This window comes from Streptomyces sp. NPDC007084, assembly GCF_040703595.1.
GTDB lineage: Bacteria > Actinomycetota > Actinomycetes > Streptomycetales > Streptomycetaceae > Streptomyces.
This window is the reverse complement of the sequence record NZ_JBEYFY010000010.1, coordinates 55798-112919: the sequence shown is the minus strand read 5'-3', so window position 1 is coordinate 112919 and position 57122 is coordinate 55798. Positions and strand designations below refer to the sequence as shown.

At 72.6% G+C, this 57122-nt stretch carries 51 protein-coding genes and 2 pseudogenes (2 of these 53 only partly in view); 28 read left to right on the top strand and 25 right to left on the bottom strand.

Annotation, left to right across the window (positions count from 1 at the left end):
- The 3 genes from AB0912_RS12050 to AB0912_RS12040 all read right to left on the bottom strand — a co-directional run.
- Window positions 1–31, bottom strand: partial view of a carboxymuconolactone decarboxylase family protein gene (locus tag AB0912_RS12050; RefSeq protein ID WP_366698542.1) — the start only. It extends 467 nt beyond the left edge of the window; 31 of the gene's 498 nt are visible here — the first part of the coding sequence; its start codon is at window positions 29–31; its stop codon lies beyond the left edge, outside the window.
- A gap of 228 nt (window positions 32–259) precedes the next feature.
- Window positions 260–1900, bottom strand: a complete 1641-nt coding sequence (locus AB0912_RS12045) for an ATP-binding SpoIIE family protein phosphatase (protein ID WP_366698398.1) — start codon at window positions 1898–1900, stop codon at window positions 260–262.
- A 335-nt stretch (window positions 1901–2235) separates the two neighbouring features.
- Window positions 2236–2916: a class I SAM-dependent methyltransferase gene (locus AB0912_RS12040; protein WP_366698396.1), complete on the bottom strand. Its 681-nt coding sequence runs from the start codon at window positions 2914–2916 to the stop codon at window positions 2236–2238.
- Between the two features lie 378 nt (window positions 2917–3294).
- On the opposite strand from AB0912_RS12040, the gene AB0912_RS12035 reads away from it, so the two are divergent.
- Together AB0912_RS12035 and AB0912_RS12030 are read left to right on the top strand one after the other, a co-directional pair.
- Window positions 3295–4359, top strand: coding sequence for an NAD(+)/NADH kinase (locus AB0912_RS12035; RefSeq protein WP_366698394.1), 1065 nt, complete (start codon window positions 3295–3297; stop codon window positions 4357–4359).
- A 134-nt stretch (window positions 4360–4493) separates the two neighbouring features.
- Window positions 4494–5126 carry a dihydrofolate reductase family protein gene (locus AB0912_RS12030; protein ID WP_366698392.1) on the top strand — a complete coding sequence of 211 codons (633 nt, stop codon included), beginning with the start codon at window positions 4494–4496 and terminating at the stop codon, window positions 5124–5126.
- Window positions 5127–5309: 183 nt separating this feature from the next.
- Here the strand turns inward: AB0912_RS12030 and AB0912_RS12025 are convergent.
- Together AB0912_RS12025 and AB0912_RS12020 are read right to left on the bottom strand one after the other, a co-directional pair.
- A pseudogene (locus tag AB0912_RS12025) lies at window positions 5310–5494 on the bottom strand (HAD family phosphatase); the annotation flags it as partial.
- A gap of 104 nt (window positions 5495–5598) precedes the next feature.
- The gene (locus AB0912_RS12020) at window positions 5599–6075 is read right to left on the bottom strand and encodes an Lrp/AsnC family transcriptional regulator (protein WP_366698390.1); all 477 of its coding nucleotides are present in this window, start codon (window positions 6073–6075) and stop codon (window positions 5599–5601) included.
- 241 nt (window positions 6076–6316) lie between these two features.
- Between AB0912_RS12020 and AB0912_RS12015 the strand changes: the two genes are divergently transcribed.
- From AB0912_RS12015 to AB0912_RS12005, 3 genes and pseudogenes are all read left to right on the top strand, one after another.
- A complete protein-coding gene (locus tag AB0912_RS12015; RefSeq protein WP_366698388.1) occupies window positions 6317–7804 on the top strand; it encodes an FUSC family protein in 1488 nt (495 codons plus the stop codon).
- 994 nt (window positions 7805–8798) lie between these two features.
- Window positions 8799–9890 (top strand): annotated as a pseudogene (locus AB0912_RS12010) (nitric oxide synthase oxygenase); the annotation flags it as partial.
- 243 nt (window positions 9891–10133) lie between these two features.
- Window positions 10134–11180 (top strand): lactonase family protein, encoded by a 1047-nt coding sequence (locus tag AB0912_RS12005; RefSeq protein ID WP_366698386.1) that lies wholly within the window; start codon window positions 10134–10136, stop codon window positions 11178–11180.
- 162 nt (window positions 11181–11342) lie between these two features.
- On the opposite strand, the gene AB0912_RS12000 is transcribed toward AB0912_RS12005, so the two are convergent.
- Window positions 11343–12263 carry a hypothetical protein gene (locus AB0912_RS12000; protein WP_366698384.1) on the bottom strand — a complete coding sequence of 307 codons (921 nt, stop codon included), beginning with the start codon at window positions 12261–12263 and terminating at the stop codon, window positions 11343–11345.
- 129 nt (window positions 12264–12392) lie between these two features.
- The gene (locus tag AB0912_RS11995; protein ID WP_366698382.1) at window positions 12393–13499 is read right to left on the bottom strand and encodes a BadF/BadG/BcrA/BcrD ATPase family protein; all 1107 of its coding nucleotides are present in this window, start codon (window positions 13497–13499) and stop codon (window positions 12393–12395) included.
- Between the two features lie 305 nt (window positions 13500–13804).
- Between AB0912_RS11995 and AB0912_RS11990 the strand changes: the two genes are divergently transcribed.
- A complete protein-coding gene (locus AB0912_RS11990; protein ID WP_366698380.1) occupies window positions 13805–14482 on the top strand; it encodes a uracil-DNA glycosylase in 678 nt (225 codons plus the stop codon).
- A gap of 691 nt (window positions 14483–15173) precedes the next feature.
- Here the strand turns inward: AB0912_RS11990 and AB0912_RS11985 are convergent.
- The 4 genes from AB0912_RS11985 to AB0912_RS11970 all read right to left on the bottom strand — a co-directional run bounded on the left by AB0912_RS11985 (window position 15174) and on the right by AB0912_RS11970 (window position 21039).
- A complete protein-coding gene (locus tag AB0912_RS11985; protein ID WP_366698378.1) occupies window positions 15174–17363 on the bottom strand; it encodes a HEAT repeat domain-containing protein in 2190 nt (729 codons plus the stop codon).
- A 120-nt stretch (window positions 17364–17483) separates the two neighbouring features.
- Window positions 17484–19289: a phosphatidylglycerol lysyltransferase domain-containing protein gene (locus tag AB0912_RS11980; RefSeq protein ID WP_366698376.1), complete on the bottom strand. Its 1806-nt coding sequence runs from the start codon at window positions 19287–19289 to the stop codon at window positions 17484–17486.
- A 188-nt stretch (window positions 19290–19477) separates the two neighbouring features.
- The gene (locus AB0912_RS11975) at window positions 19478–19780 is read right to left on the bottom strand and encodes a hypothetical protein (protein ID WP_366698374.1); all 303 of its coding nucleotides are present in this window, start codon (window positions 19778–19780) and stop codon (window positions 19478–19480) included.
- 179 nt (window positions 19781–19959) lie between these two features.
- Window positions 19960–21039 (bottom strand): NADH:flavin oxidoreductase/NADH oxidase, encoded by a 1080-nt coding sequence (locus AB0912_RS11970; protein WP_366698372.1) that lies wholly within the window; start codon window positions 21037–21039, stop codon window positions 19960–19962.
- A 173-nt stretch (window positions 21040–21212) separates the two neighbouring features.
- Here AB0912_RS11970 and AB0912_RS11965 point away from each other — a divergent pair, with 173 nt between their 5' ends.
- Window positions 21213–21572, top strand: coding sequence for a helix-turn-helix transcriptional regulator (locus AB0912_RS11965; RefSeq protein WP_366698370.1), 360 nt, complete (start codon window positions 21213–21215; stop codon window positions 21570–21572).
- Here AB0912_RS11965 and AB0912_RS11960 read toward each other — a convergent pair.
- Window positions 21558–22931: a nucleobase:cation symporter-2 family protein gene (locus AB0912_RS11960; RefSeq protein WP_366698368.1), complete on the bottom strand. Its 1374-nt coding sequence runs from the start codon at window positions 22929–22931 to the stop codon at window positions 21558–21560. The two genes, AB0912_RS11965 and AB0912_RS11960, sit on opposite strands and share 15 nt — an antisense overlap.
- A 278-nt stretch (window positions 22932–23209) precedes the next feature.
- Entirely contained in the window at window positions 23210–24559 is a 1350-nt protein-coding gene (locus AB0912_RS11955; RefSeq protein WP_366698366.1) for an FAD-dependent oxidoreductase, read from the bottom strand.
- Window positions 24560–24772: 213 nt separating this feature from the next.
- On the opposite strand from AB0912_RS11955, the gene AB0912_RS11950 reads away from it, so the two are divergent.
- Window positions 24773–25246, top strand: a complete 474-nt coding sequence (locus AB0912_RS11950; protein ID WP_366698540.1) for a DUF6214 family protein — start codon at window positions 24773–24775, stop codon at window positions 25244–25246.
- A 22-nt stretch (window positions 25247–25268) separates the two neighbouring features.
- On the opposite strand, the gene AB0912_RS11945 is transcribed toward AB0912_RS11950, so the two are convergent.
- Window positions 25269–25862 carry a DUF305 domain-containing protein gene (locus AB0912_RS11945; protein ID WP_366698538.1) on the bottom strand — a complete coding sequence of 198 codons (594 nt, stop codon included), beginning with the start codon at window positions 25860–25862 and terminating at the stop codon, window positions 25269–25271.
- Window positions 25863–26115: 253 nt separating this feature from the next.
- On the opposite strand from AB0912_RS11945, the gene AB0912_RS11940 reads away from it, so the two are divergent.
- Window positions 26116–27618 carry a hypothetical protein gene (locus AB0912_RS11940; RefSeq protein ID WP_366698364.1) on the top strand — a complete coding sequence of 501 codons (1503 nt, stop codon included), beginning with the start codon at window positions 26116–26118 and terminating at the stop codon, window positions 27616–27618.
- Here the strand turns inward: AB0912_RS11940 and AB0912_RS11935 are convergent.
- Complete coding sequence (locus AB0912_RS11935) at window positions 27606–28337, bottom strand: helix-turn-helix domain-containing protein (protein ID WP_366698362.1); 732 nt, start codon at window positions 28335–28337, stop codon at window positions 27606–27608. The genes AB0912_RS11940 and AB0912_RS11935 overlap by 13 nt on opposite strands.
- Window positions 28338–28599: 262 nt before the next feature.
- Between AB0912_RS11935 and AB0912_RS11930 the strand changes: the two genes are divergently transcribed.
- Window positions 28600–28845 carry a DUF2630 family protein gene (locus AB0912_RS11930; protein WP_366698360.1) on the top strand — a complete coding sequence of 82 codons (246 nt, stop codon included), beginning with the start codon at window positions 28600–28602 and terminating at the stop codon, window positions 28843–28845.
- A 113-nt stretch (window positions 28846–28958) separates the two neighbouring features.
- Here the strand turns inward: AB0912_RS11930 and AB0912_RS11925 are convergent, their stop codons facing one another.
- Window positions 28959–29894: a M56 family metallopeptidase gene (locus AB0912_RS11925; RefSeq protein WP_366698358.1), complete on the bottom strand. Its 936-nt coding sequence runs from the start codon at window positions 29892–29894 to the stop codon at window positions 28959–28961.
- A 112-nt stretch (window positions 29895–30006) separates the two neighbouring features.
- The gene (locus AB0912_RS11920) at window positions 30007–30597 is read right to left on the bottom strand and encodes a DUF5134 domain-containing protein (protein WP_366698356.1); all 591 of its coding nucleotides are present in this window, start codon (window positions 30595–30597) and stop codon (window positions 30007–30009) included.
- Between the two features lie 198 nt (window positions 30598–30795).
- On the opposite strand from AB0912_RS11920, the gene AB0912_RS11915 reads away from it, so the two are divergent.
- Both AB0912_RS11915 and AB0912_RS11910 read left to right on the top strand, forming a co-directional pair.
- On the top strand, window positions 30796–32451 hold the full coding sequence (locus AB0912_RS11915; RefSeq protein WP_366698354.1) for an FUSC family protein: 1656 nt from the start codon (window positions 30796–30798) through the stop codon (window positions 32449–32451).
- A complete protein-coding gene (locus AB0912_RS11910; protein ID WP_366698352.1) occupies window positions 32448–33014 on the top strand; it encodes a MarR family transcriptional regulator in 567 nt (188 codons plus the stop codon). Before AB0912_RS11915 ends, AB0912_RS11910 begins: the two co-directional genes overlap by 4 nt.
- A gap of 48 nt (window positions 33015–33062) precedes the next feature.
- On the opposite strand, the gene AB0912_RS11905 is transcribed toward AB0912_RS11910, so the two are convergent.
- Window positions 33063–33449 (bottom strand): VOC family protein, encoded by a 387-nt coding sequence (locus AB0912_RS11905; protein ID WP_366698350.1) that lies wholly within the window; start codon window positions 33447–33449, stop codon window positions 33063–33065.
- A 70-nt stretch (window positions 33450–33519) separates the two neighbouring features.
- Between AB0912_RS11905 and AB0912_RS11900 the strand changes: the two genes are divergently transcribed.
- Entirely contained in the window at window positions 33520–34059 is a 540-nt protein-coding gene (locus AB0912_RS11900) for a GNAT family N-acetyltransferase (protein WP_366698348.1), read from the top strand.
- 152 nt (window positions 34060–34211) lie between these two features.
- Here AB0912_RS11900 and AB0912_RS11895 read toward each other — a convergent pair whose 3' ends face one another.
- A complete protein-coding gene (locus AB0912_RS11895) occupies window positions 34212–34895 on the bottom strand; it encodes a glycerophosphodiester phosphodiesterase family protein (RefSeq protein WP_366698346.1) in 684 nt (227 codons plus the stop codon).
- Between the two features lie 311 nt (window positions 34896–35206).
- On the opposite strand from AB0912_RS11895, the gene AB0912_RS11890 reads away from it, so the two are divergent.
- The 4 genes from AB0912_RS11890 (at window position 35207) to AB0912_RS11875 (ending at window position 39567) form a co-directional block, all read left to right on the top strand.
- On the top strand, window positions 35207–36604 hold the full coding sequence (locus AB0912_RS11890) for a DUF6421 family protein (RefSeq protein WP_366698344.1): 1398 nt from the start codon (window positions 35207–35209) through the stop codon (window positions 36602–36604).
- 41 nt (window positions 36605–36645) lie between these two features.
- Window positions 36646–37401, top strand: coding sequence for an SDR family NAD(P)-dependent oxidoreductase (locus tag AB0912_RS11885; RefSeq protein ID WP_366698536.1), 756 nt, complete (start codon window positions 36646–36648; stop codon window positions 37399–37401).
- A complete protein-coding gene (locus AB0912_RS11880; protein ID WP_366698342.1) occupies window positions 37398–38474 on the top strand; it encodes a low specificity L-threonine aldolase in 1077 nt (358 codons plus the stop codon). The genes AB0912_RS11885 and AB0912_RS11880 overlap by 4 nt, the downstream gene beginning before the upstream one ends.
- A 400-nt stretch (window positions 38475–38874) precedes the next feature.
- Entirely contained in the window at window positions 38875–39567 is a 693-nt protein-coding gene (locus AB0912_RS11875) for a phenylalanine--tRNA ligase beta subunit-related protein (protein WP_366698340.1), read from the top strand.
- Window positions 39568–39598: 31 nt separating this feature from the next.
- On the opposite strand, the gene AB0912_RS11870 is transcribed toward AB0912_RS11875, so the two are convergent.
- Window positions 39599–40327, bottom strand: coding sequence for a lysophospholipid acyltransferase family protein (locus AB0912_RS11870; protein ID WP_366698338.1), 729 nt, complete (start codon window positions 40325–40327; stop codon window positions 39599–39601).
- 185 nt (window positions 40328–40512) lie between these two features.
- Window positions 40513–40929, bottom strand: a complete 417-nt coding sequence (locus AB0912_RS11865; protein ID WP_366698336.1) for a DUF4395 domain-containing protein — start codon at window positions 40927–40929, stop codon at window positions 40513–40515.
- Window positions 40930–41004: 75 nt separating this feature from the next.
- On the opposite strand from AB0912_RS11865, the gene AB0912_RS11860 reads away from it, so the two are divergent.
- From AB0912_RS11860 to AB0912_RS11840, 5 genes are all read left to right on the top strand, one after another.
- Window positions 41005–41418: a thioredoxin family protein gene (locus AB0912_RS11860; RefSeq protein ID WP_366698334.1), complete on the top strand. Its 414-nt coding sequence runs from the start codon at window positions 41005–41007 to the stop codon at window positions 41416–41418.
- Between the two features lie 242 nt (window positions 41419–41660).
- Window positions 41661–42170: a flavin reductase family protein gene (locus tag AB0912_RS11855; RefSeq protein ID WP_366698332.1), complete on the top strand. Its 510-nt coding sequence runs from the start codon at window positions 41661–41663 to the stop codon at window positions 42168–42170.
- Between the two features lie 230 nt (window positions 42171–42400).
- Window positions 42401–43186, top strand: a complete 786-nt coding sequence (locus AB0912_RS11850) for an electron transfer flavoprotein subunit beta/FixA family protein (protein WP_366698330.1) — start codon at window positions 42401–42403, stop codon at window positions 43184–43186.
- A gap of 116 nt (window positions 43187–43302) precedes the next feature.
- Window positions 43303–44265 (top strand): electron transfer flavoprotein subunit alpha/FixB family protein, encoded by a 963-nt coding sequence (locus AB0912_RS11845; RefSeq protein ID WP_366698328.1) that lies wholly within the window; start codon window positions 43303–43305, stop codon window positions 44263–44265.
- 195 nt (window positions 44266–44460) lie between these two features.
- Complete coding sequence (locus AB0912_RS11840; protein WP_366698326.1) at window positions 44461–45765, top strand: aldolase/citrate lyase family protein; 1305 nt, start codon at window positions 44461–44463, stop codon at window positions 45763–45765.
- Window positions 45766–45868: 103 nt separating this feature from the next.
- Here the strand turns inward: AB0912_RS11840 and AB0912_RS11835 are convergent, their stop codons facing one another.
- The gene (locus tag AB0912_RS11835) at window positions 45869–46951 is read right to left on the bottom strand and encodes a LacI family DNA-binding transcriptional regulator (protein ID WP_366698324.1); all 1083 of its coding nucleotides are present in this window, start codon (window positions 46949–46951) and stop codon (window positions 45869–45871) included.
- A gap of 243 nt (window positions 46952–47194) precedes the next feature.
- Between AB0912_RS11835 and AB0912_RS11830 the strand changes: the two genes are divergently transcribed.
- Complete coding sequence (locus AB0912_RS11830) at window positions 47195–48148, top strand: ROK family protein (protein ID WP_366698534.1); 954 nt, start codon at window positions 47195–47197, stop codon at window positions 48146–48148.
- Window positions 48149–48289: 141 nt separating this feature from the next.
- On the opposite strand, the gene AB0912_RS11825 is transcribed toward AB0912_RS11830, so the two are convergent.
- On the bottom strand, window positions 48290–50152 hold the full coding sequence (locus tag AB0912_RS11825) for an NPCBM/NEW2 domain-containing protein (RefSeq protein ID WP_366698532.1): 1863 nt from the start codon (window positions 50150–50152) through the stop codon (window positions 48290–48292).
- A gap of 537 nt (window positions 50153–50689) precedes the next feature.
- Here AB0912_RS11825 and AB0912_RS11820 point away from each other — a divergent pair.
- The gene (locus AB0912_RS11820) at window positions 50690–50887 is read left to right on the top strand and encodes a hypothetical protein (protein ID WP_366698322.1); all 198 of its coding nucleotides are present in this window, start codon (window positions 50690–50692) and stop codon (window positions 50885–50887) included.
- A gap of 136 nt (window positions 50888–51023) precedes the next feature.
- On the top strand, window positions 51024–52061 hold the full coding sequence (locus AB0912_RS11815; RefSeq protein ID WP_366698530.1) for an NUDIX domain-containing protein: 1038 nt from the start codon (window positions 51024–51026) through the stop codon (window positions 52059–52061).
- 274 nt (window positions 52062–52335) lie between these two features.
- On the opposite strand, the gene AB0912_RS11810 is transcribed toward AB0912_RS11815, so the two are convergent.
- A complete protein-coding gene (locus AB0912_RS11810; RefSeq protein ID WP_366698320.1) occupies window positions 52336–53691 on the bottom strand; it encodes a dipeptidase in 1356 nt (451 codons plus the stop codon).
- A 181-nt stretch (window positions 53692–53872) separates the two neighbouring features.
- On the opposite strand from AB0912_RS11810, the gene AB0912_RS11805 reads away from it, so the two are divergent.
- Entirely contained in the window at window positions 53873–55204 is a 1332-nt protein-coding gene (locus AB0912_RS11805) for a geranylgeranyl reductase family protein (protein ID WP_366698318.1), read from the top strand.
- A gap of 276 nt (window positions 55205–55480) precedes the next feature.
- On the opposite strand, the gene AB0912_RS11800 is transcribed toward AB0912_RS11805, so the two are convergent.
- Entirely contained in the window at window positions 55481–55930 is a 450-nt protein-coding gene (locus AB0912_RS11800; RefSeq protein ID WP_366698316.1) for a nitroreductase family deazaflavin-dependent oxidoreductase, read from the bottom strand.
- A 227-nt stretch (window positions 55931–56157) separates the two neighbouring features.
- Here AB0912_RS11800 and AB0912_RS11795 point away from each other — a divergent pair, with 227 nt between their 5' ends.
- Both AB0912_RS11795 and AB0912_RS11790 read left to right on the top strand, forming a co-directional pair.
- Window positions 56158–56868 carry a TetR/AcrR family transcriptional regulator gene (locus AB0912_RS11795; RefSeq protein ID WP_366698314.1) on the top strand — a complete coding sequence of 237 codons (711 nt, stop codon included), beginning with the start codon at window positions 56158–56160 and terminating at the stop codon, window positions 56866–56868.
- A 165-nt stretch (window positions 56869–57033) separates the two neighbouring features.
- Window positions 57034–57122: the 5' portion of a sensor histidine kinase gene (locus tag AB0912_RS11790; protein WP_366698312.1), read on the top strand. 1147 nt of this gene lie beyond the right edge of the window; the window shows 89 of its 1236 coding nt (coding positions 1–89); the start codon lies at window positions 57034–57036; its stop codon lies beyond the right edge, outside the window.

Below are 57122 nucleotides of genomic sequence, written 5' to 3'. Positions count from 1 at the left end.
CTGTCGTCTCGCTCACCCTCGACTCCTTCATGGACCGTGCCCCCGGCTCCACCGGCACGCAGGTGATCATTGTCCTACGGTCCTCGTACGAGGACGCGGCGGGCCCCAGCGCCAATTCTCCGGGCGCCGTCACCGGTTCACCGGACGCCCTCACCGATTCTCCGGGCCCCTCACCGGCTAACCGAACCCCCTCACCGGCTAACCGAACCCCCTCACCGGACGCCCTCACCAGCTCTCCGGGCCACCCCCCCCCGACGGTCTACTCCTCCGGGATCTTCTGCTCGAACCAGACGACCTTGCCGCTGCTCAGCCGCGTCGCGCCCCAGCGCAGGGCGAGATGGTCCACCAGGAACAGCCCGCGACCGCACTCCTCGCCCGGGTCCGCCGCCCGCATCCGGGGCACCAGCGGCGAGTCGTCGGTCACCTCGCAGCGCAGCACCTCGGTGCGCAGCAGCCGCAGCGAGATGGGCCGCGAGGCGAAGCGCACGGCGTTCGTCACCACCTCGCTGACCATCAGCTCCGTCGGATCGAGCAGGCCCTCCAGGCCCCAGCGGCGCAGCGCCCTGCGGACCAGCCGGCGTGCCTGGCCCGCCGTCATCGGATGGGGGGCCAGATACCAGTACGCGACGCTGTCCGGCGGGAAGCCTTCGAACCGCGCGGTGAGCAGGGCGATGTCGTCGTCCCGGGCGCCCGGGACGAGCGTGCCGAGGACGTGGTCGCACAGCTCTTCGAGCGAGGCGGGCCCCGGCGCTGTCGCCTGGAGGCGGCCCCGCAGCTCCTCGACGCCGCTGCCGACGTCGGTGGTACGCGACTCCACCAGCCCGTCGGTGTACAGCACCAGCGTCGACCCGGTGGGCGCGGCCATCTCGACCGACTCGAAGACGACGCCGCCGACGCCGATCGGGGCCCCGGGCGGCACGTCCAGCACCTCGGCGCGGCCGTCCTCGTGCAGCAGAACGGCGGGCGGGTGACCGGCGTTGGCCATCAGCAGGCGGTGCGATATGGGGTCGTAGATCGCGTACAGGCAGGTCGCCATGTGGTTGCTGCCGAGCCGCTGGGCCTGCTCGTCGAGATGGTGCAGCACCTCGTGGGGCGGCAGGTCGAGACCGGCGAGGGTCTGCACGATGGTGCGGAGCTGGCCCATGATCGCGGCGGAGGTCATGGAGTGCCCCATCACGTCCCCGACGACGAGCGCGACCCGGTTGCCCGGGAGCGGGATCGCGTCGTACCAGTCGCCGCCGACCTGGGCGGTCTTCGAGGCGGGCAGATAACGGCTGGCCAGCCGTACACCGGTGGGTTCGGGCAGCGACGAGGGGAGCATGGTGTGCTGGAGCGTGTCCGCCACGGCGGCCTCGTGGCCGTACATCACCGCTTTCTGCACCCCGAGCGCGGTGTGGGTGGCGAGCTGCGAGGCGACGAGCAGATCGTCCCCGGTGAACGCCTGACGGTCCGCGCCCCGGAGCAGGACGACCGTCCCCATCACGTGGTGGCTGCCGTGCAGCGGGGCGATGATCAGCCGGTGCCCCGGCGGGAGCACGTTCGGCGTGCCCTCGGCGGCGGCGAGGAGTTCGGCGACGGCGGGCGCGTTTTCCGGGCTGTCGCCGAAGGCGGGACGCCCGTCCAGCAGCAGTTCCGCGAGGCGCCCGTCACCGGCCGGCTCCACCCGCTCGGCGATCTCCGGGAACCCGGATGGCCGGGGTCCGTCGGCGGGGAGCGCCGCCGGAGCCGGCCGGGTGTGCGGCGCCCGCGGGGTCTCGCCGCCGTGCAGGCGCAGTACGACGGGGGCCGGGGGCCGGTCCGCGCCCACCGGCAGCGGGTCGTCGAGGTGGATGAAGACGGCGTCGGCGAACGCCGGGACCGCCGCGCTGCGCAGCTCCCGGAGCGTCGCGTCCAGGTCCATCCCACGGGCGATCCGCCGGGTCGCCACGTCGAGATACCGCAGACGGTCGGTCTGCGGAGCAGGGGTGCCGTCAAGGGACGTGCTCTCAAGAGAGGTGCCCTCAGAAGGAGCGCCCTCAAGAGGCGTGCCCTCACGAAGGCCGTGCGGCGCAGGGGTGCCTTCAAGAGGGGCCGGAGGGATGGCCCCGATGGGTGCGAGAGGAGTGCCCTCGCCAGGGATGAGAGGGGCGCCCTCGAAGGGGGCCGGGGGAGTGCCCTCAAGGGGAGTGTGGTGCTCGGTCACGCGTTCTGTCCCGTCCGATGGGTGGCGCGGTCCGCGGCTCGGACCGTGCCTCCTCAGTCGCTCCGCCGACAGCAGAGGAACACCTGCTCCTCCGGCGGGACGTCGGCCACCGAGGGGGCGTAGGTGTACGAGGTCTCCTCCACGATCTCGAAACCCGCCGCCTCGACGACGGTGTGCAGGTCCTCCCGCAGATAGCCGGACACCCGGATCGTGTTCCCCAGGAACGGGATCGCGAAGTTGTCCACGTCGGCCTCGACCATCGACAGGACGAACAGCCCGCCGGGGACGAGCAGATGCCGGATCGTGCGCAGCGCGAGCGGGATCTCGGCGCGGGGCAGCATCAGCAGGGAGAAGAAGGCGGCCACCCCGTCGAAGCGGCCGAGGTCACGGGGGCCGCCCGGCCGCAGATCAGCGATGTCGGCCTGGTGGAACGTGCCCTCGGGAACGTACTGGCCGGCGAGCCTGACCATGCCGGGGGAGAGGTCGACGCCCACCACGTCGAGGCCCGCGTCCGCCAGCTGGCGCGCCGTCGGCACGCCCGTGCCGCAGCCCAGGTCCAGCACCCGCGACCCCGGGGCGAGCGACTCGACCAGCCAGGTGCCGGCCGCGACCTGGCCCTCCTTGTGCGGGAAGGCCTCGTCGTAACGGTCGCCGATGGCGTCGAACGCGTTGGCCTGACCGGTGCGATCCAGCCGCAAGCTCTCGTAATCAGTCCCGTGATTGCTGTTGATCACGAAAGTACCTTCCAAGGGGTCGATCGAGTGATTCCACAATCCGGCCGAAAGCGGCCGTGACGAGATCTCCGAGCCGAATCAGTCGCTCAGGAGACGTCAATTCGAAACGATAGTCGTTCATTGTTCGGTCAGGTGCCAGAGTGGCTGAAGTTGACTACTGGTCAATGAAGTTGAGCCCCGGGCGTACGGTGACCCGGGTACCGGAATCCCCTCGCGTGCCGTATTCCGCCCCCTCCGGCCCCGTGCCCCCGAGAGAAGTCTCCACGTCACCCGGAGAAGTCCCCGACGTCCTCCGGAGAACGGACCTCTCGTCGCGGGACGCGAGCGGAACGGATATTCGTGGAAAGATCGTGGGCAGTCCCGTAACCGGAGGTTGTCGTGGCCGTGCACCGTGTCGGACTGGTCGTCCACCAGGGGCGGACGGCGGCCCGCGACGCCGCCCGCGCCGTCCACGACTGGTGCGCGGCGCACGGCATCCGGTGCACCGAGATCGACGTGTGGGCCGAGGACCACCGGCGCCGCGGCGGCCGGGCGGAGGCGGAGGCGGCCGGGAACCCGGACCTCGTGGTCACGCTCGGCGGCGACGGCACCTTCCTGCGCGGCGCCCGGATCGCCGTCAGGAGCGATGCCGGGGTGCTCGGCGTCGACCTCGGCAAGGTCGGTTTCCTCACCGAGGTGTCCGCGGCCGACGTCACGAAGGCGCTCGACTCCGTGCACGGCGGCCACGCGGTGATCGAGGAGCGCATGACCCTGACCATGCGCGCGTCCCGGGCCCTGGAGGTCCCCGAGGACATGGAGGCGCTGCTCCACTACAGCCGGGGCCGGGCACTGCCACCGCCGCGGGTCCGCCCCGACACGACCGAGGGGAACGGCTGGGGCGTCGCCCTCGACGTCACGGCCCTGAACGACGTCGTCCTGGAGAAGCTGGCCCGGGACCGCCAGGTCAGCGTCGGTGTCTACCTGGCCGGACGGCGCCTCGCCAGCTATTCGGCGGACGCCTTCGCCGTGGCCACGCCCACCGGCTCGACGGCGTACAGCTTCGCCGCCGGCGGTCCGGTGCTCTCCCCGCACATGGACGCGGTCGTCTTCACACCGATCGCCCCGCACATGACCTTCAACCGCAGCGTGGTGGCCGCGCCGGACGAACCGGTCGCCCTGCGCGTGCTGCCCCACTCGGGCCAGGCCGCCGTCAGCATCGACGGCCAACTGCGCGGGGTGGTCGACCCCGGCGACTGGATCGGGGTCTTCCGCGCCCCGCAGCGGGTCCGTCTCATCCGGCTGCGGCCGACCGACTTCTACGGCCGGCTGCGGGACCGGTTCCGGCTCACCGACGCACCGGCCACCGCGGCAGACGGGGAACCCGCGCCCTTCTTCCGCCCCGACGCGCCCGTTCCCCCGGACCTCGCCCACCTGCGCCTGCCACCTCCGTCGACCGCTCGCTGAAGCGTGGTGGCGTGATGGCGGCGGTGGCGTGGTGGCGGTGATGGCGAGGTTTCCGCGCGGGACTGTCGATCCGGCCGCGTCCCGTTCGACGCCAGGGGTGAGAGCGGAGAACGACGAACCCGAGGAGCACGGTCATGGCGAAGCTGCGCGTACACAACATCACCATCACGCTGGACGGGTACGCGGCCGGGCCCAACCAGAGTCTGGAACATCCGCTGGGTGAGGGCTTCGGCGAGGAGATGCACGCGTGGATGTTCGCCGCGATGCGCGACCTGGCCGACGGCAAGGGCGGTGTCGACGTCGAGTACGTGGCGCGCAGCGAGGAGAACATCGGCGCGACCATCATGGGCCGCAACATGTTCGGACCGCGGCGCGGACCCTGGGAGGACGAGTCCTGGACCGGCTGGTGGGGGGCCAACCCTCCCTACCACAACGACGTGTTCGTCCACACGCACCACCTGCGGCCCTCCGTCGCGATGGAGGGCGGGACGACCTTCAACTTCACCGACGAGCCGGTCGAGACGGTGCTCGCCCGTGCCGTCGAGGCGGCGGCGGGCAAGGACGTCCGGCTCGCCGGCGGTGCGGCAACCGTCCGGCAGTACCTGCGGGCCGGGCTGATCGACGAGATGCACTTCGCCGTGGCGCCGAGGCTGCTGGGCCGGGGTGAGCGCCTGCTCGACGACCTCGGCGACGGGATCGACGGCTACCGGGTCGCCGAACTCGTCAGCTCGCCGGCCGTCACGCACGCGGTGCTCCTCCGCCGCTGAGCGGTCCGTTACGCCCCCGGTGCCGGCCCGCCGCTGAGCCGTGCGCCGCGTACCGGGGGCGTCCCGCGCCGAGCCGTGCGCCGCGTACCGGGGGGCTCGTCCCGGGCTGACCCGTCCGCCAGGTACGGGCGGGGCCCGCTCCGCACAGAGCCGTCGGCCACGCACGGGGTGCTCGTCCGGCGCTCAGCTCCGGCGTCGACTCTCCGGCGTCGACCGGCTCCGTCCCGCGAGCCAGTCGTACGCCGCGCGGGCCGTGAACTCGCTCTGGCCGCCCGGAAGAGGAGATCGGCTTTCGCGGAGGCGGGGTCGTCGGCCTGTGCGCGGAGGCAGGGGACGGCGACGCAGCGCACGCCGGCCGCGGCGGCGCCCCGGTCCTCCGCGACCCCGCCCCCGTCCTCCGCGACCAGCCGCGCGCGCCGGAACCCTCGGACCGCCACCGTGAGCGCGGTCAGCCCCCCAGCCCCGGTGAGACTCAGCCCTTCGCGGACCGCCCGATCGACTCCACCAACGGCAGCAGCCGGTGGGGCACGCGCTCGCGCAGGGCCACCTCCGTACGGGTGCGGACCACCCCAGGGAGGCTGATCAGTGCCTGGATCACATCCTCCAGATGGGCGTTGTCACGGGCGGCGACTCGGGTGATCAGATCGCCGCCACCGGTGATCGAGAACGCCTCGATGATCTCGGGTACGGCGGCGAGCGCGTCGCCCACGTCGTCGAGATGGCCCTGTGTGACCTCGATGTGCACGAACGCCAGCACCGGATGGCCGAGGGCGGCCGGGGAGAGCGAGGGGCCGGTCCCGGTGATCACCCCGTCCCGCTCCAGCCGGTCCAGGCGGGCCTGGAGCGTGCCGCGCGCGACGCCGAGGATACGGGCGTACTCCCGCACGCTGGTGCGCGGCTGCTCCAGCAGCAGACGCAGGATGCGGGTGTCCAGCTCGTCCACGGCCATGGTCCGTTGGCCTCCCTGTGGCCGACAATGATCGGCGGCAACTGTACCAATGGTCCAGTCGATCGCGCGCCTGTTGAGCCACTAGCCGCCTCCTGTTTACCGTGTCCCCATCCATGGCGCCGCGCAGCGCCGGACGGCAAGGTCGCCGTACCGGATCCGCGGCGCCTTTCCTATGCGCCGACGCGCATACCGGACCGGGACCGAAGAGCGAAGTGGGGGCGGGCAGCCGACGGTGAAGAAGATGTTCATGGCTCCGGATCCGGGACTGTTCCGGCTGCGGGTCTCGCTCCGCGCGGTGCTCGGGATCGGCCTCGCGGTGACCCTGTGCGAACTGGCCGGGCTCTCCCTACCCGCGTCCATCACCGGCGGACTCGCGGCGCTGCTCGCCCTGTTCACGGTCGGCGACCCGACGGTCCGCGGCCAGGCCGGCACGACCGCTCTGCTGCCGGTCGTCGGCTTCCCGGTGCTCGCGCTCGCCACCACCCTGCACGGGACGCCGACGCTGCGCGACGCGAGCTGGCTCGCGGTCGTCTTCGCCGGGGTGCACGCCCGCCGCTGGGGACCGCGCGGACACGCGCTCGGCATCTTCGCGTTCATGATGTTCTTCGCCACCCAGTTCCTGCACGCCGTGCCCGGCCAGCTCCCGCAGCTCTACGCCGCCGTCGCCCTGTCGCTCGCCGCGTGCTCGGCGGTGCGCTTCGGCGTCTGGTGCGTCGAGCGGCGTACACCGCCGCCCGCCGCGCCCGTACCGCTCGACGGCCGCGGCCTGGCCCGCCCCGCCACCCGCCAGGCCTTCCAGGCGACCGCCGCCTGCGCCTTCGCGCTGGTCGCGGGCCAGGTGCTGTCGCACGACCGCTGGTACTGGGCCGTCGGCACCGCGTGGTGGATCTTCGTGAACACGGCCTCGCGCGGCGAGACGCTGGTCCGCGGCTTTCGCCGGGTCGTCGGCACGGTCGCCGGGATCCTGGCCGGGCTCGTGATCGCCGTCCCGCTGCACGGCGCGCCCGCGCCCACCGCCGCGCTCGTCGCCGTCTGCGTCTTCGGGATCTTCTACACGGCGGCGCCCTCCTACAGCTGGATGATGTTCTTCGTCACCGTCATGGCGGGGCTGCTGTACGGCCTGCTCGGTGTGCTGCATCCGGGGCTGCTCGGGCTCCGGTTCGCCGAGACCGCCGTCGGCGCGCTCGGCGCGGCTCTCGCCGTCGCGTTCGTCCTGCCCATCACGACGCACGCCGTGACCGACCGCTGGGTGGAGCGGGCGCTGCACGCCGTGCACGCCTGCACGGCCGCGGCGGCCCGCCGGCTCGCGGGCGACGAGCAGGCCGACCCCGCTCCGCGCGCGGGGGAGCTCGAAGCACTTCTGGGGCGCGTACGACTGTCCCTCGCGCCCCTTGTTCATCCGCTCAACCCGGTGCGGGAGCGCAAGGCGCGGGCCCGGGCGGTCCTCGCCCTGCTGGACGACTGCGCCCGCGAGGTACGCGGTCTCGCCGCCGTCGCCGCCGACCCGGACGCGTCCCACGACGCCCGTCTCACCGCGGCCTGCCGACGGGTCGAGACGGCGATGGAATCCCTGGTCGGCGCGGTTCCGGGCAGCGTGCTGGACGCGCGGCACACCGCGCCGGGACACCATCCGGGAGCCGAACAGGCGCTCGCCCATCTGCACGGCCTGGAGCGCGCGCTCGTCGAACTGGCGACCCCGTTGCGCGGCTCCCGGCTCGCCGGCGCCTGATACCACGGCGCCCGGCGCCTCCTCGCGTTCTGTCCCGTTTCGGTGGACACCGATGCCCGAATGGTGCAGATTTACCGGCCACGTACCGGCCGCGTACCGGCCATGTACAGGGTGGATCAGCACACCCGCCGGGTAACTCCGCGGCTATCGGACGGCACGGACATCGCGGGCCGTGCGGGGGAGCGGACCCGCGGGCGGACCTCTTGGGGGCGGCACCATGCGCGACTTCCCGCGCGGGACCAGACACGAAGAGCGCGGCACGGACGGCCAGAGCGGCGCGAGCGGGCCGGTCACCAAAGGCCCGGGCATCAAGAGCCCGGGCGCCCGGGGTACGGACGCTCAGGGCCCGGGCGTCGCCAGTACGGGCGCCACCGGTACGAGGGACGCGCGCGATACCCCGGACGACGTGCCGTTCCTCGTACGGGACGGAGAACGCCCCGGCGGCTGGCTGGACCGGATGCGCCGCGCCGACGAGCCGGGTGGGCCCGCCGCACCCGCCGCACCCGCCGCACCCGCCGCACCCGCGGTACCCGGCGACGGGCCGCGTCCGGAGGGTGCCACGGTGGCCGTCGTCCCCCTCGGCGCCCGCCGCCCCGCAGGGACCGGCCCCTCCCGCAGTCTGCACGCGCAGCTCGACGCCATGGCCCGGCTGCTGTCGGGCCCCGGCCCCGGCCCCGGCCTCGGCACCGCACCGCCCCCGCTCCCGGGCCTCCCGGGTCTCCGGGGCCGCCTGATCGCCGGCGGGCCCCCGAACGCGGCCCGGGGCTGCCCCGTGACCGAGAGCGGCCGAACCGTCCCGCCCGCCCGCAGCGGCACCCGCAGCGTCGATGAGGCACCGGCAACGCCAGCGGTAGCGGCACCGGCGCACGCAGCGTCCCCGGTCCAAGCGGCGGCACCGGCACCGGTACAGACACCCGCGCCCCCAGCCCCCGCTCCCCTCGAACACCACCCGGACTCCCGCTCGGACGACCTCCTTCGTTCGGACGACCTCCTTCGCGCCGCCGAGGAGTTCCTCGTCCTGCACCACACCGAGGAACGCCTCGGCGATCCGGCCCGGCGTCTCGCCGACGTCCGCGCGGAGATCGCGGACACCGGGACCTACCGGCACACCACGGCCGAACTGGTCTTCGGCGCGCGCGTCGCCTGGCGCAACGCCAACCGCTGCATCGGCCGGCTCTACTGGAACTCGCTGACCGTCCGCGACCGCAGGGACGTACGGGATGCCCAGGGGGTCGCCGAGGAGTCCGCGCAGCACCTGAGGGAAGCCACCCGAGGCGGCCGTATCCGGGCGCTCATCACCGTCTTCGCGCCCGACGCGCCGAACCGGCCCGCGCCCAGGATCTGGAACGAACAGCTCGTCCGGTACGCCGGATACCCGCGCCCCGACGGCGGGGTGACCGGCGACCCGCGCAACACCGGCCTCACCGCCGCCGCCCGCCGGCTCGGCTGGCCCGGCGGCCCCGGGACGCCTTTCGACGTCCTGCCGTTGCTGGTCCAGGAAGCGGGCGCGCCCCCGCGCTGGTTCGAGCTGCCCGAGGACGCCGTCCTGGAAGTCGAACTGACCCACCCCGAGCACACCTGGTGGCGTTCGCTCGGCCTGCGCTGGCACGCGGTGCCCGCCCTCTCCAACATGTGCCTGGAGATAGGCGGCGTCTGTTACCCCACCGCGCCCTTCAACGGCTGGTACATGGGAACCGAGATCGGCGCCCGCAACCTCGCCGACACCGACCGCTACGACCTGCTGCCGACGGTCGCCGAACGCCTCGGCCTGGACACCAGCACCGACCGCTCGCTGTGGAAGGACCGCGCCCTGGTCGAGCTGAACCGTTCCGTCCTGCACTCCTTCGACCGGGCCGGCGTCACCGTCACCGACCACCACACGGAATCCCGGCGCTTCCTCACCCACCTGGGCCGCGAGGAGCGCAAGGGCCGTCGGGTGGGCGCCGACTGGTCGTGGATCGTGCCGCCTATCTCCGGCAGCGCCACACCGGTCTTCCACCGCACGTACGAGACCGTGGAGCGGAACCCCGCCTACGTCCATCACCCGGACGCCCTCGAACGAGCCCGGGGCGCGGGCGACTTCTGAGCCGGCCACGGCCATGGCCTGGGCCCCGAGCCCCGAGCCCCGAATCCCGAGCCCCGAAACCCGATCCGGGACGCCCACCCGGGTCCGGGCCCGGGGCCGGGTCCGGGGCCGGGTCCGGGGACGAAGCGCAGGCCGCCCGTACGCCGGACCCCGGCGAGCGCCCGTACGCCCGCCCTGGTCTAGACCGCAGGACCCCGGCTGCTACCGTCGCCCCCGAGCAGACGGGACCGAGAGGGGACAGCGGTGGCAGACGGCGGCAGGCGGCAACAGAGGGCCTACATCGGCTCGTTCACGGCGGCGGGCGGCCTCGGCGTCCTGACCGCGGCGGTGGACCCGGACGACGGCGCGCTGACCGTGCTGAGCGCGGTCGACGCCGTACCCGACCCCTCGTACCTCGCCGTGTCTCCCACCGGGGACTTCCTGTACGCGGTCAGCGAGACGGCCGAGGGCGCGGTGGCCGCCTTCCGTGTGCACGCCGACAAGCCGGAACCGGCCGGTCCGCCGACGCGCGTCGGCGGCAGCGGCCCCACGCACCTCAGCCTCCTCGACGGACACGTGCTGACCGCCAACTACAACTCCGGCAGCGTCTCCGCCGTACCCCTGCGTCCCGACGGCGCTCTCGCCGAGGCCGCCTCCGGCGTGCTCCAGCACACCGGCTCGGGACCGTACACACCGCGCCAGCAGGGCCCGCACGCCCACCAGGTGCAGCCCGACCCCACCGGCCGCTGGGCCGTCAGCGTCGACCTCGGCACGGACTCCGTCCGGGTGTGCGCCCTCGACGGCGGGACGCTCACCGTGCACCGCGAGATCGCCCTGCGCCCCGGCTCGGGCCCGCGCCACCTGGCCTTCCACCCGGACGGCGAACACGCCTACGTCCTCAACGAACTCGCCCCGACCGTCACCGTCTGCCGCTGGGACTCCGCCGAGGGCGTGCTGCGCCCGCTCGGCGAGACACCGGTGCTCCCCGACGTCCCGGACGGCGACGCGTTCCCGTCGGGCATCGCCGTCTCGCCCGACGGTCGCTTCGTGTGGACCGCCACACGCGGCCAGGACGTCGTTTCCGTCCTCGCGCCGGACGCGGCGGGCGAGGGCCTCAGGCTGGTCGCCACGGTCCCGTGCGGCGGCGTCTGGCCCCGCGATCTGAGCCTCGACCCCTCCGGCCGGTTCCTGTACGCCGCGAACGAGCGCTCCGGCGACGTGACCTGGTTCGTCGTCGACCCGGACACGGGCGTCCCGCGCCGCGGCGGCTCCGTCGAGGCGCCCGCCGCGTCCTGCGTGGTCTTCGGCTGAACACGACGGACGCCGCAGCGCCTCCCGTACGCGGGAAGGGCCCGCTCCTGTCACAGGAGCGGGCCCTTCGCCGTGCGGGTGGTGCCGGTCGTACGGGTGGTGCCGGTCGTGCGGGTGGTGCCGGTCGTACGGGTCGTGCGAGAGGTACGGGCGAGGGCGAGGTCAGCGGACCGGCGCGCCCTGCGTCTGCGGCGACGCGATGCCCAGCGCGGCGGTGTACTGGGCCAGCGCGAGCTTGCCGATCGCCGGGTACGGGCCCAGGGCCTCGGCGGCGTGGCAGCCGGCCTCCTTGGCGGCAGCTTCGAGCAGACCGGCGTCCAGCTCCGGACCGATCAGATACGGGGCCAGCGCGAGCTGCTGCGAACCCGAGTTGCGCAGCTCCTCGGCGGTGGCCGCGATCGAGCCCTCCTCGTCGAGCGCCGCCGCCATCACGGGCACCGCGAGACGCGCGGCGAGCAGCATGCCGGTGATCCCGGCGGCCTGCACGGCCTCCTCGCCGCCCACCGCGGCGAGCACGATGCCGTCCGCGGCGGTCGCCACGGTGAACAGGCGGGCGCGGTCGGCGCGGGCGAGGCCGGCCTCCGAGAGCCGCACGTGCAGCGCCTCGGCGAGCAGCGGGTGCGGGCCGAGGACGTCGGTCAGCTCGGCCGCGACACGGCTCTCCATGACCGCCTGGCGGACCCGGCGCAGCAGCGCGTTGTCCGGACCGGCGAGCAGCGGAACCACGATGGCTACCGGCCCGTCGGGCTCGGCCACGTCGGACCCGGCGGCACGGGCCTGCTCGAAGCGCGCGGTGCGCTCCTCGGAGGCGTGGCTCAGCACGGACTGCAGCGTGGGGAACTCGTCGTCCCCGTCCAGGTACCCGATCCGGGCGTCGAGGCCGGGCAGCTCGGAGCGCGCGATGCTCACGACCTCCTCGGCGAGGCTGCGCGTGGCGGCGCTGGGGGTGCCCGGCACCGCGAGGACGAGCGCGGGCGCGCCCTCGGGAGCCGCCAGGGGTTCCGGACGGCGGTGCCGCCCGGGCTGGCGGGGTCGCGGCATTCGTACTGGCAGGCCGGACGCGGGCCCAGTGGGGGAGCTCATGGCGCCGCATGTTACTGGCTTCCTGGGCTCCCCTGTTCGGGGAGGGTGCAGGTGAGCGGTATCCGTCCGCTTTTGTCTGATGGGTTACGTACCGGTCGGAACTGATCGGTAGTTGTGTGGTTGCCGGTCCTAGGGTGAATTCAGAGCATCGATTTCCGGATAGGGCTTTTCAGCCACCACGGACAACATCCGTTCGTTCCGGGGGAGTGCGAGCCGGCCGTCCGCCAGGTCGACGGCGATCCGCAGGGCGCCGGCGAGCGGGTCGCCCCCGGCGGGCACCAGCCGTGCGTGCGGCAGCCGCGTGGCCAACTCCTCGCGCAGCGGCGCGAGAAGAGGTTCGCCCATCTTGAACACCCCTCCGGTGAGCGCGAGTCGGGGAGCGCCATCGGGCGGGCAGACGGCTGCCGCCGACTCGGCCATGTGCCGGGCGGCGGTCCGCAGGATGTCCGCCGCCACCGGGTCGGTCCCGGCGCGGCCGGCGACCCGCGGGGCGAAGGAGGCGAGCACGGCGGCCCGGTCGGTACGCGGGTAGAGGCGGCCCGGCAGTTCCGGCATCGGCCCGAACACGTCCTCCGCGTCGGCCAGCAGCACGGCCGAACCGCCCTGCCGTCCGTCGAAGGCCCGCAGCGCCGCCTCCAGCCCCGCGCGCCCGATCCACGCGCCGCCTCCGCAGTCACCGAGCAGATGCCCCCACCCGTCGGCCCTGCGCCACGAGACGAGGTCGGTGCCGATCGCGATCATGCCGGTGCCCGCGGCGATCACCGCACCGGCCCGCGGGCCGAGCGCTCCGGTGTACGCCGTCACCGCGTCGGCCACCAACGCGAGCCGCCGCACGCCGAGTTCATGTTCCAGCGCGGCGGGCAGCTCGTCCCGCAGTTCGTCACCGAGCGTGGCGAGGCCCGCCGCGCCGACGGCCACGGCCCCGAGTCGTACGGCACCGGCCGCGTCCATCAACCGGCGTGCCATCGGCAGTAGTTGCTCCAGCAGGTGACCGGCCGAGATTCCCCGGGGCCCGGTACGGACCGGTTCCCGGGAGACCGCGATGTCACCGAGCGCGGTCGGCGGTGTGGCTGCCGTGTCCCCGTCGGAGGCGGCCTCACTGTGACGCCCGTGCCCGTGCCCGTGCCCGTGCGCGGCGAGGACCGCGCGCAGTCCGGAGCCACCCGAGTCCACCGCCAGCACCACGGACGGGCCCGCCTCGGCCGTCCGCGTACCGCCCGCGCCCCCGGACGTCACGCCGACCTCCGGTCCACCGGCCGCGCGGTGGTCCTCTCCCGGCCGCCCCGTTCGGCGTGGGGAAGCGGCGGAGGCACCGGAGGCGTCGGAGGCAGGTGACGGCGACGAGATCGGCGGGGTGGATGGATCACTGGCTCGAAGTGTTCCTCTTGGTTCCGGAGGACAGGCCGCGGACCGGCCGGGGACCGGCCGCGAGATCTGCCCGACACTCTGGCAGATGACGGGGCGGAAGAGTAGCGCCGCCGTTCGTGGGACGCCTCGACCGGAGTACGAGCCCTCCCTTTACGCCAGTAGAGTGGTCGCCCGTGGCACCACGACCTCTCCATGAACTAGTCGAGCCGGGCTGGGCGAAGGCCCTGGAACCGGTGGCCGAACGGGTCGCCTCCATGGGCACCTTCCTGCGGACCGAACTCGCGGCCGGCCGAACCTACCTGCCCGACGGGCCGAACGTCCTGCGTGCCTTCCAGCAGCCCTTCGACGATGTGCGCGTCCTCATCGTGGGCCAGGACCCCTATCCCACCCCCGGGATGGCGATCGGCCTGAGCTTCGCCGTGGCCCCCGAGGTGCGCCGACTGCCCGGCAGCCTGATCAACATCTTCCAGGAGCTGCGGAGCGACCTCGGTCTGCCCGCTCCGTCCAACGGCGACCTCACCCCGTGGACGCGGCAGGGCGTACTGCTGCTGAACAGGGCGCTGACGACGAGGCCGAACAGCCCCGGCTCGCACCGGGACAAGGGCTGGGAAGAGGTCACCGAGCAGGCGATCCGCGCACTCGCCGGACGCGGCACGCCCCTGGTCTCCATCCTGTGGGGCCGCGACGCCCGCAACCTGCGCCCCCATCTCGACCGCTATCCGGTGGTCGAGTCCGCACATCCCTCACCCCGCTCCGCCGACCGAGGCTTCTTCGGCTCCCGCCCCTTCAGCCGGGCCAACGACTTCCTCGCCCGCCAGGGCGCCGCCCCGGTGGACTGGCGCCTCCCGTAGGGATTCCCCGGCGTTTCCCCTCGGCGCTCTCCCCGGCCAGGGCGGAGTTGCGGAGATCCGCTGTCCGGTGATCGTGGAGCACCGCTCACGGTTGGCGTGATCTCGTCGGCCGACTGTGCGGCGGGCGGTGCCCGTTGACGCCACACGTTCGGGCAACCGGCCGTGCGGCGCCCGCCGGGGCCGCCCCACGCGTTACTGGCAATGGACATGCGCCGCCTCGGGCCAATCCCGACGGGGAGTCACCCGAGGCGGCGCGGCCTGGCAGAACGCCGCCTGGCAAACCAAAGCGACGAAGTCCCGAAACACGGCGGGCACTTGAGAATGCCCGCCGGTGATCCTCGACCTCTGCCATCACCCGCCGACCAGCATCCCGAGGGAACAAAATGCACGAAGCGAAGATTTTGACGGTCCGGATCGCGGCTGCGTTGATCATCTACATAACAGCCACGATGATCTACACCACCCGGCGGTCGGATCTGACCAAACCCGCCTTCGTCAAGGTGGCCCTGCTGCACGCCATCGGGATCGCCCTGCTCGCCTTCTATTCATTCGCTTAGGAAGTCGCGGCGCGAGGTCCAAAGTCGCGTCCCGGTGTCGCCGCGCTCAGCACATGCGCCGGGCAGGCAAGGGGACGTACGAGGCCGAAGGCCCGCACGGAGAACGCCACACCGGTGACGACTGACGCGCGGCCTCAACTCCCCAGCACCGCACGGCAGTCCCGCAGCAGGTTCTCGTCCTCCAGGACGTCGTGGCTGCCGTGGCCGCCGGAGCGGGCCCGGTGACGCCGGGGGCAGGCCAGTTCCGTGGCGACCAGGTCGTGGACGGGGGCACCGGCGTCACCCATGCGCAGGAGACAGGCGCCGATGGTGCCCCGGGTGTACGGGTTCTGGACCCAGGCCGGGCCGAACACCGGCAGGACGGTCTCCGGATCGGCGGTGATGTCCCACAGGGCGCCGGCCGCCGCCGTCCGTATCCACACGTCGCCGGAGTCCGTCAGGCCCCGCAGCCCAGAGAGCGCGGGCGCCGCCGCCGGGCCCATACGGCCGAGGGCGTCGGCGGCCACCCGGCAGCTCGAGCCTTCCCCGGTCGCCAGCGCTCGCAGCAGCGGCGGTAGGACGGTCTCCGTGTCGCCCTCGACGGACCACAGCGCGGCAGCCGCCACCGCCGAACTCGCGCCGCCCAGCAGCTCCCGCAGCGCGGGTACCGCCTCGCGGGCGGCAGGCCCGAACGCGCCGAGCGCCCCGGCCAGCGCCTCCACCAGGGAGTCCCGCAGCCGCAGGTCGCGCGGCGCGCCGAGCAGCAGCCGCAGCACCTCCGGGACGGCGGCGGAGTACCGCAGGCCCGCGAGGGCGGACAGCATGGGAGCGGCCCGGCCGAACGTGTCGGCGTCATCGAGCGGAACCTCGGCGAGCCGCTCCCGCAGCAGCGGCGCCAGCGGCGCGGCGGCGGGCCCGAGGTGGCGGACGGCGTAGCCCGTCTCGGGTGGAACGACCGGCTGCCGCAGGACCTCGGCGAGCGCCGGCACCGCCCGTTCGTCCCCCGCCCTGGTCAGTGCCCTGAGCGGGCCGCCCAGCGTGGTCGCGCCGCGCCCCCGGGAGTCCGGGTCCGAGGCGACGAGGGCGGCGAGCCGGTCGGCCGCCGGTGTCGCCAGGGTGAAGAGGAACTCCAGGACCGACACGGCGGCCTGCCGCAACCGCTCCTCGTCCGAGGCCAGTTGCTCACCGATCAGCGCGACCGGCTCCGCGTAGGCGCCCCGCCACTCGCGGAACAGCCCCGCCGACATCCACACCGCGTTGCACCGGTCGGCCGTGTCCGTGCTGCTCAACTGCCCTCTCAGCAGGGCGATCCGGTCGGTGGTGCGGGCACCCAGCGCCGAGTGCAGCGTCCGCAGGAGCTGGGCGCCCTCCTCGTCCGCCGGGCGGATGCGGCGCAGCCGGCCGATCAGGGTGTCCGTGGACGTCCGGGCGGGCTCGCGCGACGACCGGGACCGCCGCGACCTGGCGTGGAGCAGCTCGACGACCGTGGCGACGAGGTCGGCGGGCGGCCGGTCCGGGGCGCACAGGGCCATCTGCCCGAGCGCGGCGAGCCGCAGCCCCGGTTCGTGCGGCGCCGCGCACAGCGACCCGAGGACGCCGACCGCCGGGGCGGAAAGACCGGGGTGCAGGCGGGCGAACAGCCCGAGGCCCTCGACCAGGGCGAGGCGGACACCGTCGTCCTGCTCGTCCGCCAGCCGCTCCCGCAGCAGAGCCAGTACATGTTCTGGCTCTTCGTGGAACCACGCGAGCGCCGTCGGGGCGGCGCGGCGCACTTCGGGGTCCCCGTCCGTCATGAGGTCCACGAAGACCGGGGCACCGGCGCGGACCGCGGCACGCGCCCTGGCGTAGGTGTCGGGTCCTTCCTCGGCCTGTCCGCCGGGACACGCGCCCCCGCCCGACCCGCCGGAAGCCTCGCCTTCACCGGACCCGCCCGACCCGCCCGACCCGCCCGACCCGCCGGACCCGCCCGGCCGACCGGAAGTAACGCCCTCAAAGGCTCCGCCGGCTCCGCCGGCTCCGCCGGACCCGCCGGACCCCTCCTCGCCGGCCTCGGCCGGCTCCTCCGTGGCGTCCCGTCCGCCGATGCTGGCGAGCAGCTCCACGATGCCCCCGCGATCCGGCAGTCCGACGTGCCGGACGAGGCGGAAGAGGAACGGGATCGAGGCGAGCGTCGAGTCGTACACGTCACCCTGGTGGTGCACCGCCCCGTACATCCCGTCGAGTGCGGTCTCCCGCTCATGGGGGAGCGGCGAAGCCAGGCCCCGCAGCAGCTCCGGCACGTCCGCGGCGCTTCCGTAGGCATGCTCCATCGAGGCCCAGTCGACCTCGTCGATCCCCCTGAACACGGCGTCCTCCCCGGGCGTACGGCCAATGATCGTGAGTGTGCACCACGGCACTGACAGTGACGCCCCGCGCCCGTCCCGTCGACGGCCGCAACCCGGCCAACTCCCGTGAGAGCGGCCGTATTACGACGGTCGGCCGGCCCGCTCCCGGCGTCGTCCGGCGAACCGGGGGAGGGCCGGCGGAGCGAGGAAACCCTCGGCACGGGCGGCGGCGATGCCGATGCGGGGGAGATCGGCGCTCTTCTCGAAGAGCAGATAGCGGGGTTCCCAGACCGGCCGGTACTTGGCGTTGGCCCGGTAGAGGGATTCGAGCTGCCACCAGCGCGAGAGGAACGTCAGCACCGAACACCACAGCCGCAGCACGGGACCCGCGCCCAGCCGCGTCCCCCGCTCGAACACCGACCGGAACATCGCGAAGTTCAGGGACACCCGGTCGACACCGATCTCCTCGGCGCGGCCCAGGAGTTCGATCACCATGAACTCCATGAGCCCGTTGTCGGAGTTGCGGTCCCGGCGCATCAGGTCGAGGGACAGCCCCCGTTCACCCCACGGCACGAAGCTCAGCACGGCCCGCGGCACCCCGTCGCCGTCCTGGCACTCCAGCATCACGCACCGCCCGTCGGCCGGATCGCCCAGCCGGCCGAGCGCCATCGAGAAGCCGCGCTCGGTCTCCCCGTCGCGCCACTGGTCCGCCCGGTCGGTCAGCGCGGCCATGTCGGCGTCGGGAATGTCCTCGTGCCGCCGGACGCGCACGGTGTGCCCGGCCCGCCCGACCCGCTTGTGCGCCTGCCGGACGCCCCGCATCGCGCGCCCCTCCAGGGTGAAGTCCGCGCGGTCCACGATCGCCTCGTCGCCGAGTTCCAGCGCGTCCAGACCGTGCCGCGCGTACACGGTCCCCGCCTCCTCGCTCGCGCCCATCACCGCGGGCGTCCACGCGTGCCGCCGGGCCTCCGACAGCCAGGCCTCGATCGCGCCGGGCCAGGCCTCCGGGTCGCCGATCGGATCACCGGAGGCGAGGGTCACGCCCCCGACGACCCCGTACGCGATCGCCGCCTTGCCGCTCGGGGACCAGATGACCGCCTTGTCGCGGCGCAGCGCGAAGTAGCCGAGCGAGTCCCGTTCCCCGTGCCGCGCCAGCAGCTCCCGCAGCCGCCTCTCATCCGTCTCGCCGAGGAGTTCGAGGCCGCGCGGGGAGCGGAAGCAGGCGTAGAGCACCAGCAGGAAGGTGCCCGCCATGAGGACGTTGACCAGCACGTCGACCCAGCGCGGAGCGGCCACGGTGTCGAAGCGGTCGGCGAGCGGGCCGACGCTGACACCGCGCAGCAGGGTGTACGCGATCCGGTCGCCGAGCGGGGTACCCGTGACCCGGTTGGTGGCGCTCACCAGGAGGGTGCCGAGCGCGGCGCTGACGAGGAGCCCGCCGGCGCCGACGGCCAGCGCGAGCCGGGGGTTCGAGCGGTCCCCGACGGCGTGGAACTCCCGGCGGCCGAGCAGCAGGGCGCCGACGAAGAGGGCGGTGAGCAGGACCGAGAGCCAGTTGAAGCAGTGCTGCCGGTAGCGCTCCTGGGTCAGGGCCACGCCGTAGAGCACCAGGAGCGGTCCGGCCAGCAGCATGTTGAAGATCCACGCGGCGCGTTTGCGGCGGCGCATCACGAGCGCGAGGAAGAGGGCGAGCGCCGCCGAGACCAGGCCAGCGGTGGCCAGGTACGGGGTGAAGTACTCGCCCGCGTTGTGTTCGTGGACCTCTTCGCCGAAGGGCAGCGAGACCACCGCGACGACGTTGAGGAGCGCGAGCAGCCGCAGGTACCAGACGGTGGACGCGGCGGCCCGCCGCCGGAGCCTGCCGTCTTTCCGGCCGTCCGGGTCCGCCGTCCGGCGCGCGCCGGTGTTCCGCTGTTCCTTGACGGGCGCTGACTGTTGTACCGACACCGTGGAGCATCACCTTGGGGAGCGGCCGGGCGTACCGGCGCGAGCGGAGGGCGGAACACTACACGGCGTAGGGAAAGGGAAGGTTATCGCCGCGTAGGAGTGATGACCGGTGGTAAGGGAGGGGTGTGAATCCGCAGGCGTGGCGCGTCGCGGTGCCCTGGCGCTCTCCACCGGCCGCCCGCCGACCGTCAATTGCGCCCGGGGTTCTTCAACTGCCCGTCCCGGCAGGCCTCCGCGCTCTCCGTGAGGGGACGGCCACGGGTCGCGGCCCACCACAGGAGGTCGCCGAGCGCCGCGCCCGCCGCGACGAGGGCCGTGATCACCCCGGCCATGGTCAGTCCGTCGCCGAGGTGCGGGCGCCCGTGCAAGGCGTGCAGATCGAAACCGCACAGGTGGTAGACGCCCACCGCGGCGATCCCCAGACTCGGCACGAGCAGTGCCAGCACGGACGCGGGACCGCGTGCCGTGCGTCCGGCGTCACGTTCCCTCACAGGTTCCCCCTGACGTACGACGCTCTCACCGAGGGAACCTACAGCACGTAGGGTCGCCCCGGCGTGGCCTTGTTCCCATTGTGTTGCGCCGGGTACCCGCGAGCGCGCCCGTCACGCACCGGCGTGTCGGACGCGCTGTCAACGGGGCGCGCTTCAGGGGGAGTTCGCGTCGGGAAGGGTCACACCGAGCGGTGGTACTGCTCCGGCACGCGGACCTCGGCACCGAGTTCGCGGGCCGCGAGACGGGCGAAGGAGGGGTTGCGCAGCAGCTCACGGCCCAGCAGCACCGCGTCGGCCTCGCCGTTGGCGACGATCTTCTCCGCCTGCTCGACGCCGGTGATCAGACCGACCGCCGCGACGGGCAGCGACGTCTCCCTCTTCACCCGCGCGGCGAACGGCACTTGATAGCCGGGCCCAACGGGAATGCGCACACCCGGGGCGTTCCCGCCCGTGGACACGTCGAGCAGGTCCACGCCGTGCTCGCGCAGCTCGCCGGCGAAACGGACGGTGTCGTCGGCGGTCCAGCCCGCCTCCTCCAGCCAGTCCGTCGCGGAGATGCGGAAGAAGAGCGGCTTGTCGTCCGGCCAGACCTCCCGCACGGCGTCCACCACGTCGAGCGCGAACCGCGTCCGGTTCTCGTACGAGCCGCCGTAGGCGTCGGTGCGGTGGTTGGAGTGCGGCGAGAGGAACTCGTTGACGAGGTAGCCGTGGGCGCCGTGGATCTCGACTGTCTCGAAACCGGCGGCGAGCGCGCGCCGGGCCGCGTCCGCGAACTGCCGCACGATCTCCTCGATCCCGGCCACGGTCAGCTCGTCGGGGACCGGGTGCCCGTCGTCGAAGGGGAGCGCACTGGGCGCGAGCGCCTGCCAGCCGTGCGCGTCCGGGCCGACCGGCGCGCCGCCCTTCCAGGGCCGGTCGGTGGAGGCCTTGCGCCCGCCGTGCCCGAGCTGGATCGCCGGGACCGTGCCCTGGGCGCGCAGGAAGCCGGTGATCCGGCGGAACGCCTCGACCTGCGTGTCGTTCCAGATGCCCAGGTCGTACGGGGAGATCCGCCCCTCGGGCGAGACGGCGGTCGCCTCCACGATGATCAGGCCCGTGCCGCCGGTGGCACGCGCGGCGTAGTGGGCGAAGTGCCAGTCGTGCGGGGCGCCCGCCAAGGGGCCCTCGGGGGTCGCCGAGTACTGGCACATCGGCGGCATCCACACCCGGTTGGGGATGGTGACGTCGCGCAGGACGTAGGGCTCGAAGAGCGCGCTCACGGCGGACTCCATTCGTCGCGGGGCCGGGATACGGCTCGTACGATAGGCATCGTAGTACGGCAGGTGTCAAACTACGATGGGTCTCGTACAATGAGGGCTCCGGGGGAAGCCCCGGACCCGCCCCCTCCCGGACCCGGACCGGACCGGGGGTCCCCGGACGATGTGGAGCCACCGTGACGACCGCCGCCCCCGCCCCCAGCGGCCGCGATCTGCCGCATCCCCCGCGCGCGGAGATCCGGCTGGAGTCCGTGCTGCACGCCCTCTCCGACCCGATGCGGCTCCAGGTCGTGCGCCAACTCGCGGCGGACGGCGGTGAGTTGTCCTGTTCGCACTTCGTGCTGCCGGTCACCAAGTCCACCACCACCCACCACTTCCGGGTGCTGCGGGAGAGCGGGGTGATCCGGCAGGTCTACCGCGGCACGGCGAAGATGAACGGGCTGCGCACGGACGACCTGGAGGCCCTGTTCCCGGGCCTCCTCGGCCGTGTCCTGGAAGCGGCGGACCGCCAGGAGGAGCGGCTAGGCGCTCGCTGAGGCCGCCTCGGCCTCCGGCCCCACCTCCGGCTCCGGTGCCGTCTTCGGCCGGCTCTCCCTGCCGGGCAGGTGGTTGAAGAGCAGGTTGAGGGCGATCGCCGTCAGGCAGCCCGCGCTGATCCCGCTGTTCATGACCGTCTGGAACCAGTCGGGGAACCGCGCGTAGACGCCCGGGACGCCGACCGGCAGCATGCCGACGGCGACCGAGACGGCCACCACGGTCAGGTTGTTGTTCCCCCTGAAGTCCACCTCCGCCAGCGTGCGCAGACCGCTCGCGGCGACCGTCCCGAACATCACCAGGCCGGCGCCGCCGAGCACGGGCGCGGGTATCGCGGCGACCACCGCGCCCAGCTTCGGCAGCAGGCCGAGCAGCACCAGGATGCCGCCCGCCGCCGCGACCACCCACCGGCTGCGCACCCGGGTCATGCCCACGAGACCCACGTTCTGCGCGAAGGCCGTGTAGGGGAAGGTGTTGAAGACACCGCCGAGGACCGTGGACAGACCGTCGGCCCGCAGGCCGTCCGCGAGGGTGCGCGGCTCGACGGGCCGGCCGGTCAGCTCGCCGACCGCGATGAAGTCGCCGGTCGTCTCGGTCATCGTCACCAGGGCCACGACCAGCATCGAAACGATCGCCGAGACGTGGAAGGCCGGCGCCCCGAAGTGGAACGGCGTGCTGATGCCCACCCAGTCCGCGTCCCCCACCCCGCCGAAGTCAGTGAACCCGAACGGCACCGCGACCGCGAGGCCCACGGCGATGCCGACGAGGACGGCCGTGCGGCTCAGGAAGGCGGGCGCGAACCGCTGCACGGCCAGGACCACGACCAGGACGAAGGCGGCGAGCGCCAGGTTCTTCGGCGCGCCGAAGTCCTTCGCGCCCGCACCTCCCGCCGCCCAGTTGCCCGCGACCGGCAGCAGGGAGACGCCGATGATGAGGATGACCGTGCCCGTGACGAGCGGCGGGAAGAAGCGCAGCAGCCGGCCGAACACCGGGGCGAGCAGGACGATCGCCAGTCCCGCGACGATCACCGATCCGTAGATCGCGGGCAGCCCGCCGTCCGTCGTCCCGATGAGGACCATCGGAGAGACGGCGGCGAAGGTGCAGCCCTGCATGATGGGCAGCCGCACGCCGAAGCGCCAGAAGCCCACGCACTGGATCAGCGTCGCGATCCCGCACACGAGCAGGTCCGCGGTGATCAGATACGCCAGGTCGGCGGGCGACAGCTTCATCGCGCCGCCCACGATCAGCGGCACGGCCACCGCACCCGCGTACATCGCGAGCACGTGCTGGAGCCCGAAGGCGGCCAGTTGGCGAACGGGGGGAACCTCGTCTACGGGATGCACGGGAGCGGTGGTTGCCATGGGCACTCCTGGAGCTGCGGGGAGAGGGAACGTCCGCACGGCATGAGCACGCCCGGACAGCACGAGACCGTAGGCGCCTTGAACAGTTTGTTGATTTCCGGTCTGTTGCCGGTGTGTGTCCGGGGTTTCGGACCGTCAGGAGCCAGGGGACCGGCCGTCTGCGGTAGGGGTGGGAGGGGGGCCGGTCGGGGCCGACGGGAGACGTCGGTCTCCCGCGGGGCTCGGGTGCCGTCCGGGTGGGCGGGGGCGCGCGGGGGCCGTGACGCGCCGGGTCCGCGTCAGTGGTGCGTGCCCCGAGCCGCCGCCCACAGCGCGTCCCAGTCGGGCAGCTTGACCGCACCCCGGCCAAGGCTCGCGCCGAGTTCCGCCTCGGCCCGCTCGATGGCCTGCCATCCGGCCCACTCGACCGGCCGCACGCCCTCGGCCAGCAGCGCGGCGAGCGGGTCCCCGGCCACTTTCCGGCGTACGAGCGCGGGGGCGTCCTCCAGGAGCGAGGTCACCGTCTCCTTGGCGCAGGGCCGGTTGGTGCCGATCACCCCGGTCGGCCCCCGCTTGATCCAGCCCGCCACATACTCGCCCGGCACGACCACACCGTCCCGCAGCACCCTCCCCGCCAGGTTCGGCACCGTACCGAGGAGCGGGTCGAAGGGCAGCCCGTCGAGCGGCATCCCCCGATAACCCACCGAACGCAGCACCAACTGCGCCTCGATCTCCTCGAACCGGCCCGTCCCCGTGACCCCGCCCGCCCCGTCCGGCACCGTCCGCTCGAAGCGCACCGCGCCCACCCGCCCGCCGGACGCGAGGAGTTCGACGGGACGCAGGAAGAACCGGGGACGGATGCGGCGGGGCCTGCCGAGCGGCGCCGCGTCCGCCCAGCCCCGCAGCACCTCCACGTTGCGCCGCTGGGCCGCGGGCAGGCCGGAGGGGTCGAGGTAGTCCGGGTCGAGCGCCAGCTCCGCCGGGTCCACCACCACTTCGGCGTCCGGCAGGGTGCCCAGCTCGCGCAGCTCCTTGGTGGTGAACCGGGCCTGCGACGGTCCGCGCCGCCCCACCATGCTGATGTCGGCGACCTGGCCGGCCGCCAGCGCGGCGAGCGCCGCCTCCGGCATGTCGGTGGCGCTCAGCTCGGGCGCGCCGCGCGCCAGGATGCGGGTCACGTCCACGGCGACGTTCCCCACGCCGATGACCACCGCCGAGCGCGCGTCGCGCACGAAGGTGCCTGCCGCCGCGTCGGGATGCGCGCTGTACCAGGACACGAACTCGGTCGCCGACCAACTGCCCGGCAGATCCTCCCCGGGGATGCCGAGATGCCGGTCGGTGGCCGCGCCGACGCAGTACACCACCGCGTGGTACAGCTCCCGCAGCCGCGCCACCGGCACCCCGCCCGGCCCGATCCGGACACCGCCGAGGAACCGCACCCGCTCGTCCTCCAGGACGGCCCGCAGACTGTTCTGCAACGACTTGATCTTCTCGTGGTCGGGCGCCACCCCGTAGCGCACCAGGCCGTACGGGCAGGGCAGCCGGTCAAGGACGTCGACCCGGACGTCCGGCGGACCGCTCCGCTGGACCAGGCCTTGCGCGCTGTAGACCCCGCTGGGTCCCGAGCCGACGACGGCTATGTGCAGCACGGCGGAACTCCTCACCCGAGGGATCCGGAAGATCGCGGACGTGAGAGCGCTGGCCCTTCCAGGATCGCACCCCCGGCGCTCCGCTGACAGGGTGCTGCGCGAGGCGGGGGCGCGCGTGTCCGTTCGTATGGAATGTGATGATGCGGTTACGTTCCGTATGTGCTAGAAGCATCGTTCCTTAATCTGTCCGACCGCTGCCGCACGGACGGCGCGGTGTCGGTGTGGCCCGCCTGGGAGGTCCGGGAGGCCGGGACCCCCACGTCCTGGTTCCATGTCCGGCTGGCCTTCCCCGACGGCGCCCGCCTGGAGCTGCTCGCCGTGCTGTCCGGGGCCGGTGTGTCGGTCGAGGACGTACGGGCCGAGCCGCCCCTCTCGCTGGACGACCTCGCGTCGGTCGCCGACTGGATCGAGGAGCCGCTGTTCGAGGCGTGCGGAAGCAGGCTCGGCGCCGACGGCGACTCCGCCCGGGCAGAGGACGGCTCGGCCCGCCGGGCGCGGCCGGCCTGGCCGCGGGGCGCGGAAGGCCGCCGGCTCGTCGCCGACGCCTACCGCGCGGCACAGGAGGCGGGCGTGGACCCGGTGCTCGCCGTCATGAACGCCAGCGGCCACAGCCGGCGCGCGTCCCTGCGGCTGATCGCCGCGGCGCGCGACGCCGGACTGCTGACACCACGTCATATCCGGCGCTGACGAACGTAGTTGCCGCGCGGCGTCAGGACATCGCGCGCATCCGGCTGATCTCGGTCGTCTGCTGGGCGATCACGTCGTCGGCCATCTCCTCGATCCGGATGTTGTTGCCCTGTGCCTTCACGTCCGTGGCCATGCGGATCGCGCCGTCGTGATGGGTGATCATCAGCCGGAGGAAGAGCCGGTCGAACGCGCCGCCCTCCGTCGCGCGCAACTCCTTGAGCTGCGCCTTCGTCGCCATGCCGGGCATCGCCGCGTGATCGTGGCCCGCGGACGCCCCGACGCGGCCGTTCGTCTTCAGCCAGCTCTTCATGGCGGCGATCTCCGGCCCCTGCGCGGCCGCGATCCGCTCGGCGATCCGCCGAACCGCCCCCGACCTGGCCTGCTTCGGGGCGAGTTCGGCCATCTCCAGGGCCTGGGCGTGGTGGGTGATCATCATCCGCGCGTAGGCGAGGTCCGCGGTGTTGGGGGTGTCGTCGTCGGAGCGCCGCTTTTCCGCCTCCTCGGCCGAAAGGGTCTCCGCGGCCTCACCCGGCTTGCCGGGCGCGATCACCGAAGGTCCCCCCGCCGCCGGGGACCCGGCCTCGGAGCCGGAGTCGCACCCCGCCAGCGCGAGCATGGCGACGACGGCCACCGACGCCGCGAGCAGGGACGTACGGGGCGCATGACCAGTAAGCACGGCGGCCTCCTGTGGCACACGAATCGGCTGACATCTCAAGGGAGTTGATGACCGCACTGGCGCGCTTCCGAACGTCACCGATCACGAACATTCATGACGAGTACGTTGCCATCTGTTGATCTGTACATGGTCAGGACGATACTTCAGGGGTCCGTGAACCGTTCGACTCCGAACGGCTACAAGGGAGAACACAGTGACCCTGTCGAACCACCCCCCAACGCGGCACAGACGACTGGGAGTCGCCGTCGCGGCGGCCGGACTCCTCGCCACGCTGTTCACCGCAGGCCCGGCGGCAGCCACCCTCGACCCCGGGGACGCTCCCGCCGCGACGGAACGGGTCTCCGGGAGCGAGGCGGCCGCGGCGCGGGCGGCGATCGCGAGCGGCGAGATACCCGGGAGGGACGAGGTCGTCCACTCCGACAACATCGAACACCTCGCCAACGTGCCCAAGGGCGCCTTCACCGGCATCAACTCGGACCTGGCCTTCCAGGGCAAGTACGCCTTCGCCGGCAACTACGACGGCTTCCGCGTCTTCGACATCAGCGACCCGAAGGCACCGAAGACCGTCGCCCAGGTCCTCTGCCCCGGCTCGCAGAACGACATCTCCGTCTCCGGCGACCTGCTCTTCCTGTCCACCGACTCCTCGCGCAGCGACGACTCGTGCGCGAGCACCACACAGCCCGCCACGGAGAAGTCGTCGTGGGAGGGCATGAAGGTCTTCGACATCAGCGACAAGGCGAACCCCCGGTACGTCGCCGCCGTGGAGACCGCCTGCGGCTCGCACACCCACGCGCTGGTGCCCGACCGCAAGAACGTCTACCTGTACGTCTCCTCGTACTCGCCGAGCGCCGCCTTCCCCGACTGCCAGCCGCCGCACGACGGCATCTCGGTCGTCAAGGTCCCGCGCAAGGCTCCCGAGAAGGCGGCCGTGGTGAACTTCCCGGTGCTCTTCCCCGGCGAGGGGCCCGACGGCGGCGGCAACCCGGGATCGCCCACCAACCCGGGCGTCAGCAAGACGACCGGCTGCCACGACATCACCGTGCTGCCCTCGAAGAAGCTGGCCGCGGGCGCCTGCATGGGTGACGGCATCCTGCTCTCCATCGCGGACCCCGAGCACCCGAAGGTCATCGACCGGGTCCAGGACAACGTCAACTTCTCGTTCTGGCACTCCGCGACCTTCAGCCAGAAGGCCGACAAGGTGGTCTTCACCGATGAGCTGGGCGGCGGCGGAGCGGCCACCTGCAACGAGGCGACCGGTCCGACCCGTGGCGCCGACGGCATCTACGACATCGTCGGCAGGGGAGACCACCGCAAGTTCGTCTTCCGGAGCTACTACAAGATCCCGCGCCACCAGGCCGACACCGAGAACTGCGTCGCCCACAACGGCTCGTTGATCCCCGTCAAGGGCAAGGACCTCATGGTCCAGGCGTGGTACCAGGGAGGCGTCTCCGTCTGGGACTTCACCAACTCCGCCAAGCCCAAGGAGATCGCCTACTTCGAGCGCGGCCCGCTGTCCACCGACACCCTCGAGGTCGGCGGCTCGTGGTCGGCGTACTACTACAACGGCTACATCTACTCGAACGACATCGCCAAGGGCTTCGACGTACTGAAGCTCAGCGACCGCCGCACGGATCCGGCCAAGCGGGTCCACCTGCGGGAGCTGAACGTCCAGACCCAGCCGGACTACTTCGGCTGACCGTCCGCCGGCCCCGGGCCGGTGTCGAAGAAGCGTGACAGATCGGAGTGGGGGGTGCCGCCCGGCGCGGCGGCGTCCCGCGCACCGGTGCCGGGAGCCTCGGCGCCGGAAGCGCCGGAAGCGTCGGCGTCGGGTGGTACCCCCAATTCCCAGTCCAGCCCGTACCGTTTGAACAACTCCGTCCGCAGCACCGGGACCCGCATCGGCACGCCCGGCACCAGCGCCGCGTACACCGCGCCCATGAGCAGCGCGCGCAGCATCGGATAGTCCGCCGAGACCTGCGTCGAGCCGTACGCGGCGACGGTCTGCCCGAGCAGTTCGGAGAGCCGGCGCTGCTCCGGGCACTGGACGAACCCCTCGGCCTGGAGCAGTCCGGCCATGTGCTGGCGCATGAGGACCGGCTGGTCCCGGGTGAGCCCGAGGATCGCGTCGATGGCCCGAGCCATCCGCTCCCTGCCGTCCTCGGTACGCGGCTCGCGTTCGAGCGCCTCCTCCAGTGTGCGGTGCATCAGCCGGTGCACGGCGGACTGGAGGAGCTGCCGCTTGCCGGGGAAGTAGTACGACACCAGTCCGCGGGCCGATCCCGCGCGGTCCGCGATGTCCCCGAGGGTCGTCGCGTCGTAGCCGCGCTCGCTCACCAGCTCCACGGCGGCCTGCAACAGCCGTTCCCGGGAACGCCGCCGCAACTCTTCATTGACCGAGGCGCTTCGCGGGGACATGCTGTAACTCCTGCGTTGACTGGCTGCCAGCCAACTATACTCAACGCGTCCGGACCGAGGCCCTCCAGGGCCGGGGTTCCGGGCTGCCGCCGACCTGGGGCGACGCGGGGGATCGCCTCAGGTCGAGTGCGGCGGCGGCCCGACCGCATGCCGTCGGCGCTCTCCTTTCCGTCCCCGACGGCCGCCCGGTGCCACTTCCATCGCTCGCCGGGGTGCCGGGTCCTCCTTAGAGTGGCTTGGAGGCCCGAGGAGGCGTACGGACATGGATCAAGAGCAGATCCTCAGCAGGATCACGGCGATGGTCGACGACGAGCGGCGGCTGCGGGAGGCTGTGGCGGCGGGGGAGATCGACAGTTCCACGGAGCGTGTGCGGCTCGCGGAGCTGGAGCGGGAGCTGGATCAGTGCTGGGACCTGTTGCGTCAGCGGCGGGCGAAGTCCGAGTTCGGCGAAAACCCGGACGAGGCCCAGCCGAGGTCGACGTCCCAGGTCGAGGGCTACCTGGGCTGAGCCCCGACCTCCCCGGGGAGGGGGATCTCTCTTCTCAGGGGAGCGGGTATCCGGCTGGAATCTCTGCCCGCATCCGGCGGGAGGGGGTGCGGCCAAGCCGTTCCAGAACAGGGCTAGCCCAGCGCTCGCAGGCCCGGGACGAACGCCACCAGTACCGGGATCACCGGCACCAGCGCCGCGGCCGCCGTCAACTGGAGCCGGCGGCCGGCCGTGAGCCGGTGCCGCGGGGTGAGGAGCCGGTCCACGCGCTGGGGGACGTGCGCACCCGGGGCCGGGCAGGGCCCGAACACGCCCCGGTCCTCGTTGAGTTCGACCAGCGCGAGCGCGATGGTCAACCGCCCGAAGCGGCGCGAGGCGACATCGTCCGCCGCCAGCTCCACCAGCCGGTGCATCTCGTCACGGAACGCCGCGAACACCGGCACCCGCGGAAACCCGTTGGCCAGCGCCCCCGAACAGTGCAGCAGCCAGTCGTGGCGAGCCCGCGCGTGCCCCTGCTCGTGGGCGAGCACCGCATCGAGCTGGCGCCCCTTCAGGCGCCGCAACGCGGCCGTGGTGATGACGAGTTGAGGCGCCGCCCCGGGCAGCCACCAGGCATCGGGGCGCTCACCCTCCAGGACGACCAGACGATCCGCCCCCGGCTCCTCACCGGGCAACAGCGGCGCCCGCACGAGGAGTTCACGCCGGCTCTGCCGGCGCCTGCGGCGCGCCCGGAAGATCTCCCGCGCCAGCATCGCCGCCGTCCACGCACCCCCGCACGCGAGAGTGACCGCCGTGACGGCGGCCCAGGGGCTCCCGAGGCTCAGCGCGTAGGCGTCCACGACGGGAGCCGGCGCGCCGTCGAAGACATGCCCCCGCACGGCGGTCCAGGCGGCGGCAGCGGAGAGGGTCATCGACAGGACGCAGCACAGCAGCACCGCCGCCACGACGCACTGCCACACCCACAGGGCGATTACCGGTTCTCGGTCCGGCCAGTCCGCCCGGGCAAGCAGTCGCGGAGCGACCACGGCGACCAGGGCGCCGAGCAGCAACAGTGCCGCGGGGACCATCATGGACCGAAGCCTATGAGCGGGGCGTCGCCGCTGGATACGGTCAGCGACACCAAGTGACGTACACCACGGTTTCGCGCACCCCCGCCGAGGGGTCCCAGGACGGCGGCGCGCGTCACAGCGTGACGAGCATCGCCAGCATCGCGATCCCCATCGACAGCCGGCAGGCCTCGGAGAGTTCGGGCCGGTCCCCCCACCGCACGGTGGTCCGCGCCCCCCACTCCCCGGGCTCCGCCCCGCCAGGACCGCCGCCCCCGACCGTCACGGGCAGCAGCCGCGCGCCCGACCGGAGCACGTACCCGGCGAAGTAGAGAAGAAGCACCCCGGTCAGGGCAGGGACGCCCGCCCCGGCGCCCGCGTGGCCGTGTTCGTGGTGGGCGGGCGCCGCGGTCATGACGGCGGCCATGTAGACCATCGCGACCGCGCCCATCAGATGGTGCAGTTGATGTGCGCTGGTGCGGGCGGCCCACAGCCCGCGCAGGGCGGCGGCGCCGAACACCGTCACATAGGCGAGCCAGGCCCAGCGCGGCGGGGCCACCACGGCGGCCGGTACGGCCATCGCGGCCATGCCGAACCCCATGAGTGCCTCGGCGCCCGCCGTGCGCCGCTGTTCCTCGACGGGACTGCGCATCCGCACCAGGCAGTAGGCGCCGGTCGCCGCGCACAGCGCGACGAGCAGCCAGCCGGGCGAAGCCGGTTCGTACACCGTGGAGCCTCCCCGCTCGACGACGCCGGACATCGGTCGGTCAGGGCATGCCCAGGCCGGCCGGGGCGCAAGCAAGCGCAAGGGTGTACGCGGGGGAGCGTGCGGGGAGTGCGCCGCGCCCGTGCTCTGCCCGCCGTGCGGCCACCGCATACCCGCCCTCATATCGTTTACGAGTAAAACACTTGCTAAGGTTATGGGATGAGCAGCGCACCCGCCCCCACTCGCCCCCCTCTCCGCTCGCGCACCCACCGCCTCCCCGTCTCCGGCGTCCTCCGCCTGGGCCGGCCCTCCGACATCTGGTTCAAGCCCGCCCTGAGCGTCGTCGTCGCGGTCGCCCCGCCGAACCTCACGCTGCTGGCACTCGGCCGCCTGGACCTCGCGATGTACACGATGGCCGGGTCGCTGTGCGCGCTCTACGCCCACAACCGTCCGTACGCGGCCCGCGCCCGCGTCCTCGCCCGGGTGGTGCTGGGGATGCTCGGCGGGCTGGGCGTCGCGCTGGTCACGGCGTCGCTCACCACGAACGCCGTCGTACTGGTGGCCGTCGGCGCGCTGCTCGCCGCCGCGCAGAAGACGATGTGCGACGCGACCCGCGTCGGCCCGCCCGGGCACGTGGTCCTCGCGTTCATCTCCTCGGCGTCCCTGTTCGTGCCGCAGACCCTCGGCCAGGTGCCCGGCCATCTCGCGCTCGGCGCGGCGGCGGGAGCCTGGGCCTGGATCGTCGGCATGGCCCCCGGACTCGTCCGCCCGCACGGGCCCGAGCGCCGCGCCACGGCCCACGCGCTGACCGCCGCGGCGGCGTCCGCCCAGACCCCGGACGACGCCCGGGCCCGCGCCGCCGGTGCCGCGGCCGTGCACGCGGCCTGGGAGTCGCTGCTGTCGACGGGAGCGCGCACCGTACCCCGCCGTGCCCTCGAACGGCTCGTCGTGCGCGCCGAGGTCGCGCTCGCCGCGCCCGCCGACACCGACCCCGACCAGCTGCGCGCCCTGGCCCGAGAACTGGCCGGCACCGGCCCCGTGGCCCGCCCGGACGGTCTCGGGGACGCGGCCGACGAACTCCTCGGCGTGGAGACTGCCCTCGCCTTCGGCCGCCGGCCGCTGCTCTCCCGCCTCCGCCCGCTCGCCCCGATCGCCCTGCGCACGGCCGTCGGCTGTGCCCTCGCCGGCTGCGCGGCGCTGGCCCTCGGCGTAGGCCGCCCCTACTGGGCGCTGGTCACCGCCGCCTCCCTCTACCAGGCCAACATCACCCTCACCTGGAGCCGTGGCGTGCAGCGCGTCGTCGGCAACCTCGTCGGCGTGCTCCTGTTCGCCGCCCTCGCCCCGCTCGCCCACCTCGGCGCGGCCTCCCTCGTCCTGTGCTCCCTCGCGCTGAACTTCGGCGCCGAGGCGTTGATCAGCCGGAACTACTGGCTGGGCAGCGTCTGCGTGACCCCGATGGCCCTGCTGATCACCGAGTTCGCCCGCGCGCAGCGGCCCGGCGAGCTGATGGCCGACCGGGTCCTGGACACCCTCGTCGGCGCGCTGGCCGGTCTCGTCGCCGCGGTCCTCGTCACCAACCGGCGGGCCGGCGACCGGATCGAGGACGCGCTGTCGGCGGTCGAGCGCGCCCGGGAACACGCCGAGGGGCTGCTCGCCGAGGAGCGCCCCGGCACGGGCGCCCTGGAGTCGGCCCGCCGCACACTGTCCGCCGCCGTCGTGGACCTGCGCGCCAGCGCCGACGCCGCGGCAGGCGAGTGGTGGCAGCGCGCCCTGCCCGAGGAGCGTGTGATGCGGGCCGAACAGGCCGGACACCGTACGCTCGCGGCGACGGTACGACGCCAGGGACTGCACGGCCGGGAGGGCGCACAGGCATGACGACAGCGGACGGACGGAGCACGGCGGACGGCGAGCCGGCGGCGGGGCCGCCCCCGGCACCCGTCGACACGGTGGCCGCCGTCGTGCGCCAGTGGGAGACCGTACGGCCGGATCTCGACACCGGGCCCATGGAGGTCATCGGGCGGGTCAACCGCTGTGCCGCGCTCCTCCAGCAGGCCGAGGACGCCCCGCTGCGCCGGGCCGGGCTCACCCGCCCCGAGTTCGACGTGCTCGGCACCCTGCGCCGCACCGGGCACGAGCTGACCCCCGGCGAGATCGCCCGTGAGACGTTCTCCTCGGGCGCCGCCGTCACCAAGCGACTCAAGGCGCTGACCGAGCGGGGCCTGGTCGAGCGGCGCGGCGACACCCGTGACCGCCGGGTCGCGCACGTCAGGCTGACGGACGCGGGACGCGACCTGGTCGACGGCGTCCTGCCCGACCAGCTCGCCTACGAGACGACGGTCCTGTCCGGTGTGGACGCCGAGCGGCAGCGCGAACTGGCCGCCCTCCTCGGCGAGTTGCTGGGCCAGCTCGAAGGGCGCCTGGGTCTGCCGCGCGCCTGAGACCGCCGCCCACCCGGGGACCTCTCCGCACGCCCGAGCCGGTCGGGGTCAGGGCCGGTAGCGCAGGGGATGGTCGGCCGGGGTCTCGACGAGCACGATCTCCGTCCCGTCCGGGTCCTTGATCCACATCTCGATCAGCCCCCACGGCTCGCGCACCGGGGACCGCGTGATCTCGACGCCGGCCGCCACCAACTCCTCGTGGGCCGCCGCGGCGTCGGCGACCTGGAGCCAGAGTTTCAGGGCGGGGGACGGCGGTGTCGCGGACCGCCCGGAGACCTCCAGGAAACCGCCGCCGAGGAAGTACACGGTCCCGCGCTCGGGTCCCGTACCGAACTCGCGGTAGACGGCGAGGCCGAGGCGCTCGCCGTAGAAGGAGCGCGAGCGCTCCGGGTCGGTGGGGCGCAGGAGGACGCGGCTGCTCAGTACATGCACCATGCAGCGGGATCATAGGGGCGGGATACGCTCGGGCGTGCCCGAGCCGCGCCACCGAACGGAGAACCGCTCCATGGAAACCGCCGCCACCGGCCTGACCTTCCGCGACGCCACCGACAGCGACGTGGACGTCCTGGTCGCGCTGATCGAATCGGCGTACCGAGGCGACGCCAGCCGAGCCGGGTGGACCACGGAGGCCGACATCCTGAAGGGACAGCGGACCGACCCGCAGGGCGTCCTCGACGTCATCAAGTCGCCGGACAGCCGGCTCCTGACCGTCGAGCGGGACGCCGAGGTGGTCGCCTGCTGCCAACTGGAGCACCGCGGCGACCACGCCTACTTCGGCATGTTCGCGGTCAGCCCGGCCCTCCAGGGCGGTGGACTCGGCAAGGTGATCATCGCGGAGGCGGAGCGCACGGCCCGCGAGACCTGGGGGGTCACCGAGATGCACATGACGGTGATCTCCGTGCGCGAGGACCTGATCGCCTGGTACGAGCGGCGCGGCTACCGCCGTACGGGACGGATGACCCCGTTCCCGTACGGCGACGAGCGCTTCGGGATTCCGCAGCGCGACGACCTGCGCTTCGAACTGCTGGTCAAGCCGCTCGGCTAGGACAGGACGCGGACCGGAGGACCCGTATTGGCGGACCCGTACCGGGCCGGGTCCTCCCCGGCCCGCCAGTCCCACCGGCCCCGCCAGTCCCACCGGCCCCGGCGATCTCACATGTCCCACGCGACTCACATGTCCCGCGCGCCTCACGCGCCTCACGCGGTGAAGCGGCCGGTGCGTTTGATCTCGGGGTAGTCGGTGGTCGCGCCGTCCAGTTCCAGGGCGCGCACCAGCCGCAGCTGGTCCTGGGTGTTCACCACCCAGCCGATGATCCGCAGCTCGGCCTCGCGGGCCTTCTCGACCACCTCCAGGCTCAGCCTGCGGATGTTGAGGCAGACGCTCTCGGCGCCGACCTCCACGGCGCGTTCCACGACGTCGACGCCGTAGCGGCTGGCGATCAGCGCGGTGCGCACCCCCGGCACCAGCCGGGTGATCTCGGCGACGGCCTCGTCGTGGAACGAGGACACCTCCACCCGGCCGACCAGATCGCGCCGGTGCATGACCTCGGCCAGCGCCCGGGCCGCCGCGACGTCCTTGATCTCGGCCTGCAAGGGCGAGGTGACGGCGTCCAGGACCTCCTCGAAGACGGGGACGCGCTCGCCGCGCCCGGCGTCCAGCGCGCGCAGCTCCGCGAGGGTCTTCTCGGCGATCGGCCCCGAGCCGTCGGTCGTCCGGTCCACGTCGGCGTCGTGCATGACGACGAGCGCGCCGTCCTTGCTGAGGTGCAGATCGAGTTCGATCAGGTCGAGGCCCGCGTTCTGCGCGGCGGTGAAGGAACGGAGGGTGTTCTCGGGTTCGACACCCATCACTCCGCGGTGACCGATGGTGAGGAAGTTCAAGACGCGACTCGCTTCCGTCGACGGCGGCTCGGCTCGCGCGCGGTTCCGGCGCGGACGCCCACGCGGCAAGGCCGCAGCCTAGTGGCCTGACTGTGCGATGTACCCGCTCCTACGCCGGGCAATGAGGGTGTCGGACGGGGAGGTCTGCCCAGAAGGCCCGGGCCGCATGCGGTCGCCCTTCCCCTGTCCGACAGGAAAAAACGCGGTGAAGACACGGGTGGGCAGGACAATCTCCCGGATCTCCTCTTGCGGGAAGGAACCTCGTATACATACGGTGTCCACACGCGAGGTTCTCCTGTGGAGGGTGGGACATGACGGAAATGCTTGTGCAGGTCGGTGCGGAGGGTCGAGTTCCTCCCGTCGCCAGGGTGGTGGAGCACCCGGCGTGGCCCGTGCTCAAGGATGCCGTCGAGGAGATCCGGCCCTGGCAGGCCAAGGACGGCTCCATCGACTTCGACGCGGAGAACGCCCCGGACGCCTCCGACGTCGACCTGGCGGTCCGGCGCGCGATAGACGCGATCGAGCGGCTCTCCCCGCTCCTGCCGCACGACGCGGCCTACCACGAGGCCCTGGTGAAGGACCTGCGCCGCTGGGCGGACGCCGGGTTCCACGTGCCCGACTTCCTCGACTCGCTGCTCGCCTTCCAGCCCGCCGCGGCCCGCGAGGACGGCCTCCAGCACCTCGTCGTCTTCCCCATGTACACGCAGAACGGCAACCCGAACCGCAACTTCGAGGCCGTCGTCCTGCGCATGGTCTGGCCCGACTGGCTGGCCGAGCTGGAGCGCACGCGCTACGACAACCCGCTGTTCTGCGGCATCACCTTCGAGGACTTCACCGCCGGGTACGACACCAACTCGGCCGTCCTCTTCCCGGAGACCATCGCGGTCCGCGAGGCGCCCGAGCGCTTCTCCTGGGGCGGCATCTTCTGCGACCGCGAGGCCGCCCGCTTCCGCGCCGTGACCGACGCCGCCGTCGGCATCCTCGGCCTGGAGCTGCCCGAGGACATCGCCGCCATGGTGGACGACCAGGCGCGCTGCGAGCAGGCCTTCGTCCTGTGGGACATGGTCCACGACCGCACCCACAGCCACGGCGACCTGCCCTTCGACCCCTTCATGATCAAGCAGCGCCAGCCGTTCTGGATGTACGGCCTCGAAGAGCTGCGCTGCGACCTCACCGCCTTCAAGGAGGCCGTGAAACTGGAGGCCGAGGGCAACGCGCACGGCCGTGACGTGCAGTACGCGGTGCTCTTCGACCGGATGTTCCGCTTCCCGGTCACCGGCGACCGCGTGCGCAACTACGACGGGCTCGGCGGCCAGCTCCTCTTCGCCTACCTGCACAAGCACGACGTCGTCCGCTGGACCGACAACAAGCTGCACATCGACTGGCAGCGCGCCCCGCAGGTCACCAACCAGCTCTGCGGCGAGATCGAGGACCTGTACCGGGCCGGCATCGACCGCCCCAAGCTCGTCCACTGGTTCAAGGCCTACGAGCTGGTCTCCACCTACCTCGCCCCGAACCCCGGCTCCCGCTGGGCCAAGGGTCCGGACGCCCTCGACCTCTCCCAGCCGCCGCGCAAGCTGGTGGACGACGTGCTTCCGGACGAGTTTCCCCTGAGCATGTTCTATGAGGCGCTCGCCAAGAAGCTGAAGAACGTGATCGCCTCCACCAAGGGCATCACGGCGGCAGACTCCGAGCGGATCGCCGCGTGACCGACCGCGGTACCGAGATCATTGCTCAGGAGGCGAAGACCATGGGGAACGGGGCTCTCAGCGGTGCGGTGATCGCGGTGGCCGGAGCGGGCGGACCCGCCGGCCGGGCGACACTGCTCCGCCTCGCCGAGGCGGGCGCGACCGTCATCGGCGCGGACAACGACGCCGAGCGGCTCGCCGAGGCGGTGGACGCGGCCAGCTACGCCCACGGCGGCGCCACCGTCGTCGGGGACACGGTGGATCTGCTGGAACTCCAGTCCACCCGTGACTGGGCCACCCGCATCCAGAAGGACTTCGGCCGGGTGGACGGACTCGTCCACCTCGTCGGCGGCTGGCGCGGCAGCGAGACCTTCACCAAGACGGTCCTCGACGACTGGGACCTGCTCGAACTGCTGCTCATCCGCACCGTCCAGCACACCAGCCTCGCCTTCCACGAGGCGCTGCAGAGCAGCGAGCGCGGCCGGTACGTCCTGATCAGCGCTGCCGGCGCGAGCAACCCCACCGCGGGGAACGCCGCCTACTCCGCCGCAAAGGCCGCCGCCGAGGCGTGGACGCTCGCCATGAGCGACTACTTCCGCAAGGCCGGAATCGCCGAGGGCGCGGAGGGTGCGACATCCGCGGCTGCCATCCTGGTCGTGAAGGCGTTGGTGCACGACGCGATGCGCGCCGAGCGACCCAACGCGAAGTTCGCGGGCTTCACGGACGTCAAGGACCTGGCCGAGTCCATCGCCGGCGTCTGGGACCGGCCCGCCGCCGAAGTGAACGGAAAGCGTCTGTGGCTGACCGAGAAGCCGTGAACCCACCGAAGACCGACGCCCGGCGTCATCACGACCCGGCCGTCCGCGGTTTCGCCAGTGACAACTACGCGGGGGCCCACCCCGAGGTGCTCGCCGCGCTCGCCGTGGCCAACGGCGGGCACCAGGTCGCGTACGGCGAGGACGACTACACCGACCACCTCCAGACGGTCATCCGCAGCCACTTCGGCGCCGGCGCGGAGGCCTTCCCGGTCTTCAACGGCACCGGCGCGAACGTGGTCGCCCTCCAGGCGGTCACCGACCGCTGGGGCGCGGTGATCTGCGCCGAGAGCGCGCACATCAACGTCGACGAGGGCGGCGCCCCCGAGCGCATGGGCGGCCTCAAGCTGCTCACGGTGCCCACGCCCGACGGCAAGCTCACACCCGAGCTGATCGACCGGCAGGCGTACGGCTGGGACGACGAGCACCGGGCGATGCCGCAGGTCGTCTCGATCACCCAGAGCACCGAACTGGGCACGCTGTACACGCCCGGCGAGATCCGGGCGATCTGCGACCACGCCCACGCGCACGGCATGCGGGTGCACCTGGACGGCTCCCGGATATCCAACGCCGCCGCCTCCCTGGACGTCCCCATGCGGACGTTCACCAACGCGGCCGGCGTCGACATCCTCTCGCTCGGCGGCACCAAGAACGGGGCGCTGTTCGGCGAGGCGGTGGTCGTCATCAACCAGGACGCCGTCCGCCACATGAAGCACCTGCGCAAGCTGTCGATGCAGCTCGCCTCCAAGATGCGGTTCGTCTCCGTGCAGTTGGAGGCGCTGCTCGCCAAGGACCTGTGGCTGCGCAACGCCCGGCACGCCAACGAGATGGCCCAGCGGCTCGCCGAGGGCGTCCGCGCGGTGCACGGCGTGGAGATCCTCCACCCGGTCCAGGCCAACGCGGTCTTCGCCCGCCTCCCGCACGAGGTGACCGAACGGCTCCAGAAGCGCTACCGCTTCTACTTCTGGGACGAGTCGGCCGGCGACGTCCGCTGGATGTGCGCCTTCGACACGACGGAGGACGACGTCGACGGCTTCGTCGCCGCGCTCAAGGAGGAGATGGCGCAGCAGAGCTAGGGCGTGTCGTTTGGATCATGTGGCGGGTCGCGGGGCAGGGCACGCACATCTGCGGCGTTGTCGTCGGTTGCCGACGCTCCGCGTCGTCGCCCTCCTCCGCCTTGCAGCTGCACGCACCCTGCCCCGCTCGGCCCAGCCGACAAGGCGCCGCACTCCGGCGCCACCTGATCCAAACGACACGCCCTAGACGCCGGCCGTGTCGACGGCACCCCCGCGTCAAGCCGATGGCACCCCCGCGTCAAGAGGGGCGGTCTTCACGCCCGATCACAAGTCCAATGAGCTGGACTGCCCGGTGTTGTACGCTGAACATCACCCGGCCGTGACCGGGTTCTGAAGGCCGCCCGGACCTCGTTGTCCCCGTGGCGAGCGCTTCCCACCGCACTCTGACGCGAGGCAGACGATGACTCTCACACTCACCGTGTCCGACGACGTGCGCGCGCTCGCGCCCGGGTTCACCCATGTCGTCGTGGAGGCGGACGGACTGGTGAACGGGCCGAGCACCGAGGGCACTTCGGCGCTCCTCGACGACGCGGCCCGCCGGCTCGCCGCGCGGCTGGAGGGGCGGGCGCCGCACGAGGACCCGCACATGGCGGCCTGGCGGGAGACCTACACCGCGTTCGGCTCCAAGCCCTCCCGCACCCGCAACTCCGCCGAGGCGCTGGCCAAGCGCGCCCTCACGGACGCGGGCCTGCCGCGTATCAACGTGCTCGTGGACGTCTACAACGCGATCAGCGTGGCCCACCTGATCCCCGTCGGCGGCGAGGACACCGACCGCATCCAGGGCGCGATGCGCCTGGTGCGCGCCACCGGCGCCGAGGACTTCGTGACCGTCGCGGGCGGCGAGGAGACCGTCGAACACCCCGACGCCGGCGAGGTGGTGTGGCGCGACGACGCCGGTGTCACCTGCCGCCGCTGGAACTGGCGCCAGGGGCCGCGCACCCGGCTCACCGAGGAATCCACCTCGGCCGTCTTCCTGTTGGAGAGCCTCGCCCCGATGCCCGTCGCGGACGTCGAGAGCGCGGGCGCCGAACTCGCCGAACTGCTGGCGAAGTTCAGCCCCGGAGCGCGGATCACCGTCCACGCCCCGGAGTGAAGCGCCGGAGCGCGTCTCGGCCGGGGGCAGCTCAGCGGGCCTCGGCCGCGCGCACCTCTTCCGGGGTCGGCGCGGTGCCGCCGAGATGAGCGGGCATCCACCAGGTGTCGTCCGGCCCCTTGGGGCGTACGGGATAGGCGCGCTGCGCCGCTTCCAGCAGCTCCTGGACCCGCTCGCGCAGCCGCCGGGTGATGGCGCCCGCGTACTGGTCCTGCGGGGCCTCCACCGGAGCGCCGACCCGGATGGTGATCGGGGTGTGGCTGCGCTTGAAGTTGCGCGGGTGACCCTTGGTCCACAGCCGCTGCGTGCCCCACAGCGCCATCGGGATGAGCGGCACACCGGCCTCCTGGGCCATGCGCGCCGCACCCGACTTGAAGCTCTTCAGCGTGAAGGACTGCGAGATGGTCGCCTCGGGGAACACCCCGACGATCTCACCCGAACGCAACGACTCCAGCGCGTGCTGGTAGGCCGTCTCGCCCTGCTTGCGGTCCACGGGGATGTGCTTCATGCCCCGCATCAGCGGCCCGGAGATCCGGTGCCGGAACACCGACTCCTTCGCCATGAAGCGCACCAGCCGTTTCTGCGGCAGGGCGGCCAGGCCGTCGAAGATGAAGTCCAGGTAGCTGATGTGGTTGCTGACCAGCACGGCGCCGCCCGAGCGCGGAATGTTCTCCGATCCCTGGCAGTCGATCTTGAGGTCCCAGGCCTTGAACAGCGTCTGGGCGAAGGCGACGACGGGACGGTAGACAAGCTCTGCCATGGACGGAGTGGACCCTTCTCTCTGCCTGGGAAGGGGTTCCCGGCGGGAAAGTTACGCAGCCGTAGGTTTACGGCATTGCGCAGATCGTGCCCGAAGAACGGACGGGTGGCCAGTCCTGGTGCCGGAGAACGGCGAGATCCTTGTCACGTCGCCCACTTGATCGACCTCGGGGTTTTAACCCGCCTTTACTCCGCGCGTACCGTCATGCGCCGCACGAGCAGGTACATCTCGCACCCCAGGCAGTACCCGAACGCCGCATTGAGAAACGCCGCCGCCAGCGCGCAACCGGTCGCCGCGAGCCCCAGCCAGTGCGGACCGGCGGTGAAGCCGATCAGCCCGACCACCGCGAAGACCAGCCCGACCGCCTGCGCGAACTGCGGCGGCTCCGGCGCCTCGAACTCCTTCGGCGGCCCCAGCCGGGGCCGCACCACCTTCCGGAACAGCCAGCCGTACGGCGAGCGCGCCACCCCGCCCGACGCGCCCAGCGCGAACGCCAGCGTCTGCCAGGCCAGCAGCCAGGCGCTCCCGGTTATCAGCGTCGCCGCCAGCACCAGGGTCGTCACTGCCGCGCCGAAACGCGGTCCCCTCACATCGATGTCCATGATTCAAGGATTCCGTATCCCGGGCAGTGCGCGCGCCCGGGAATCTTTGCGGTCTCGTGAATGCTTGTGCAGGAGATGACCGGACTTGTGGTGTGCCTGGCGGTGCTCGCGCTGGCGAGCGTGTACGGAGTGCTGCATCGGCGGCGGAGCGGGAGGGTGACAGTGCGCGGGCGCGACGACGGAAAGCGGCTCGGCGCGGCGGAGTTGGGGCAGGGACTCGGTGAACGGGCCACGCTCGTGCAGTTCTCCAGCGCCTTCTGCTCCCCGTGCCGGGCGACCCGGCGGGTGCTCGGCGAGGTGGCCGGCATGGTCCCGGGCGTGTCCCACGTGGAGATCGACGCCGAGGACCACCTCGACCTCGTCCGCGACCTCGGCATCCTCAAGACCCCCACCGTCCTCGTCCTCGACGCGGACGGCCGGATCGTCCGGCGGGCGACGGGACAGCCGCGCAAGGCGGACGTCATCGCCGCGCTGGGAGAGGCGGTGTGAGCGGTGACGATCATGGTGAGGCATCTCGCAGATCCCCGTGCGCACTTGACTGCGCGCACCACCTATCGTCAGCCTGACCGTATGCCCCCGGAACTCCTTCTCCACGAGCGCCTCCCTGTGGATCTGGCCCGCACCGCGAGTGCGTGCTGTCCGGGCTGTTGAGCAGCCACGGACCCCGCCCCGCGGCCGGCTTCGTCCGGCCGGGGGGACTTCCACGTCAGCCCTCGCAGAAGGACAACGCCATGTCGGCCATACCCGGCCTCGGCACCACCCGTCTCGCCTCGCCCGACCTGCTCCGCTCCGTCTTCCGCCGGCACGCGGCCGGAGTGGCCGTGATCACCGCCTCCGGACCGGCGGGCCCCGTCGGCTTCACCGCCACCTCCCTCACCTCCGTCTCGGCCGAACCCCCGGTCGTCTCGTTCGGCATCGGCACCGGCGCGTCGAGCTGGCCCGCCGTCTCCGAGGCGGACCACGTCGGCGTCCACATCCTCGGCGAGCACCAGCGGGAGCTGGCCGCCACCTTCGCGCTGAGCGGCGCCGACCGGTTCGGCGCGCCCACCCGTTGGCGTAAGGGCCCGGAGGAAGTTCCCGTCCTCGACGACGTGCTGGCCTGGCTGGTCTGCCGGGTGGTGGCACGGGTGCCGGCCGGGGACCACCGGATCGTCCTGGCGGAGGTCCTGCTCGGCGACGCCTCGGGCGCGGGCGGCCCGCTCCTGTACCACCAGGGCCGCTTCAACGGCCTGCGCGACTGAGGCCGCGGCCCCCGGCCGGTCGCCGTTCCCGGCGGGCTTTCCCGCGCCGGTTACGCAGCGTTGCGAAGGTCACAGTTCAAAGCGCTTGCTTAGTGGGCACCCAATGGATGTACTGGCGAGTAATATTTCGGTCGGAGCGCGGGCCGCCCCGACCGGGATCGGCCGCTTCAGGCGCCTATGCTGCCTGAAAGAAGGCAGCCCAGAAATGACGATGCAGTAGGAGAGCCGGCGTGAGCTTGAGGATCGTTGTCACTGTGAAGTACGTGCCCGACGCCACTGGCGACCGGCACTTCGCCGATGACCTGACCGTCGACCGTGACGACGTGGACGGCCTGCTGTCCGAACTCGACGAGTACGCCGTCGAGCAGGCGCTGCAGATCGCCGAGGACGCGGACGACGCCGAGATCACCGTGCTGACCGTCGGCCCCGAGGACGCCAAGGACGCCCTGCGCAAGGCGCTGTCCATGGGTGCCGACAAGGCCATCCACGTCGAGGACGACGACCTGCACGGCACCGACGCCGTCGGCACCTCCCTGGTCCTCGCCAAGGCGATCGAGAAGGCCGGCTACGACCTGGTCATCTCCGGCATGGCCTCCACCGACGGCACCATGGGCATCGTCCCGGCGCTGCTGGCCGAGCGTCTCGGTGTCCCGCAGGTCACCCTGCTCTCCGAGGTCTCCGTCGAGGACGGCGTCGTCAAGGGCCGTCGTGACGGCGACACCGCCTCCGAGTCGCTGGAGGCCTCCCTTCCCGCGGTCGTGTCCGTGACCGACCAGTCGGGTGAGGCGCGCTACCCCTCCTTCAAGGGGATCATGGCCGCCAAGAAGAAGCCGGTGGAGTCCTGGGACCTGGAGGACCTGGAGATCGAGGCGGACGAGGTCGGCCTCGCGGGCGCCTGGACCAAGGTCGACACCGCCACCGAGCGCCCCGCGCGCACCGCGGGCACGATCGTCAAGGACGAGGGCGAGGGCGGCAAGCAGCTCGCCGAGTTCCTCGCGGGCCAGAAGTTCATCTAGCCACGGGCCGGTTCGGCTAGCCGCGGGCCCGGGGCGCGTCCCCGGACCGGCAGCGCGGCCGAGGCCCATCCCGCTTACCGCCCCTCAGACTTCGCAATCCGCAGGAGAGCATTCCCATGGCTGAAGTTCTCGTCTACGTCGACCACGTGGACGGCGCCGTCCGCAAGCCCACCCTGGAACTGCTGACGCTGGCCCGCCGCATCGGCGAGCCCGTCGCCGTCGCCCTCGGCTCCGGTGCCGAGAACACCGCCGCCGCGCTCGCCGAGCACGGCGCGGTGAAGGTCCTCACCCACGACGCCGCCGAGTACGCCGACTACCTCGTCGTACCGAAGGTGGACGCGCTCCAGGCCGCGTACGAGGCCGTCTCCCCGGCCGCCGTGCTCGTGCCGTCCTCCGCCGAGGGCAAGGAGATCGCGGCCCGCCTCGCGATCCGCATCGGCTCCGGCATCATCACCGACGCCGTCGACCTGGAGGCCGGCGCCGAGGGCCCGGTGGCCACGCAGTCGGCGTTCGCCGCCTCGTACACCACCAAGTCCCGTGTCTCCAAGGGCACCCCGGTCATCACGGTCAAGCCGAACTCGGCCGCCGTGGAGGCCGCCCCGGCCGCCGGTGCCGTCGAGGCCCTCGCGGTCTCCTTCTCCGAGAAGGCCACCGGCACCAAGGTCACCTCGCGCACCCCGCGCGAGTCCACCGGCCGCCCCGAGCTGACCGAGGCCGCGATCGTCGTCTCCGGCGGCCGTGGCGTCAACGGCGCGGACAACTTCTCGATCATCGAGGGCCTCGCCGACTCGCTCGGTGCCGCCGTCGGCGCCTCGCGCGCCGCGGTCGACGCCGGCTGGTACCCGCACACCAACCAGGTCGGCCAGACGGGCAAGTCCGTCTCGCCGCAGCTCTACATCGCCTCCGGCATCTCCGGTGCCATCCAGCACCGCGCCGGCATGCAGACGTCCAAGACGATCGTCGCGATCAACAAGGACGCCGAGGCGCCGATCTTCGACCTGGTCGACTACGGCGTGGTCGGCGACCTCTTCGAGGTCGTCCCGCAGCTCACCGAGGAGATCAAGTCCCGCAAGGGCTGATCACTCCATGCCGTACGAGGCCCCCGTGACCGCGCGCCGGTCACGGGGGCCTCGGTGCATCCTGGGGTGACCCGGCGTGCGCGGACCTCGGCGCGGTCCCAGGATCCAAAAGGGTGTTGACCCGCGAGAAGCTCGCCGGATAACTTCGTTCTACGGATTGTTGATTCCGTAGTGCGGAAAACAGGAGGGTATGGCATGGGTCAGGGCCGGCAGGAGAACGTGGCGACGAGCCTCGCGGGAGCCGTCAGCGAGGAGATCAGCGCCTCCCTCGCGCCCGTCGACGCCGAACTGGAGCGCCGCTACCCGGGAGACCCCGGCACCCGCCAGCCCGTCCACACCGTGTACGTCCCCGGCGACGCGTTCGCCGCCGACACCCTTCGCACCTGGGGTGACCGTGCCCTCGCCGCCCTCGACGAACACGCCCCCGACGCCGCCTCCTTCGCCGCGGTCCTCGGCCTGTCCGACGACCTCGCCGGGCCCGTTCACGACCGAGTCCGCGCCAAGCTGGAGCGCGAACCCGTCGAGGACCTGCGCGTCGACTTCGAGGACGGTTACGGCCCCCGCCCGGACGCCGAGGAGGACGCCACCGCGGCCCGCGCCGCCCGGCTGATCGCCGAGGCCTACGAGAACGGCACCGCCGCCCCCTACATGGGCATCCGCATGAAGTGCATGGAGGCCCCCGTACGCGACCGGGGCATCCGCACCCTCGACATCTTCCTGACCGGCCTGATGGAGGCCGGCGGCCTGCCCGAGGGCCTCGTCCTCACGCTGCCCAAGGTGACGTACCCGGAGCAGGTCACCGCCATGGTCCGGCTCCTGGAGCAGTTCGAGAAGGCGCGCGGTCTGGAGCCCGGCCGGATCGGCTTCGAGATACAGATCGAGACCAGCCAGTCCATCCTCGCCACCGACGGCACCGCGACCGTCGCCCGGATGATCCAGGCCGCCGAGGGCCGCGCCACCGGCCTGCACTACGGCACCTTCGACTACAGCGCCTGCCTCGGCGTCTCCGCCGCCTACCAGGCGAGCGACCACCCGGCAGCCGACCACGCCAAGGCGATCATGCAGGTCGCCGCCGCCGGTACCGGCGTCCGCGTCTCCGACGGCTCCACCAACGTCCTGCCCGTCGGCACCACCGAGAAGGTGCACGACGCCTGGCGCCTGCACTACGGGCTCACCCGACGCGCCCTGGCCCGCGCCTACTACCAGGGCTGGGACATGCACCCCGGCCACATCCCGACCCGTTACGCGGCCGTCTTCGCCTTCTATCGGGAGGGCTTCGAGCAGGCCGCCGCCCGCCTCGCCCGGTACGCCAACCAGGCGGGCGGCGACGTCATGGACGAGCCCGCCACCGCCAAGGCCCTCAGCGGCTACCTGCTGCGCGGCCTGGACTGCGGCGCCCTCGACATCGCGGAGGTCGCCCGCGCCACGGGCCAGACCCGGGCCGACCTGGAGGCCTTCGCGTCGCCGCGCCGGGGCGATCTGACGATCTCGGGCCAGTAGCCGGCCGCGGGTAGCCGCGACCAGCGGGCGGCGGTCGGCAAGCCGGAATCGGCGGACAGGGGGCACCGGCCCGTAACCGGTGCCCCCTGGTCGCGGTCAACCCTCAGCGTGCCGGACGCAGTTCGCCCGAGCCGCGGGTGATCAGGCGGGTCGGAAGTTCGATGCGCTCGGGGGCGAGCAGCGTGCCGTCGAGCTGGCGGAAGAGCCGTTCGGCGGCGGTGCGGCCGAGGGCCGCGGCGTCCTGGGCGACGACCGTGACGCCCGGCTCCAGGAGGTCGGCCAGCTCGATGTCGTCGAAGCCGACCAGCGCCACCGGACGGCCGCGCTCGGCGATCACACGGACGACGGTCACGGTCACGCGGTTGTTGCCGGCGAAGACCGCGGTGACGGGGGAGGGGCCGGAGAGCATCTGCTCGGCCGCGAGCCGCACCCGCTGCGGATCGGTGACGCCGAGGGACATCCAGCCGTCCTCGACCACGATCCCGGCGTCCTCCATGGCGGCCCGGTAGCCGCGCAGGCGCTCGGCGGCCGTGTGGATGCGCGGCATGTCGCCGATGAAGCCGATACGGCGGTGCCCGTGCGCGATGAGATGGGCGACGCCGTCGCGGGCGCCGCCGAAGCTGTCGGACAGGACGACGTCGGCGTCGATCCTCCCGGCGGGGCGGTCCACGAACACCGTGGCGACGCCCGCCTTTATCTCGGGCTCCAGATAGCGGTGGTCGTCACCGGCCGGGATGACCACCAGGCCGTCCACCCGCCGCGCGCACAGGGCGAGGACCAGCTCCTGCTCGCGGTCCGGGTCCTCCGCGCTGGAACCGTTGATCAGCAGGGCGCCGTGCGCCCGGGCCACCTCCTCGACCGCGCGGCTCAGCGGCCCGTAGAAGGGGTCGGCGAGGTCCTCCAGGACGAGACCGATGCTCGCGGTGCGGCCCTTGCGGAGCACCCGGGCGCTGTCGTTGCGGCGGAAGCCGAGGGCTTCGATGGCCTCCTGGACGCGCCGCTCGGTGTCGGGGGTGACCCCGGGCTCGCTGTTGACCACGCGGGAGACCGTCTTCAGGCCGACTCCCGCACGCGCCGCGACGTCCTTCATGGTCGGACGGTTGCCGTAGCGGTTCTCGGATCGGCGGGCGGTCTCGGCCACGATGTGCTGTCCTGTCCTGTCGTCCACGGGGATGAGTAGGTCCATGGGGTTGTATGAGGATGTGGCGTCGAGCATAGAGCCTGGACAACGTTGTCAGATGCGGGAGACACTGTCCACCGCAATCTCCGGCCTGCGTCTTCCCCAGGGCGCACGGTTCCCGTCGTCCGCGCACGCCTGCCGCGCGGCGAACGACGGGACCCGATCCTGCTCCGTTTCCGGCCGGGGACAGGCACCCGGACCCGCGGCGCGGCGGGCCCGTCACGACACCCCATGGGAGATCTGACTCTGATGCACACCGACCTCGTGGCCGCGCTCGACATCGGCGGCACCAAGATCGCCGGAGCGCTGGTGGACGGCCACGGCCGGATCCTGCTGCGCGCGCAGCGCGCGACGCCGGCGCAGGAGGACGGCGACACCGTGATGCGGGCCGTCGAGGACGTGATCGGCGAGCTGTCCGACTCCCCGCTGTGGGGCAGGGCCGGTGCGCTCGGCATCGGCAGCGCGGGCCCGGTGGACGCCTCGGCGGGCACGGTGAGCCCGGTGAATGTGCCCGGCTGGCGCGGCTACCCGCTGGTCGAGCGGGCCGCCAAGGCCGCCGGGGGACTGCCCGTCGAGCTGATCGGGGACGGCGTCGCCATCACGGCCGCCGAGCACTGGCAGGGCGCGGCCCGCGGCCACGACAACGCGCTGTGCATGGTCGTGTCCACCGGCGTGGGCGGCGGACTCGTCCTGAACGGACAGCTTCACCCGGGGCCCACCGGCAACTCGGGCCACATCGGGCACATCAGCGTCGACCTCGACGGCGACCTCTGCCCCTGCGGCTCGCGTGGCTGCGTCGAGCGCATCGCGAGCGGCCCCAACATCGCCCGCCGCGCCATGGAGGGCGGCTGGCAGCCCGGCCCCGACGGTGACACCTCGGCCGCCGCGGTCGCCGAGGCGGCCCGCGCGGGCGACCCGGTGGCCGTGGCCTCCTTCGAGCGCGCCGCGCAGGCCCTCGCGGCCGGCATCGCGGCCACCGCGACCCTCGTGGAGATCGACATCGCCGTGATCGGCGGCGGCGTCGGCAAGGCGGGGGACGTGCTGTTCACGCCGCTGCGCAAGGCGCTCGCCGATTACGCCACGCTCTCCTTCGTTCAACGGCTCACCGTGGCGCCCGCGCTGATGGGCACGGACGCCGGACTGGTCGGCGCCGCCTCTGCCGCGCTCACCCGCAAGGCGAACACACCCTCGGCCCGCGTCTGACTCACCGTGCTCCCGTTCACGGGCTACGAGGCCTCGCCCGTACGGGAGTTGAGTCCTGCCAGGCTCAACTCCCGTACTTGAGCGGCCCGCACCCGCTGACCTTAATGTGCAAGGGAGTTGAGCCTTCACCGTGATGGGGGTTCAGCAACTGAGCTTGGCGTCCGCCCAGTCCGCGTGATCCGAGTCGATGCCGTCGCCGCCGTCGGTGACGACCAGCCGGACCACCTGGGCGCCGGTGACGTCGGCGGTGAGCCGCTGTGCGGGCATCGCGTTGGTGAGGACGCCGGTGGCGGCGGCCTTCGTCCCGTCGGCCCGGATCTCGAAGGCGACGGTGCCCTTGCCGCCCTTCTCGTCGTCGAGCCCGACATCGGCGGTGACCCGTTCGCAGGCCCCGCCGGTGTAGTACTCAACCGTGCTCTCGGCGTGCACGCCCAGCCCGTGGGCGTACGTCACGCCGCCGATGGTGAGCGGCCCTCCGTCGCCCGCGCCGCTCTCGCCGTTGCTCGTGTCGCGCTCGACGGGTCCCCAGCCGTTGGTGGCCGAGAGCCAGGGCAGGTCCCCGAGCGAGGACGTGCCCGCCGGCGGAGCCACCACCACCGAGGCCCGCACGGGAAGTTCACTGTCGGCGGCGACACCGGACGGCGAGCGGTAGACGGCTTTCAGCGTGAGGTCGTACGACCCGGTGGGTGTTCCGGCGGGCACGGTGACCCGCCACTTCGTGCGCAGGGCGCGCCCGGGAGGGAGCGAGGCCGTGGTCGACGGCCCCGCCGCGGTGACCGTCCAGCCCGCGGGGCCGCGCAGGGTCACCGCCAAGCGGTTCGCGGAGCCGCGCCCGAGGTCCGTCGCCGTCGAGGTCAGCGTGACCGTCTTCCCCGCCTCGATCAACGGGCTGCCCTCCAGGCCGAGTTCGACGGCGGGCGGGTTCTTGGCCCACACCGGGTCCGCGGAGACCCGGACGAGAACGGTGCCGTGCGCGGGGACGGTGGCCGCGATCGTGCCCGCCGTGTTGGTGCTCCGGTGCCGCCACAGATCGCGCAGGGTGTAGGCGTCGGCGCGGGGCAGCCCGACGGCGGACGCGGTCGTCGCGACGCGCTGCGCGGTGCCCGTCTCGTTGAACAGCGCGACGGCCCGGCTGCCGTCCTTCATCTCCTTGGCGACGACCCAGCGGCCGTCCGCCGAGGAGACGACCGTCCCCTGCCTGCCCAGCGGGTCCTGGTCGACCGCGATGACCTCCTTGTTGCCGAGGATGTCGAAGGTCGCGGCGGAGGCGGTGCGCAGGTCGGTGCCGATGAGCAGCGGCGCCGCCATGACCGACCACATCGAGAAGTGCGAGCGGTACTCCGTGTCCGTCATACCCCCGTTGCCGACCTCCAGCATGTCCGGGTCGTTCCAGTGCCCCGGCCCCGCGTACGGCGCGAGCGGCAGGTTCTGCTTGAGGATCGAGAGCATCGAGCCCCAACTGTCGCTGATGTCACCGGTCGTCCGCCACAGGTGTCCGACGTCGGCGGCCCACTCCCAGGGCCTGTTCTCGCCCCATTCGCAGATGCTGTGGACGATGGGCCGCCCGGTGGCCCGCAGCGCGTCGCGCATGGTGGTGTACCGCGTTCGCGCGTCGACCCCCTGGTTGTTGCAGTTGTCGTACTTGAGGTAGTCGACGCCCCAGTCCGCGAACTGCCGCGCGTCGCTGTACTCGTGGCCGAGCGCGCCGGGAAGCCCCACGCTGTCGCAGGTCTTCGTCCCGGCGCTGGTGTAGATGCCCAGCTTGAGCCCCTTGGCGTGGACGTAGTCGGCGACCGCCTTGATCCCGCCCGGGAACCGTGCGGGGTCCGGCACGAGCTTGCCGTCCGCGTCCCGGTTCGGCAGCGCCCAGCAGTCGTCCAGGTTGACGTACTGGTAGCCGGCGTCCTTGAGCCCCTTCGCCACGAACAGGTCGGCGATCCCCTCGACCATGTCCTGGTTGAACTCGGCCCGGCAGTGCGTCGAGTTCCAGTTGTTGAAGCCCATGGGAGGGGTGAGGGCGAGCCCGTCCGCGAGGGTGGGGGAGGCGGAGCGGGCGGTGGGGGCGGTGCGCGCGGCGGTGGGAGCTGTCGGGGCGGCGTGGCCCTGTGCGGGGCTGCTCTGTGTTCCGGTGCCCGGTGTGGCGGCGGCCGGCGGGGCGGCGCTGGGGGTGGCGAGGGCCGGGGTGGTGAGTCCGGCCGCGCACAGCAGGCCGACGGCCAGCGCTCCGGCCACTCTGCCGCGGCGGCCCGGGGCGGGGAACGGGGTGCGGCCTGGAGGTGCCGGGCGGGGTGTGGGGGTGGTGCGGGTGTGAAGGTGACGCATCGTTACGTTCCTCCGAACTCGCGACAGACGGGATCCCGGATCGCGTTTCCTCATGTCCGCGACAATGGTGCGCGTTTACGTTAGGACCTGTCGGACTCTGTTGGAAGGTGTGCGATCCCCTCACCTGAAGAGCCGAGGGCGCGCACCGCCCGTCCGCAGGCCGGGCGAGGAATGTGACGCACCCGTGACCCCGTGCCCGTCTTCGTAGTTGAACCGGGCATGAAGAAGCGCAGCATGCTGGCCATCGCCTCCCTCGCCACCGGGTTCGTCGTCGCGGCGATCACCCCGTCGCACGCCCTGGACGCCGACTCCCTGGGCGACCTCAACGTCAACGACACGCTCAGCGCCGTCGACCACACCGTCGGCAGCGACAGCCTGGCCGTCGACGAAGGCGCCCTGGGCGGCCCGAACCACTGACGGACCCCGCCCCCTCGGCGCCGGTGCTCCCCACCCCGGGGACACCGGCGCCGCGCCGTCTGAGCCCCTCATCAGCGGCTGGTTTCCGTGGCAGGGTGGAGCGGGCAAGCCTCAGGGGGCCAACAGAAGAGGGGGAATCGTGATCCTCTGGATCAACGGTGCGTTCGGTGCGGGGAAGACCACCACCGCACGGGAACTGATCGAGCTGATCCCGGACAGCACGCTCTTCGACCCCGAGGTCATCGGGGGCACACTCAGGCACCTGCTCCCCGCCAAACACCTGGCCGAGGTCGGCGACTTCCAGGATCTGCCCATCTGGCGCCGGCTCGTGGTCGACACGGCCGCCGCGATGCTCGCCGAACTCGGCGGCGTCCTCGTCGTCCCCATGACCCTGCTCCGCCAGGAGTACCGGGACGAGATCTTCGGCGGACTCGCCGCTCGCCGCATCCCCGTCCACCATGTGCTCCTCGCCCCGGCGGAAACGATCCTGCGCGAGCGAATAGCCGGGCGCGAGGTGCCTCCGGAGCCCGACGGGGAGAGACGCGTGCGCCAGTGGTCCTACGACCACATCGAGCCCTACCGGGCCGCGCTCACCTGGCTCTCCGCCGACGCCCACCCCGTGGACACCAGCGCGCTCACCCCGTACGACACCGCCGTCCGGATCGCCGAGGCCCTGCGCACCGGGGCCGCGCCCGTGTGCGAGATCGTGCAGACCCCCGAACCCACCGCCGAGACCGTCGCCGCCGGTGTGCTCCTCTTCGACCAGGACGACCGCTTCCTGCTGGTCGACCCCACCTACAAGGCCGGCTGGGAGTTCCCCGGCGGTGTCGTGGAGACCGGGGAGGCCCCCGCCCGCGCCGGCATGCGCGAGGTCGCCGAGGAGACCGGCCTCACCCTGGACGAGGTGCCCACCCTCCTCGTCATCGACTGGGAATCGCCCGCCCCGCCCGGCTACGGAGGTCTGCGGCTCCTCTTCGACGGCGGACGCCTCGACGAACAGGCCGCCCGCGAGCTGCTGCTGCCCGGTCCCGAGTTGCGCGGCTGGCGCTTCGTCACCGAACGGGAGGCCGCCGACCTGCTGCCGCCCGTCCGCTACGAACGGCTCCGCTGGGCGCTGCGTGCCCGCGAGCGCGGCGCGGCCCTCTATCTGGAGGCGGGCGTGCCCGTCGGCTGACGCGGTACGGCGACTTGGCCGGGCCGAACCCGGCTCCGGCTCGTCGGCCCGCAGGCCCTCCGGCGCATCGGCCCACCGGGTGTGGCGTGACCCTCGTAGTGGCTCAACAGGCCTGTTTTCACGGCCGGTTGGCGGAGCGTGCCCTCGGTGTTGTGGACGCGGTGCGGCGCCGGTGCGTGTCCGGTGGGAACGGGAAAGGCCCGCGCCTTGTCGGCGCGGGCCCCCTGCTGTTCGGCGTGCGGATCGGCTGACCGCCAGGTTCGGGAGGAGCGGATCAGCTCGCCGCGTAGTTCCGCAGGAACAAAGCCTCGGCGACCGACAGGCGCTCCAGCTCGTCGGGGGAGACGCTCTCGTTCACCGCGTGAATCTGCGCCTCCGGCTCGCTCAGGCCGATGAGCAGGATCTCCGTCTCCGGGTACAGCGAGGCGAGGGTGTTGCACAGCGGGATCGAGCCGCCCATGCCCGCCGACTGCATCTCCTGACCGGGGTAGGCGACCGCCATGGCCTGCGCCATCGACGCGTACGCCGGGCTGGAGGTGTCGGCGCGGAACGCCTGCCCCTGGCCGATCTGCTCGGTGCTGACCCGCGCGCCCCACGGCGTGTGCGCCTCGATGTGCGCCTGGAGCAGCTTCGTCGCCTCGCCCGCGTCCTGGCCCGGCGGCACCCGCAGGCTGACCAGCGCCCGGGCACCCGCCTGCACGGACGGCGTAGCGCCGACCACGGGCGGGCAGTCGATGCCGAGCACGGTCACGGCCGGACGCGCCCAGACGCGGTCGGCGACCGTGCCGGAACCGATCAGCTCCACCCCGTCGAGCACCTTGGCGTCCTCGCGGAACGCCTGGTCCTCGTACTGAAGCCCGTCCCACACGGAGTCGGCGTTCAGTCCGTCGACGGTGGTCGAACCGTCCTCGTCCCGCAGCGAGTCCAGTACGCGGATCAGCGCGGCCAGCGCGTCGGGCGCCGCGCCGCCGAACTGCCCCGAGTGGAGGTTGCCTTCGAGGGTGTCGACCTGGACCCGGACGAGCGTCATGCCGCGCAGGGTCGCCGTCACCGTCGGCAGGCCCGCGCGGAAGTTGCCCGCGTCGCCGATGACGATGGTGTCGGCGGTCAGCAGCTCCGGGTGCTCCTCGGCGTACCGCTCCAGGCCGCCGGTGCCCTGCTCCTCGGAACCCTCCACGATCACCTTGACGTGCACCGGCACGCCGCCGTTCGCCTTCAGCGCCCGCAGCGCCAGCAGGTGCATGATGACGCCGCCCTTGCAGTCGGCGCCGCCCCGCCCGTACCAGCGGCCGTCACGCTCCACCAGCTCGAACGGCGGAGTCGCCCAGGACGCCTCGTCCAGCGGGGGCTGCACGTCGTAGTGCGCGTACAGCAGGACCGTTTTGGCACCCTCCGGGCCCGGCAGGTAGCCGTACACGGACTGGGTGCCGTCCGGGGTGTCCAGCAGCGCCACGTCCGTGAAGCCCTCGGAACGCAGCGCGTCGGCGATCCAGTTCGCCGCGCCCTCGCTCTCGCTCTTCGGATACTGGTCGAAGTCCGCCACCGACTTGAAGGCGACCAGCTCGGTCAGCTCCGCCTTCGCCCGGGGCATGAGCGAGGCGACGGTCTCGGCGACCGGATTCGACGTCATGGGCACGCTCCTCGTAGGTGCGACGTTGTACTTCCGTGTACAAGTGATCGGTGACGCGCACCCGCCCCGGTGTGCGGGACGCGTGCGCTGCCGATCCTCCCACAGTGGCCTGCGGCGATGCCCGCCGTAGGATGCTCGGGACAGGTGCGGCAGACGGCTGGACTGGGAGCAGTAGACCAACGTGAGCAGCGAGAACTCTTCGGCGGACGACGTGCGGCGTGCGGCGGACGACGAGCAGCGGGTGTGGGACGTCGTAGTCGTCGGCGCGGGGCCCGCGGGCGCTTCGGCCGCCTATGCGGCAGCGGTCGCGGGACGCAGCGTCCTGTTGTTGGAGAAAGCCGAACTGCCCCGCTACAAAACATGCGGCGGCGGCATCATCGGCCCCTCGCGCGACTCCCTGCCACCCGGCTTCGAACTGCCGTTCAAGGACCGGGTGCACGCGGTCACCTTCTCGATGGACGGCAGATTCGCCCGCACCCGGCGCTCCCGGCAGATGCTGTTCGGGCTGATCAACCGGCCCGAGTTCGACCAGCAGCTCGTGGAGCACGCCCAGAAGGCCGGCGCCGAACTGCGCACCGGCGCCACCGTTTCCCGCGTCGAGCAGCACGGCTCCGCCGTGCCGGACCGCCGCACCGTCGCCGTCGTCCTCCAGGGCGGCGAGACCGTCCTGGCGCGCGCGGTCGTCGGCGCCGACGGAAGCGCGAGCCGCATAGGGGCCCACGTCGGGGTGAAGCTCGATCAGGTCGACCTCGGCCTGGAGGTCGAGATCCCGGTGCCGGACACGGTCGCCGAGGACTGGCAGGGCCGCGTCCTGATCGACTGGGGCCCGATGCCCGGCAGTTACGGATGGGTCTTCCCGAAGGGGGACACCCTCACCGTCGGCGTCATCTCCGCCCGTGGTGAAGGCGCCGCCACCAAGCGGTACTTGGAGGACTTCATCGCCCGGCTCGGCCTCGCCGGCTTCGAACCCGCCATCTCCTCCGGCCACCTGACGCGCTGCCGCGCCGACGACTCGCCGCTGTCCCGAGGCCGGGTGCTGGTCTGCGGGGACGCGGCGGGACTGCTGGAGCCGTGGACCCGCGAGGGCATCTCGTTCGCGCTGCGCTCGGGCCGGCTGGCGGGGGAGTGGGCGGTCCGCATCGCCGAGGCGCACGACGCCGTCGACGCCCGCCGCCAGGCCCTGAACTACGCGTTCGCGATCAAGGCCGGGCTCGGTGTCGAGATGAGCGTCGGCAAGCGGCTGCTCGCCGCGTTCGAGCGCCGCCCCGGCATGTTCCACGCGGCGCTGACCGGCTTCCGCCCGGTGTGGAAGGCGTTCATGGGGATCACCCGCGGTTCCACCACGCTCGGCGAACTGGTCCGGTCGCACCCGCTGGCCGGGCGCGCCCTGAGCGTCCTCGACCGGACGCCCCAGGGACCGGACGCGAAGGACGCCACGGACACCGAGACGACGGGCGCCGAGGGCACGGACGCCGAACTCCGGGGCGCGGAGCCGAGGATCGCGGAGGGGTAGGCGGGAGGCGGGCGGGGGGCCGGTTGGGGTTGAGCCGGTATGTAGGTGGGTCGGTAGGCCGGCCACTAGGTGGGTGAGCCGGCCGGCCGGTAGGAGCGTTGGCCGGTCGGAGGGTCGGAGGGTCGGAGGGTCGGAGGGGCGAAGGGGCAGAGGGTTGGATGGGCGGCCGGTCGGAAAGTCGGTCGCCGGTGGCGATGGACTGGTCGTCCGGGCAGCAGTGGTGCGGGCGGCGGGGCGATGGACTGGTTGCCCGGCCGGCAGCGCTGCGGGCCGGCGTCAGCTCTCGGTCGTGATCCGGAAGACCGGGTGGTCGGGAGCGATACGGCGCAGCTCCTCGTCGGACGAGTCGGGGCCGACCCCGCCGAAGAAGACCCCGACCTCGGCCTTCCAGCGCTTGAGGTAGGCGCGCAGCAGCGGGACCTTCTCGTCGTCGGCCACCTCGACGGCGGTGAAGGCCTCCACCTTCTTGCCGAGGCGCAGCTCCCCGCCGCCGGCCGCCCGCATGTTGTGCGTCCACTGCACATGGCCGCGGGGAGCGACGAGGTACTGCTCCCCGTCCACGGTGAGCAGGTTGACCGGCGTCGTACGCCATTCGCCGCTCTTGCGGCCGCGCACGGCCAGCACCCGGGAGCCCCAGACGCTCAGGCCGCGCCTGGTCGTCCAGGCCACGGAGCGGTTGAGGACGTTGACGGTGAACCAGCCGGGCTTCTGGACATGTGTCGACACGGTGACCCCTTGAGATCCGTGGTGGGAGCGCCGCTCTCTTTTGTGAGCACTGCTCTCGCTTGGTTCGAGTCTGCCTGAGAAGGGTGATCCAAAGCAAGAGCGGTGCTCTCTAATTTGGGCGCTGCTCTCGTTTTGGGTCACCGGTGGCGGTGTGGAGCGCTGCTCTGCTTCCAGAGCGACGCTCTCGTTTGTGTGCACTGCTCTGGATTCGTGGGAGACTGCTCCGCATGAGTACCGCACGAGGGGCACGGGCCCGAGCCAGGATCGAGGTCACCGCGGCCATCAAGGACGAGGCGCGCAGACAGCTCGCCGCGGACGGCGCCGCCAAGCTCTCCCTGCGGGCCGTTGCCCGCGAACTCGGCATGGTCTCCTCGGCGCTCTACCGCTACTTCCCCAGCCGGGACGACCTGCTCACCGCCCTCATCATCGACGCCTACAACTCCCTCGGCGAGGCCGCCGAGTCCGCGCACTCCGCAGTGGCCGACGACGCCCCCCGGGACCGCTGGATCGCCGTGTGCGCGGCGGCCCGGCGCTGGGCGCTGGAGCATCCGCACGAGTACGCCCTCATCTACGGCTCTCCCGTCCCCGGGTACGTCGCCCCGCAGGAGACCGTGCCGGCCGCCGCCCGGGTCGGGCTGCTGCTGATCGACATCGTGCGGGACGCGCACCGCGGCAAGGGCGTGGCCCGGATCAAGCTGTCGGCCGAGCTGACGGTGGAGGCGCGGCGGATGTCGGCGGATCTCGCGCCCGACCTGCCGCCCGAGGTGATCGTGCCGCTGGTGGCGGCGTGGGCGCAGCTCTACGGGCTGATCGGTTTCGAGGTGTTCGGCCAGTTCAACCGGGTCGTGGAGGACCGGGAGCCGTTCTTCCGGCAGGCGGCGGGGCGGCTCGCCCATGAGGTGGGGCTCGTCTATCCGGAGCAGGGGGCTACCGCCTGAACCGGCCGGCGTCTGGGCAGTACCTGTACTTCCCGTACTTCCCGTACTTCCCGTACTTCCGGTACTTTCCGTACTTTCCCTACTTCCCGTACTCCCGGGGTAGTACGGGTGATCACCTCGTCCGGCGGACGCCGGGGGCGGGTGTGGGCGTCTAGCGTGGCCGTCATGGAAGAGCAGCGCACGGCCGCGGCCCCGGCGCGGGGCGGGCCGCCCCGGCGGTGGCACGGGCCGCCCGGCTGGGGCCGCTGGAGCGA

Coding starts and splice junctions, on each gene's coding strand:
- AB0912_RS12020 (WP_366698390.1), bottom strand. CDS start 6,075: ATGGCCGTGGACGAGCTGGACACCCGCATCCTGCGTCTGCTGCTGGAG.
- AB0912_RS12030 (WP_366698392.1), top strand. CDS start 4,494: ATGGCGAAGCTGCGCGTACACAACATCACCATCACGCTGGACGGGTAC.
- AB0912_RS11825 (WP_366698532.1), bottom strand. CDS start 50,152: ATGGGCTTCAACAACTGGAACTCGACGCACTGCCGGGCCGAGTTCAAC.
- AB0912_RS12015 (WP_366698388.1), top strand. CDS start 6,317: ATGTTCATGGCTCCGGATCCGGGACTGTTCCGGCTGCGGGTCTCGCTC.
- AB0912_RS11915 (WP_366698354.1), top strand. CDS start 30,796: ATGAGCAGCGCACCCGCCCCCACTCGCCCCCCTCTCCGCTCGCGCACC.
- AB0912_RS11795 (WP_366698314.1), top strand. CDS start 56,158: ATGAGTACCGCACGAGGGGCACGGGCCCGAGCCAGGATCGAGGTCACC.
- AB0912_RS11840 (WP_366698326.1), top strand. CDS start 44,461: ATGGGTCAGGGCCGGCAGGAGAACGTGGCGACGAGCCTCGCGGGAGCC.
- AB0912_RS11820 (WP_366698322.1), top strand. CDS start 50,690: ATGAAGAAGCGCAGCATGCTGGCCATCGCCTCCCTCGCCACCGGGTTC.
- AB0912_RS11830 (WP_366698534.1), top strand. CDS start 47,195: ATGCACACCGACCTCGTGGCCGCGCTCGACATCGGCGGCACCAAGATC.
- AB0912_RS11945 (WP_366698538.1), bottom strand. CDS start 25,862: ATGCTCGCGCTGGCGGGGTGCGACTCCGGCTCCGAGGCCGGGTCCCCG.
- AB0912_RS11860 (WP_366698334.1), top strand. CDS start 41,005: ATGACCGGACTTGTGGTGTGCCTGGCGGTGCTCGCGCTGGCGAGCGTG.
- AB0912_RS11855 (WP_366698332.1), top strand. CDS start 41,661: ATGTCGGCCATACCCGGCCTCGGCACCACCCGTCTCGCCTCGCCCGAC.
- AB0912_RS11845 (WP_366698328.1), top strand. CDS start 43,303: ATGGCTGAAGTTCTCGTCTACGTCGACCACGTGGACGGCGCCGTCCGC.
- AB0912_RS11835 (WP_366698324.1), bottom strand. CDS start 46,951: ATGGACCTACTCATCCCCGTGGACGACAGGACAGGACAGCACATCGTG.
- AB0912_RS11865 (WP_366698336.1), bottom strand. CDS start 40,929: ATGGACATCGATGTGAGGGGACCGCGTTTCGGCGCGGCAGTGACGACC.
- AB0912_RS11910 (WP_366698352.1), top strand. CDS start 32,448: ATGACGACAGCGGACGGACGGAGCACGGCGGACGGCGAGCCGGCGGCG.
- AB0912_RS11930 (WP_366698360.1), top strand. CDS start 28,600: ATGGATCAAGAGCAGATCCTCAGCAGGATCACGGCGATGGTCGACGAC.
- AB0912_RS11925 (WP_366698358.1), bottom strand. CDS start 29,894: ATGATGGTCCCCGCGGCACTGTTGCTGCTCGGCGCCCTGGTCGCCGTG.
- AB0912_RS12045 (WP_366698398.1), bottom strand. CDS start 1,900: ATGGACCTGGACGCGACGCTCCGGGAGCTGCGCAGCGCGGCGGTCCCG.
- AB0912_RS11960 (WP_366698368.1), bottom strand. CDS start 22,931: ATGGCAACCACCGCTCCCGTGCATCCCGTAGACGAGGTTCCCCCCGTT.
- AB0912_RS11905 (WP_366698350.1), bottom strand. CDS start 33,449: ATGGTGCATGTACTGAGCAGCCGCGTCCTCCTGCGCCCCACCGACCCG.
- AB0912_RS11935 (WP_366698362.1), bottom strand. CDS start 28,337: ATGTCCCCGCGAAGCGCCTCGGTCAATGAAGAGTTGCGGCGGCGTTCC.
- AB0912_RS12000 (WP_366698384.1), bottom strand. CDS start 12,263: ATGAGCTCCCCCACTGGGCCCGCGTCCGGCCTGCCAGTACGAATGCCG.
- AB0912_RS11870 (WP_366698338.1), bottom strand. CDS start 40,327: ATGGCAGAGCTTGTCTACCGTCCCGTCGTCGCCTTCGCCCAGACGCTG.
- AB0912_RS11900 (WP_366698348.1), top strand. CDS start 33,520: ATGGAAACCGCCGCCACCGGCCTGACCTTCCGCGACGCCACCGACAGC.
- AB0912_RS11875 (WP_366698340.1), top strand. CDS start 38,875: ATGACTCTCACACTCACCGTGTCCGACGACGTGCGCGCGCTCGCGCCC.
- AB0912_RS11890 (WP_366698344.1), top strand. CDS start 35,207: ATGACGGAAATGCTTGTGCAGGTCGGTGCGGAGGGTCGAGTTCCTCCC.
- AB0912_RS11885 (WP_366698536.1), top strand. CDS start 36,646: ATGGGGAACGGGGCTCTCAGCGGTGCGGTGATCGCGGTGGCCGGAGCG.
- AB0912_RS11810 (WP_366698320.1), bottom strand. CDS start 53,691: ATGACGTCGAATCCGGTCGCCGAGACCGTCGCCTCGCTCATGCCCCGG.